This is a genomic window from Photorhabdus akhurstii (assembly GCF_018448925.1).
Taxonomy (GTDB): Bacteria; Pseudomonadota; Gammaproteobacteria; order Enterobacterales; family Enterobacteriaceae; genus Photorhabdus; species Photorhabdus akhurstii.
Genome location: NZ_RCWE01000012.1, coordinates 1 through 57,671, shown reverse-complemented (window position 1 = coordinate 57,671; position 57,671 = coordinate 1). Strand labels below are relative to the sequence as shown.

The window sequence follows — 57,671 nt, the reverse complement described above, 5'->3', positions numbered from 1 at the left end:
CCATCTCAGGACGTTGTTCTGGGTCTGTATTACATGACCCGTGACTGTGTTAACGCCAAAGGCGAAGGCATGGTGCTGACTGGGCCTAAAGAAGCTGAACGCGTATACCGCGCAGGGCTGGCTTCTTTGCATGCCCGCGTTAAAGTGCGTATCACTGAAGAAGTGAAAGATGGCGAAGGCAATATCACAGTTAATACCAGTTTGATTGATACGACCATTGGTCGTGCAATCCTGTGGATGATTGTACCAAGAGGTCTGCCTTACTCGCTGGTTAACCAACCACTGGGTAAAAAAGCTATCTCCAGAATGCTGAACACCTGTTACCGCGTGATGGGCCTGAAACCAACGGTTATTTTCGCTGACCAGATCATGTATACCGGCTTTGCCTACGCTGCGCGTTCAGGTGCGTCTGTTGGTATCGATGACATGGTTATCCCAGAGAAAAAAGCGGGCATCATTGCAGAAGCCGAAGCAGAAGTTGCTGAAATTCAGGAGCAATTCCAGTCTGGTCTGGTTACAGCCGGTGAACGTTATAACAAAGTTATCGATATCTGGGCTGCGGCAAACGAGCGTGTTGCTAAGGCGATGATGGAAAACTTGTCTACTGAAACAGTCACTAATCGTGATGGAGAAGAAGAGCAACAAGTTTCCTTCAACAGCATCTTTATGATGGCTGACTCTGGTGCGCGTGGTTCTGCCGCTCAGATCCGTCAGTTGGCGGGTATGCGTGGCTTGATGGCTAAGCCAGACGGCTCCATCATCGAAACCCCAATTACCGCGAACTTCCGTGAAGGTTTGAACGTACTCCAGTACTTCATTTCAACCCACGGCGCTCGTAAAGGTTTGGCGGATACCGCACTGAAAACAGCGAACTCCGGTTACCTGACTCGTCGTCTGGTTGACGTGGCGCAAGACTTGGTTGTTACAGAAGATGACTGTGGTACGCACGACGGTATTCTGATGACGCCGGTTATTGAAGGTGGTGATGTTAAAGAGCCGCTGCGTGAGCGTGTATTGGGTCGTGTGACAGCGGAAGATGTTCTGAAACCAGGTACTGCCGACATTCTGGTGCCGCGTAATACATTGCTGAACGAGAAATGGTGTGATCTGTTAGAAGAAAGCTCCGTTGACAGCATTAAAGTACGCTCCGTTGTAAGTTGTGAAACTGACTTCGGTGTTTGCGCGAACTGTTATGGTCGTGACCTTGCTCGCGGACACATCATCAATAAAGGTGAGGCGGTTGGTGTTATTGCGGCTCAGTCCATCGGTGAACCGGGCACACAGCTGACGATGCGTACGTTCCACATCGGTGGTGCGGCATCTCGTGCGGCAGCCGAATCCAGCATTCAGGTGCGTAACAAAGGTAGCTTGAAACTGTTTAACGCTAAATCCGTGACCAACTCCGCAGGTAAATTGGTGATTACTTCCCGTAACACCGAACTGTGTTTGATCGACGAATTTGGCCGTACTAAAGAGAGCTATAAAGTACCTTACGGTGCGGTACTGGGTAAAGGTGATGGCGAAACAGTTAACGGCGGTGAAACCGTTGCTAACTGGGATCCACATACCATGCCGGTTGTCAGTGAAGTATCTGGTATCATCCGTTTCGCTGACATGATAGATGGTCAAACCATTACCCGTCAGACGGACGAACTGACAGGTCTATCTTCACTGGTTGTTCTGGATAGTGCGGAGCGTACCGGTAGTGGTAAAGACCTGCGTCCAGCGCTGAAAATCGTTGACGCCAATGGTGATGATGTATTGATTCCAGGTACTGATATGCCTGCTCAATATTTCCTGCCGGGCAAAGCGATTGTTCAGTTAGACGATGGCGTCAGCATCTCTGCGGGTGACACCTTAGCGCGTATTCCTCAGGAATCCGGCGGTACGAAAGATATTACCGGTGGTCTGCCACGTGTTGCTGACTTGTTCGAAGCGCGTCGTCCGAAAGAGCCTGCTATCCTGGCTGAAGTCAGCGGTATTGTCTCCTTCGGTAAAGAAACCAAGGGTAAACGCCGTCTGGTTATCTCCCCATTAGATGGTGGTGATGCTTACGAAGAGATGATCCCTAAATGGCGTCAGCTCAACGTGTTCGAGGGCGAAGTGGTTGAACGTGGTGACGTGATCTCTGATGGTCCAGAATCTCCACACGACATCTTGCGCCTGCGTGGTGTTCATGCGGTTACTCGTTACATCACCAACGAAGTTCAGGAAGTTTACCGCCTGCAAGGGGTTAAGATTAACGATAAACACATTGAGGTTATCGTTCGTCAGATGCTGCGTAAAGCGACCATTGAAAGCGCAGGTAGTTCCGAGTTCCTGGAAGGCGAACAGGTTGAATATGCCCGCGTTAAAGTGGCAAACCGTAAGCTGGAGCAAGAAGGTAAAGTGCCTGCAACTTATGGCCGTGACCTGTTGGGTATCACCAAAGCGTCTCTGGCAACTGAATCCTTCATCTCTGCGGCATCGTTCCAGGAAACGACCCGCGTACTGACTGAGGCTGCGGTTGCGGGTAAACGTGATGAACTGCGTGGCTTGAAAGAAAACGTCATCGTTGGTCGTCTGATCCCTGCCGGTACCGGTTATGCTTACCATCAGGATCGCATGCGTCGTCGTCAGTTGAATGAGCCTTCTGAAGCACCACAAGTGAGTGTAGATGAAGCAACTGCAAACTTGGCAGAACTATTGAATGCCGGTTTTGGTGGCGATAAGAAGTAATTCTTAGAACACGCTAGCTAACTAAATGCCCTCCTTTTTGAGAGGGCATTTCAACTTTTTGATAACGTGCCAATTTTTTACTTGGCGCTCTGTTTTAATCGGGTTTCGTTTACAAAATGGAACTTGCCGCCACGTTAAAAATCCTCTTCCCAAATTTTTCTTTCCGACAAGAGTTCACTTGAGACCTTGTTCCTCACAATCATCTGGCACGTAAAGTCGATGCGGACATTGATCTTGAATATATCCGCGAGGGCTGCCGGGGCGTTTGTGGTTAAACGGAAAATCCGTAGTGGGTACCGTCGGGTAACTCGATATCGAGACGCAGCTTGCTACCCGTTGCCTCAACGTAACGTTTGAGGGAAGACAATTTCAAGTCGCGGCCAAGTTTCTCCATGTCAGAAACCGTGGGTTGCTTGATGCCAAGAGCCAGAGCTATTTCTCCTTGAGTCTTTTGTACCCGCTCACGGAGTTCTGCCAGATGGATGTTTAGCAACATCTCCGTTGCCGCAGCTTGTGCATTGGCAACAACTTCGTTTTTTTCATTTGCTAATATTTGATCAAGAGTTCTTGCCATAGTGTTTACTCCTTTTTTAGCTTTTCCAGATGTGCCGTGAACTCACGGTCAGCAATCGGAATCATCGTTTCATAAAACCGTTTCTCGTTTCCGGTTTTGTTACCGGCGCAAAGCAAAATTCCTCTCCGCTTGGGGTCGAACGCAAAGAATGCTCGGAGCGGATCGCCTTTGCTTTGGACACGTGTTGCTGTGGCATGAACCGTTCACAGTATCTGCGTATGGCCTGGGCAACATAGGGCCTCTTTCCCGAAGTGCTATTATTGAAGCCAGCACATTGGCCTTGTCGGTGCCATCTAAAGCATCGAACAACGCATCAAAAGATGTCCGTCGTCTCGATAGTCTACATGATTACTTATTGTTCAATATAGGTCAAATGCTATATAGATGGAATCTATGGTCAAGAAATCTAGTCAGAAGTGATATTTCATTAAAATGCAATTTTCCTCTTGATGAAAATTTCCCTTTGAGTTAATTTTTTGCATTAGGAGGAAATTAGAGTGTTTATAGTTAAATACCATGATGAGGCCGAACAAGAAATTAAGTCTTTGCCAGCAAAAGTAGGGGTAAAACTTGTAAGGTTGATTGGAAAGCTAGAAAAAGATCCTCGCTCACTACGTGAACCGGACACAAAACATTTGGGAAATGGTCTTTACGAAGTTCGAACAATGGGGGGAGATATAGCACGCGGATTATGGGTATATCAGACAGGTAAGCAAATATATATTCTGCAAGTTTATATAAAGAAAACACAAAAAATCAACCCAAGTGAGATAGCTTTAGCATTTCGCAGATTGGAGGAAATGAAACATGAAGAAATATAAGACACATTCAGAGATTCTGGCAGAAATGATGAAAGACTCTGAATTTAAAGCCGCTTATGAAGCTGAAGAACGTAAGGAAAGATTGCAAGAAACACTTGCAGAGTGGCGTAAGTTTGCTGGACTTACTCGCTCGCAAGTCGCGGAAAGAATGGGGGTTACGCCGCCAACGGTGACGAAAATGGAAAATAATGTAACAAAAGCTAGTATAGAAACATTAGTGCGCTATGCGCAAGCCTGTGGTATCCAGAACCCACAAATTACGTTGTAATTCTCTGTGCTATGGGGTTAGGGCATTATTAACCCCTCCTTCCATATTTTGACTCTATTAATGAAATTCTTGTAAAAGCAGGAGGTAAAATAATCGTGTGAATTAATTTCCTACCCATCTTGGAAAACTGAGTATGATCACACTTGATGAATTGCTTGAAAAACGCAGCCCTGAAAGCCGCTGTAGGATTGCTAAAAAAGTTGATGAAATGAAACGGGAGATAGGGCTTTATCAGATCCGTGAGGCTCTCGATGTTTCACAAACTGAGCTGGCAACTGCACTTGGAGTCAAGCAACCGACTATTGCTAAAATAGAACAGCCTGGTAATAACCCTAAACTTTCAACATTGAAACGCTACGTTGCAGCGTTAGGTGGAGAGTTGAGCCTTGATGTTCAACTTCCTGATGGTAAACGTATCGTAGTCCATATTTGATATGGCGTTGCCTCAGTAAAAGCGGCAGAACTCGTCGTTCTGCCCACTGAGGCTTGTGTCAGACTTGTCAAGCATGAGAAAGACAGCCAATGAAGTGGGAATCTTCGGGTTCAGTCGGGCGGGAAATCGTCACAGGATAGCTGATCGTGCAGTGATTCAAGCTGCGCTCATGCACGTCGAAATATACACTGATGATTAAGTATTCCATGAATTTGGTACTGGCAAAATCACCTTGGCTATCGTAAAGAATATTATTCGGCATGCAGAAATAGCTTATCGTATTTAATTCAGGGGGCTTGTTAATGTGATTATTTCATTTAAAGTCCCATCACATAGAATTTATGAAAGATTATTCTCTTTAAAGACCCTATTTTTATCCATATGCTTGCATGATTGATGGAGACTTCAATTTGATTTCTCAGGATAAATAATCGCAGTTTTTTATCCTGTTGTATCTTTAAATTATGATACAGGTCATAAAATACAATATTTCATGATTTCATATGCTCGGAAATGAATATAAACTGAAAATGAAAAGCAATTGTCGCCAATATAAATGATGGGACAAAATAATGGAGAATGGAGTAACCCTAGTCTATGAAGATATAACGGAAGATAATTATATTCTAATCAATGATTTTTATAAGCGTGATATAGGAAGCTTGGATTATTTTATTTGGAAAAATTTGAAAGAAAAGAAATTTAATCTTTCTAGTGAGATAAAAGCATGTTTATATAAGATAAACGATATATACTTGTCAATTGTTATAACAAGAAAGTGTGAGTTTAATCTTAAACACAGACGAGTATCCGTTAATATACTTAGCGATTTTGGTGTGAATGAAAGTGTAAAATCGCGAACTTTGGTAATAGAAAGTGTGAGACAAACACACCGTGATGATATCGATGCGACGATTTGTTACTCAGATGAAAGAAAGATCAAATGTTATTCAAAAATTTTTGAGAAATATATCTGTAGCAAAGTGAACGTTTTTGATTTTACAGAAATAGTAGTGGAAGGAGATACCAAAATAGATGTAGATCTGAATGATTTTAATGAAATAGATAATATTAATAAAATCAATTTTTTCGGCAGGAAAGTAAATAACAATTGGATTGCTTACGCAAAGCAGTGTCCTCGCTATAGAGATATTAAGTTATTAACTGTTGGAGAAGAAGTCGCGATACTAGGTTTTGATGATACCACGGTAGAAGTGATAGGTTTGTCAAACACAGCTCCCTATGCAGTTCTAGCTATAATTGATTCTTGTCTCGCTATTAGGGGGAAATGCAGAATAATCTTACCAAATCCTATTTATTCTGAACTGCAAAGCAGACTGGGAAAATATAGCATTATAAATAGGTTTAGCATGATGATTGCCTGGCATACCGAAGAAGATTTCAATTTGTGTCATGAAAATATATTTATCAGCAGAATAGACAAGCGATAAAGGAGTTTAATATGGGATGTATTTTTTGTCACCCAGAGTCTTCCTTTGAAAAAGATAAAATACTTTTACGAGGAAAATATTTCTATGCATTCGTACCCAAAGGCCAGATAATTGAGGGCTATATTATCATTGCCACTAACAAATGTGAGACTGATTCAGGGGGATACCGGTGCTTTGCAGAGATATACGATGAAGAGGCAATAAAAGAGTTGAAACAGTTTAAGAATATAATAAATGATTTTTATCGCGAATATTACAATATAAACAATCCTCTTTGTTATGAAAATGGACGAGCCGGTGGTTGTATCGTCATGGACCCAAATCAAAAGTATTGTTATCATGCACACTTATGTTGTTTCCCCTCGGAGATTGATCTTCATAATAAATTAAAGGATCAATTTAAAATGCATACAATAAACTCATTGGATGAACTTAAGATGTTCGGTGAGATTGGCCCCTATATTTACGTTGAAGACAGTGGTAGTAAATATGTTTTTACGATAGGTGAATCAGATTTCATTGAGAGAGGAATGATAAGAACAGTATTGGCAAATAGTTTAAATGTGCCTGAAAGATCTGATTGGAGAGATAATGAAGGAATAAGGGAGATGGATGCGACTGCTAAAAAATTTAAATTATATATTAATGATCATATGGAGATTGAAGAATGTTATATGCAGACGTAGCTTCTACCTCATGGCCAAAGTCACAAGAAGTGAAAGATATAATAAATATGTACTTAGACACGCTTGGGGTAACTCCAGGGCGATCTTTATCGCAACAATCTAAAAAGGTTACTGAACTGGTTGAAGAGTGCCGACATGAATTCATCGAACAAACAAAATTAAATGGTCATGGGACAGTCATTTTTAACTCAGGAGCAACGTATTCACTCAACGAATGTATGAAAGGTACGCTTAAACCGGGTGATAATGTCATTACGACTTATTTAGAACATAATTCAGTACTTAGGCCCTTAGAGCATTTAAAAGATATTGGGGTAACTAGTCAATTTATCGATGTGACAGATGGTGAAATTGATATGCCGCATTTGGAATCTTTATTAAAGAATAAGCAAACGAAGTTAGTAGTGGTTCATAGTTGCTCCAATACTATTGGTACATTCTGCAATATAGATGAGGCAGGAAAACTTGCGCATTTATACGGTGCGATGGTTTTAGTTGATGGTTCACAATCTTTTGGTTCACAAGTAATTGATTTATCGAAAGGTAATATTGATTACCTTGTTTTTAGCGGGCATAAAAGCTTAGGAGGAGTATCAGGTATTGGGGGGTACTTTATGCTTGATAATGGATTCTCTCATAATGAATTAATTCAAGGTGGGACAGGTGTATTATCAAAATTAACAACGCAGCCAACTGGAATACCATACAAGTATGAATCAGGAACACAAAACACTATTGGCATACTTTCATTGTTGGCGTCTATAAAGCGTTTGAAAAAAATTGGCATAGAGAATATTCAAAATCAATTACAAATTCTGCGTACAACTCTTATAGATGAGTTATCACAATTAAAGAAGATCAAATTAATCTGTAAACATAAAGTAGGATTGCCAACAATTCTTTTGACAGTAGAAGGTTATCATCCCGGAGAAGTCTCTTATATACTTGAGAACAAATACAATATTATTACCCGTCCTGGATTGCAATGCGCACCATTAGCCCATAAAAAATTTGGCACTTATCCTGATGGTGCTGTTCGGGTTAGCCTTGATACGTCGCATACAACGGAAGATATTTTAAAAATAAAATCTGCCTTGATTGAAATCACTGAGGGAAGTTGTGAAGAAAATAGTGATAATTAATGAGAATAATTCAGATAACTTAGGTGATTCAGTAATAAATGTAACTGTGAATAAAATATTTAAAATTCATAGCTTTAATGTTTAAAATACAGGGATTCGCTGCTAACAAATAGCTAAGTAAATTAATTTGATATTTATTTCAAGAAAATAAAAATTTGTTATTAATCAACATTAGTAAATAATACAATGATAAAATTTTAGAAATATATGTAATCATAAGGAATTAACATATATTTTATTAACAATAATAACATGTGGAAATATATATGAATATGCCTAACAATAATGAGCGTTATATAAACGATTTAATTGATGGCAAGTTGAATTATATACATATTGATAGAAAAGGGGACTTTAGCAATACAAACATAGACTGGAAAGATACTTTAATTTTATCTGGCTCTTTCAATCCACTTCATAAAGGTCATGAAGAATTAAAAGAAATCGCTACAACGATGACTAAAAGAAAGCCCTATTATGAACTGTCAATTAAAAATGCGGTAAAACTGACCATTTCAACCGATGAAGTTTTCAAGAGGATAGGGCAATTCAAGGAGAAGGGTGATGTAATTTTAAGTGATGCTACGTTTTTTACTGATAAATCGCATATTTATCAAGGAGCAATTTTCGTCATTGGCGCTGATTTATGTCAAGAAATTAATAACCCTGTCTATTATGGCGGTGAAGAGGGGTTAAAAAAATCTCTTATGACAATTAAGAGTAATGATTGTCGATTTCTGGTCGCTGGGCGTTTTTTTAATAATAAATATCATGCAGTTGATGATTTGATGAATATTAGAAAGGAACACCGTTTTTTATTTGAATCTATTCCAGAAAATTTATTTCGCTTAGATATATCATCAACGGAAATAAGGTCAATGAACAAAGAAAAGGAGATGACTCATGAATAAAGAAAATAACAAAAATCTGTTGAATAATGAAATTAATTCAAATTCAACATATCTAACCAAAGAGATTCAAAGAAGATTAAAACAAGCTTCATTTATATTTAACCCTGGCCATGTAACTTTAAATACCCAGCTAAATGGGTCACAAATTAAACTATTCTCTGAGATATGTGCGTTCTTGGAACAGGACGGTAATTTAGATATTCTTGCCTCTTGCATACATGATTTATGGTGTGCAAAATATTTAATCGATAATAGAACCGCTACGCAAGATTCAATCACAAAACTTGAAATTGAGTACAACTTGCAAGTTAATTTTTTAAAACCTTATCAAGCATTCACAGAAAAAGAGAAGAAGTTTGAAAAGAGGCTAATCAAGAGCGACTTGAGTATTATATCGGAAGCTATGAAAAATATTTATTTATACGATGACAATATTGCATCCGACAATTTTAATTATGAGATGTTACTTTCTACAAACGATGCCATTTTTTCAGATTTAATGACAATATTAGGTCACAGTGACAGTATAATAGAAATTGCGGCAGAAAGAATTCATGCTAGTTGGTTTGATATAATGAAAGAATTTTATGCCGATGATGAAAGAGTCCAGTCCAAAGAAAAGCCAAATATTAATAATTCAGATTTTATAAAAAACAGAGATGGAATACGCATTGATTTAGCCGCTATTTACATCGTACTGATGGAAATAAAATATAACAGCCTTTGTATGGAGATTTAAAATGATGCATTTATTTCTATCCCCCCATTTAGATGATGCGGCTTTAAGCGCTGGTGGTTTAATACATAAATTGGTTTCAGAAAATCAACAGGTGGTTGTTTTAACATTTTTTACTGAATATGACGAAAATCTTACATCTCATTACTTACGCTCTGAGAGTAATGATAATATGAATTCATTTATAAAACTTTATTCAAAGCGAGCTAATGAGGATATTGCTTTTTGCAATAAATTATCAGCAATTCCAATACATGGTAAAATTTTAGATTGCATTTACAGAATCGATCAATACGGTGAGCCTATGTATAATAATTCTGCCGGGATTTATAGTGGCTTGGCACATAAATCAGATTATGCATCCGATATGGCTCAAGATCTTATCGACAAAATATTGTTAAATTATCAACCTGATTATATCTATGCCCCTTTAGGAATAGGTCGACATGTAGACCACATTATAATAAATAATCTTGTGCACAATATAAAAGGCTCACATAAGTTAAAAATATTACTTTATGAAGACTTTCCCTATGTTTTAGGTGAATACCCTATTGTTAATCCCGATAGTTTGGAAAATGCTTTATTACGAAATAATAAATTTGATATGCGTGCTATATTGGTGGATATTGATTTAAAAGAAAAAATGCAAAACATTCTGTTTTATGATTCTCAACTAGAACCTCTGTTTGGGAATGAATCAAATCTTTTAATTTCATTGGAAAAATACCATCGCTCTATTAATGAAATAAAAGTGCAAGAGCGTTTTTGGTTAATTCAATAAGGGGTTAATAATGAAAAATATATTTATAATATACCATGATATTTTCTTGAATGGATATGGCGGGGTAGAAACGGTATGTTCAAATTTAATGAATTTGCTTGACCTTGCCAATATTGAAATTAATTTCATATTTATATCTCTAAATGAGATAAACAGAATTGAAAGTCGTGCTTGGTTATCCAATGCTCAACATATCTCTTTAATGTCAAACAGTGATAAATCTCGCCAGAATATTGCATGTGAATTATCTTTGATATTAGAAAGATTTCATCCTGAGATTATAATAAGTTTAGACACGACATCTTGTAATATTACTCGACTTTCCTGTGAAAAGATTAATTTCCCGGCAAAAACCTATTCTTGGCTGCATACTTCAATTAGGAATCCTACCCCACAGAAAATTAAAGATTTATGCTGTGCCGACGAGCACCTGGTCATCAGTTCTGGTTTAAGAGATCAAATGTTGTCCTTTGGAATAAAGCCAGAGAAGCTTCATCTTATTTTCAATCCTATCAAAATGAATCCCTTTATAATTTCTCAACCAAAACACATGGCTAGATTTTTATATGTTGGCAGAATTCTTGCTTATAAATCGAAAAATTTAACTGAACTATTTTTAGCTCTTTCACAATTGCATGGTCATTGGGAGTTACATATGGTAGGTTCTGGTGATGATGAAGGTTATTTAAGAGAATTATCTTCACAACTCAATATAAATAACAATATTATTTGGCACGGTTGGCAAGATCAGCCTTGGGAGTTTGTGATGGATAACATAAAAGAAGTATCCGCTTTTATTTTAACATCAAAATATGAAGGCTTTGGTATGGTATTAGCGGAAGCAATATCTTATGGTATCTACTGTATAAGTTCAGATTGCCAGTGTGGTCCAAGCGATATTATTAATAATTTAAATGGTGAACTTTATAAATCAGGTAATATTCTTGAGTTGTCTGAAAAATTACAACTCATTATTGATGAATATAAAATAAGAGATCATCAAGCAATAAAAAATTCTATTGCCTTTCTTTACGAATATAATTTCCTGTTAAGAATCATTAAAGCTTTACCTGTATTAGCTCAGATCTAATGTACGACAGTTATAGTTTAAAAACGTGTTGCTATCTATCTCTAGTCAAATCGGAGAATTGGCAGCAGAATATGGCATTGTTTTTCCGCAATGCTCCGCTGCCTGAAGCACTTGAGGACGTAAATAATGGATTAACTGCTATTGAACTCAGGGTTTTGAAACAACTCTATGAAGACTGGCTGATACTGATTCAACAAACAGAGGAAATAGAAGGAACCCTTAAGTCGCATTCATCGCAAACGGCTCAGTGGCAGCAACAATGGCGTTAAAGTTAACCTGGCTAGACATAGTTGAGTTCCTCCATTTGAACTAAATGCATATTCCTCCCCACTCGTTTTTGGTCACGCAGAGCAGTCTCTTTTTTTGCGATACGCAGGGGGCCACGGCTTTCTAACGTTGCTTTCAGAATTTCGCTAGGCTCTCTGCTGGTGTGGGTGATTTCAATGACTCCCCACGGTGTTTTAAACTCTCCAGCTCTGCCAGTAGACATGATTGTCAGGCGGTCGATTGGGATTTGTGAGATGAACCCATATTGAGATAAAGCTGACTCTAAGCTGATGTAATTATATTCGCCTCGTCGGATATTTCTAGCGATAGTCTCTAGGGGATAGCTTCCCATGCTGGCCCGCGTATAGACATAAACCCCTTTGGTAATGCGAAATAACAGTCCGGCTTTGATGAGGCGATCAATAGATTTTTGCAATGTTCGAGAAGTCTCGTCAGCAAAGATAACTTCCAAATCCTGTAAAAGGAAAATGGCTCTTCCCATTTTGCTGAACTCATCTAATTTGTTAATTGCTGTGAGCCTATCCATTTTATTATCTCTACTGTAAAACCCCTTTAAAGGGTGTTTTGTGTATAGATATCCATCATGACAATTATTTGTATACATATACCCGTCATCTTTCAAGTTGCCTCTTTGTTGGCTGCGCTCACTCACCCCGGTCACATAGTTACCTATGCTCCCGGGGATTCGCTCCCTTGCCGTCGCGATGCATAGGGTATAAAACCCCATTTCTGGGGGATGTGTGTAAAAAGGGGTTAGACCCAATGCCCTCCTTTTCGAAGAGCATTTGTATTGAATGAATTAATGTCTGGTTTACCCCTTGTTTTTGATGCTATTGATAAATGTTTCTCGTGCGGTTGCAGAGCCAAGGCGTTCCGCTTCATCCAGCAATTTAAGTGCTTTATCGATGTTGCCATTATTAATTTCCTTTTTGATTGCATCACTGAAATATCGTTCTGTATCACTCAGGACTGGTTTGACTTTTTGCAGCGTAGACGGCGTTACGATGGCTTGTGTTGGCCCGACAATGATCGGTTCTTGTGCTGGACTTGAAAAAACTTGACCAATCGTGATGTTGCCGGCGTTTTGTTCTGATTTTACTTTCAACTTCAACGTGCCTGTTGGCGTATGGCGGGCAACAGGATCGGGAATAGCGGGAACGGCATTTCCGACGCCTTGAGCATAAGCTTTGGCGGGATCAACCATTTGTGTAGATTGCTGCAAATCGGTGCGGGTAGTGTAGACCAGTATATAAATTTGTTGTTGTCCCAGTGCTGGTGTTAGCTTTAGTGTGCCTTCCAGCCGATCGGTGGACATGACCCCCGGACGTTCATAGGGAAAATAACTGCTCGGGTAAAATGCGGCAGGGCGTAACCCTTGATCCAGGACTAAAACATTTGGCACATAAACTTGTTTGTCTTGTACTAAGCTGCTCAGGGTAATATCCAGAGAGCCTCGGTTTGCCGGCAGCGCGAATGCTGCTATCGGCCCTTGAATATCTCCCTCATTAAGATGCTGAGATGCGGCATTGAGGGTAATGGTCTGAGTATCACTGGTATTAATCGGTTGCCAGCTCAGTTTTTGCAATGCTGTTATTGAGAGGGAAGGGGCAACAATATCCTGTGTCGTGGTTGTTTGAGTTGTTATAGGTGTTTGAGTCGCGGTAATGGGCGTTGCATATCCTATAAGAGGAAATGTGCTACAGAGTACCGCGCTAAGGCAACATGAGAGCAGTTTAGTTTTCATCTTCTTACCCCTGTTCGGTTGAAAAAAAGAGACTGATACCCACCCCACGGTTAGGAGGCATATCAGTCTAAAAGGCGTTAATCATTACAAATCATTTGATTGATCTGAGATCAAATCGTTGTAACCGGATTACCACCAAGCTTCGAATTGTGCGCCAAAGGTGAATTCATCATCGTCGCCACGGCTGAATTTATGCGTTGCTGTATCACGGTAGGCCATGCCATCAATGTAACCGTCGTTGTTGTTCGCGTGACCCCATTTTTCATCCCATTTTGCATAGGTGACGAACAGGCGAATAGCCGGACGGGACCAAATGCTGTCACCGGCCTGCCATTGTTGGGCTAGGGTGATTTTGTATTGATCATTGGTATCGTTGGTACGTTGGGATTTGACGTTATCATAACCGATGTCCAGCAGAGTACTCATCGTCGGCGTCCACTTGTACATTGGACGTACCCCGACCGTATACCATGTGCTGCCATTGTTGTTATCACGGTCAGTATCCTGATACATCGCTACGTACATGAGATCCCATTTTTCTGCGAGATTAACCGCGCCATGATTCAGAATGCGTAACATATAACCGTCATTGTTTACGCTAGCGCCTTCGGAATGACCACTATTGGAGGAGGTCATGGAATCGGTTGCGTACTGTACGACAAATTTGTTAAAGCCTCCTAACATGCTCTGTGTATGCTCGGCGGTAAACATGAAGCCATCTTTGGAAGCATTACGGTCAAGTTTGTAGTGATCTCGCGCGTTGGCGCGTCCATAGTCAAAACCAAGCTCCAGATTGCCGCCTGGGTTAACTTCCAGGCCGGATAGACGTATATCGTAGACATCATTGGAGGTGGGTATTTGATCGCGTTGACCGGCAATCCAACCATGAGAACCGCCAGATTCGGTATTACGGGTAACAGCCAGAGAGAGCTTGCTAAAGCCGAGATCAATATCTTGCAGACCAGCGCCCGGACCAGAGATATCCCAATAGTAGAAATCGATCATATGTACGTCATGGCGCTGGTAAAAGCGTTTACCTGCCCACAACGTTGAGCCGGGTAACCAATCGATGACGTTCTTCGCTTGAACATTGACCTCGCGGAACGCCGGATCGGTGGATTCCCAGTCATTTTGTTGCGCCACGGAATAAGCCACGTTGGTATCGAAGTAGAAACTCTTATTACCGTCCTTCCATAGCTCTTGACCTAGCTTAAGTTCAGCATAGGTTTCACATTCATTGCCTAAACGGTATTTGCTCTGTGCGCCAGTGCTTTTGAAACACTGTTGCTCACCGCCGCTGCCGGTCCAACCAATACCAGAGCGGGCGTAGCCGTGGAATTCTACGGCTGATGCCTGAATAGACAGTAATCCGGCCATAATGGTTAGTGAGATAGGTAGTATACGCATTGATTTCATCAATTATTCTCCTGTCGTTTCTTAGTTAGCTCAGGCTCAAACACCGGGTTCTTGATGCAGACGCTGACATGCCGTTCCGTCTTCCCGAAATAAATGGCAGCGGTGAGGGGGTAGCCCGATGGTGAAGGTGGACCCTTCTTCCACCAGCACAACATCAGGTTGGCGGTAAACCAAATTTTGATGAATGGCCGGGATTTCAATGTGAACTTGGGTTTCATTGCCTAACTGCTCGACAACCTGCACTACGCCTGCCAACGTGACATCCGCGATATCACTTGGCAGCAGGTGTTCAGGACGTATCCCCAGAGAGACATTACTGCCTACTTTTACTCCCTTGCTTTCTACGGGCAGCCAGATTTGTTGTCGGTTGGGCAGAGTAATCTGTACCTGATCGATAGCGGTAGCCGTGACTTTAACTGGCAGGAAATTCATTTTGGGTGAGCCAATAAAGCTGGCAACAAAGCGGTTAACCGGATAGTGGTATAGTTCAAGTGGTTTGCCGATCTGAGCAACATCCCCGGCATCCAGTACCACGATTCTGTCGGCTAGCGTCATCGCTTCAACCTGATCGTGAGTGACATAAATCATCGTGCGTTTCAGACGCTTATGCAGGCGTGAGATTTCAATGCGCATTTGGACGCGCAGCGCGGCGTCCAGGTTGGAAAGAGGTTCATCCAACAGAAAAACACTGGGTTCAGCAACCAGAGTACGGCCAATAGCGACACGTTGACGTTGCCCGCCTGATAAGGCTTTAGGGCGGCGATCAAGCAGATGAGCGAGTTGAAGCATCTCGGCAATTTGCGTTACCCGTTGCTGAATATCACTTTTTTTAGCGCCAGCCAGCTTCATGCCGAATGACATATTGTTTGCAACAGACAGGTGGGGATACAGTGCATAAGACTGAAAAACCATCCCAACGCCGCGTTTGGCGGGTGGCACATCGTTCATTCGGATGTTGTTGATCAGCAAGTCACCGGAAGTTACATCTTCCAGACCCGCAATCATCCTTAATATTGTCGATTTCCCACAACCTGACGGACCGACAAAAACGATAAATTCCCCTTCTTGTATCTCAAGGTTGATGTTCTTGGAAATAATAGTTTCACCATAAGCCTTCGATACATTATGTAGTGTGACGCTCGACATGTGTTCCCTCGGACTTATCACCGCAATTCGCGGTGAAAAATAATAAACCAGAGTGTGTTTAAGATAACGGGGGAGTAAATCCTCCATACCGAAGTTTTTTATGGGGGAGGAGTGAGGAGGATGAGATAAGCGTTACTGAGGTGGTGAGGTATGAGTTAAGGGATAATTTGTGATAATTATCGCAAAAAAAGATGCCCCTTTTTGTGGTCGACGGCACGGTTCTTCTGTTTTTGGAATAGAGATCACAGCCATTCCGGGTAGGGCGTAGAGTAGGGGAGGATGAGTCTTTTCATTGTTGATCGCACACTAGCTTAATACCCTCCGCCAATGTAACAAAACAGTTCACTCTGAACCTTTCAAACTATGAGGACGGAATGATGATAAAAACAACTTTAAAAGTGAGCGTTCGTACCTTAGCGCTTTCTGCCTTAGCCACGCTAGCGTTATCTGCCTCTGCTTTTGCAAAAATAGAGGAAGGTAAGTTGGTTATCTGGATCAACGGTGATAAAGGCTACAATGGCCTGGCACAAGTTGGTGAGAAGTTTGAAAAAGATACGGGCGTCAATGTTACCGTTGAACATCCAGACAAGCTTGCAGAGAAGTATTCACAAGTTGCAGCAACCGGCGATGGGCCGGATATTATTTTCTGGGCCCATGACCGCTTTGGCGGCTACGCGCAGTCTGGTCTCGTGACGGAAATCACACCGGATCAAAGCTTCAAAGATAAGCTATTCCCGTTCACTTGGGATGCTGTACGCTACGACGGTAAACTAGTCGGTTATCCTATCGCAGTTGAATCCCTCTCTCTTATCTACAATAAAGACTTGGTGAAGACGCCGCCAAAAACTTGGGAAGAGATCCCGGCTTTGGATAAGGAACTGAGGAGCAAAGGCAAAAGTGCCATCATGTTTAATCTGCAAGAGCCTTATTTCTCTTGGCCGTTGATTGCTGCGGATGGAGGATATGCGTTCAAGTTGGAAAATGGCGCATATGATGTGAAGAATGTCGGAGTGAATAATGAGGGCTCCAAAGCAGGGCTGCGTTTCATGATAGATTTGGTGAGAAGTAAGCATCTGCACGTGGATACTGACTATTCCATTGCTGAAGCGGCGTTCAACAAAGGTGAAACGGCGATGACCATCAATGGTCCGTGGGCGTGGGCTAACATCGACAAGAGCAAGATAAATTATGGCGTGGCGCTGTTGCCGACTTTTAAAGGCCATCCATCTAAGCCGTTTGTTGGCGTATTGACGGCAGGCATCAATGCTGCCAGCCCGAATAAAGAGCTAGCGAAGGAGTTCTTGGAAAACTACTTGCTGACCAACGAAGGTCTGGAGATGGTGAATAAGGATAAGCCGTTGGGAGCTGTGTCATTAAAATCCTACCACGATATTCTGGCTAAGGACCCACGTATTGCTGCCACGATGGAAAATGCTCAAAAAGGCGAAATCATGCCAAACGTCTCACAAATGAGTAGTTTTTGGTATGCCATGCGCAACGCTATTGTTAATGCGTTGACTGGCCGTCAGGCCGTTGATGCTGCGCTAAGTGATGCAGAAGCCCGTATAACTAAGTAACTTGTGGGCGCTCTTCTTTTGAAAGGGCGTCTCTTTCCTGCAACCAGTAAGGATGCCTGTTTGCAGGAAGATTGATTAAGCTATCCGCAAAGCTGTTACGTCGTAGTAAAAAGGAAGAGCATTATGTCAGCGACGCTCGAAAAAACATCATGGTGGCAGCATTCTGCTCTGAAATGGTTTGCAGTAAGCTTGTGTGTACTCTTTACCGGTTATCTGGTGGTATTGATGTACTCACAGGGAGAGTATCTGTTCGCAATGTTGACACTGGTATTGTTAGGTATGGGGATTTATGTTTTTTCCAACCGCAATACTTATGCCTGGCGCTATACCTATCCGGGTGTAGCAGGAATGGGATTGTTTGTACTGTTTCCGCTCATTTGCACCATTGCTATCGCCTTCACCAACTATAGTAGTATCAATCAACTAACTTTTGAACGCGCACAATCTGTCCTGATGAGCCGTCAGTATCAGTCGGGGCAAACATTGACTTTTAAGCTCTATCCAAAATCGGAGCTATGGGTTTTGGCGCTGAGCGTACCGAATCAGGCTAAACAACTGGTATCAGAGCCATTTTCTCTGTCAGCGACGAAAGAGATGACTCTGCATTTGTATGAGCAGGATAGCATCCAGCACGGTGAAGCGGCGACATTGCGCACTATCACCCAGAATCGACAGGCTCTGAACCAGTTGGTTGCTGTTTTACCGGATGGCAGCCGACTGAAAATGAGTTCGCTACGTCAATTCTCTGGCGTACATCCTAAATACTCTTTTGGGGAAGATGGTAAGGCTCTCACTGATAATCAAACAGGCACGCTTTATCGCCCCAATACCGATACTGGTTTCTATCAGTCTGTCAATGCTGATGGGCAATGGGGAAATGAGACTTTGACGCCAGGATTTACTGTTTCCATCGGCTGGAAAAATTTCCTGCGTGTGATACAGGATGAAGGTATTCAGAAACCATTCCTTGCTATTTTCGTTTGGACGGTTGTGTTTTCTCTACTCACTGTAGTGCTGACAGTTGCTGTTGGCATGGCTTTGGCTTGCATCGTGCAGTGGGAATCGCTGAAAGGTCGTGCTGTTTATCGCGTGTTGTTGATCTTACCCTATGCAGTGCCATCATTTATTTCTATTTTGATTTTCAAAGGGTTATTTAACCAGAGTTTTGGTGAGATCAATCTATTGCTTAACGGTCTATTCGGTCTTAAACCTGCTTGGTTTACCGATCCGACGATGGCGCGAACCATGTTGATTGTGGTGAATACTTGGCTTGGGTATCCCTACATGATGATCCTCTGCATGGGGTTGTTGAAGGCAATACCAGATGATCTGTATGAAGCATCGGCAATGGATGGCGCAGGACCGTTTCAGAACTTTTTTAAGATTACCTTCCCGTTGCTGATTAAGCCATTAACACCGCTAATGATTGCCAGTTTTGCCTTTAACTTTAACAACTTTGTTCTGATTCAGTTGTTAACCCTTGGTGGACCAGATCGCATTGGCACCACGACGCCAGCAGGCTATACCGATTTACTGGTGAGTTACACCTACCGTATTGCTTTCGACGGCAGTAGTGGTCAGGACTTTGGCTTGGCTGCGGCCATTGCTACAGTGATCTTTTTGTTGGTTGGCGCACTGGCGGTTATTAACCTGAAAGCGACCCGCATTAAATTTGACTAAGGAGGGAATGCAATGGCGATGGTTCAACCCAAATCGCAGAAATGGCGTTTGTTGGCGACACATTTGTTGATGTTAACCTTTATTGCCATGATCTTATTCCCGTTGCTGATGGTTATTACTATCTCCCTGCGACCGGGGAACTTTGCCACGGGGAGTTTGATCCCGGAAAGTATCTCTTGGGAACATTGGAAATTGGCGCTTGGCTACAGTGTGGTATCACCGGATGGCCGTGTTACACCGCCACCTTTCCCCGTTATGCTATGGCTCTGGAACTCTGTTAAGGTCGCCTTTATTACCGCTGTAGGTATCGTAACATTATCAACGACCTGCGCTTATGCTTTTGCCCGTATGCGTTTTCGCGGTAAAAGCACCTTACTGAAAGGCATGCTAATTTTTCAGATGTTCCCGGCGGTCCTTTCCTTGGTGGCGCTATATGCCCTGTTTGATCGACTAGGGGAATATGTACCGTTTATCGGCCTTAATACCCACGGTGGTGTGATTTTTGCCTACCTGGGGGGCATTGCGTTGCATGTCTGGACAATTAAAGGCTATTTCGAAACCATTGATGGCTCCTTGGAAGAGGCGGCTGCGCTTGATGGCGCGACACCGTGGCAAGCTTTCCGTATGGTGCTGCTACCGCTTTCGGTACCGATTCTGGCAGTGGTATTCATTCTTTCCTTCATTGGTGTGATTACGGAAGTGCCTGTTGCCTCACTGCTTCTGCGAGATGTGAACAATTACACTTTGGCGGTGGGCATGCAGCAGTACCTTAACCCACAGAACTATCTTTGGGGAGATTTTGCCGCTGCCGCTGTGCTCTCAGCACTCCCTATTACCATCGTTTTCTTGGTTGCTCAACGCTGGTTGGTCAGTGGTTTGACCGCCGGGGGAGTAAAAGGCTAATCGCAATATTCATCAGGGTGAATCCCTTTAATAGATTGAGATTAAAGGGATTCACGGAAGTATCAATTATTGCTGGTGGTGAACTTGACGATTTAATTGCCATGACAGGAGATCGGTAAATACCTGCCAACGTTGGAACTGTTTGGTTTGGTCGGCTGTCATTGGCTGGGGTTCACCGAGTAACAAGCCTGTTTGATTTGCCCACGGTCGAAATTCACCTTTGCCAATCATGATATAGGCCCCTTGTGGTGTAATAGTGACTTCTGGGTTATATCCTTGGCACCAGATAGGATCTAGATGTTTAGCCAGCAAATTACAGCCGGTACGGTAGTAAGCCGTATGTGACAAGCTCAAATGGTAGAGGGTTGGCCAAATGTCTTTATGACTGCCGACTCTGGTCGCGTCAAAAGTTGCGTTTTGGCGATAAGCGGGCGGCACGTAGAGATAAAACGGCACGCCGTGGCCGATTGCCAATTCGTGAGCATCTGGATAGCTAATACCTCGAATATTATGGTCACCGGTTGCCGCAATAATGGTATGGGAAGCCAATGACTGGGATTTCACCCAACTAATAAACTGCCCTAATTGATCGTTGGCATAACGCAGAGTGTGGAAAACCTCTTGTAGTTCATCACCACTAGCCAAATGACTTAAACGCTGCTTCTCTATATCGTTCAGCTTAATATCGGTTTTCTTGTAGCCTTCTGGTGATTTATACGGAGGATGATGGGTCGTAGACAATGACATAATCAGAACATGTTCCCCGTTCTTTTCTGCCTGAGTCAGGCGATCTTCAATATAACGGAACATAAACTCATCAGGCACGCCCCAAGTACCAAATTTGGCTTCTGGATAGCGTTTTTTTAGCCCATTCTGATCGATAAATTCACTGACTCCCAGATTTGGCAGGAACTGATTCAAATTACGCCATGCGCCGTTACCGGATGTGACGAAGATAATTTTGTAACCATTCGCCAGATAGGGTTTGAACATATTGCTGGTGAAATCGAGATCCTGCGCGGTGGATTGACTGACTGCGCTGTTTGGGCTGCGGATCAAGAAACGGCTCAAACTGTCAATGGTGCCATCGCCTTCGGAAACGAAACGTTCAAAACGCCAGTCGTTTTGCCAGTGCTGGCGTAGGGCGCCAAAAACATCAAGATCTGGGCGATCCAAGCTTTGTAGGTGATAACCCATACTCTCCATGACGTTAAATATTACATTAGGCGGATTTTTTTGAGCGGTAGGGTTGTCGGCAGTTTTAGCCATAAACGGTGACAGATTTGCAGGGGTTGGTTTCTCCAGAAAATGGTTTAATAACCAGCTACCTTGTTCATCTGTTGCTTCTGGGAAGTAGCTATTTTTGTAATGATCATTAAACGCCCAGTTCAGTGCCATTGGGCCATTAGGCGTCAACATATTAAGCATTTTGACTTCTGAAACCTGTGTATTGGCCTGACGTAATGGGAAGGTACCTATGGAGCCACGCATACCAACGAAACAGACAGTCAAAATAACCAGCGTCGCGATAGCAGAAACGGGCAGACTGGTTTTGCGCTCTGTGCGTGCAATAAGGTAGCGTTGCCAGAGCAGACAGGACCAGAAAACAGTCATTGCGAACAGCGCTAAACAGAGCAAACTTTCGATAACAGGATAATCGTTCCATAAGGTGTATAGCACGGCTTGCGTATCATCTTCCACTAAGCCGAAGATGAAAATATCGAACGACCGTTCATAAGTGGCATAGTAGTAAACATTACTTACCGTCAAAGCCCCGACCACGGTATTGAGTATTGTTGCCAACCACGGATAGGCGTGTTGCCATATGTTGAAGCTATTTTTATTAATGGCAAATAAGCTAGCAATCAGCAGACAAGGCACAAACAGCAAACTGGCAATTCGAATATCAAACAGTCCGCCGATCCAGAACATGCGTTCCACGTCTTGAGTAGAATCAACAAGAAGCTGATGATTGCCATAAGCTAAGAGAAGATAGATTCTTCCCGCCATTTGTGTTGCTACCGTTAGCAACCAAGGAAGTAGAAGTGCGATAAAAGCCAGTTTAAATCTGGAAAACCACATAATGCCTTCTTAATTGGTAATAGATTGATCAGGTTAATTTAGTGTTTATCAGGTCAAGATCCTATCTCATTCAGCAATTTACTGCCTATCCCATTGGGTTATTTTATTTGCTATTTTTTGCAGTAGAGTGGTTATTGGTCAGATAGAAGCGATTGAAGGATGGTTCAGACTGAAAATCATCTTTACCTCGAAAAGGCACTCCAGCCGACATAAGGCGGGAAAGGAGTGTCGATGAGGCGTCAGCCTGGCTGATGTTGAATACACTTTACATATATGCAAAGGAGTATCGTAATGACTAACTGTTCAAATACTATCAGGCTGGTTATGCCGCAGTGGCAAGGGGGAAATAACCCGGCATACAAATTTGGTGCGGAAATGCTGAACTGGCTTGCACCGGAAACGGATGCGCCTGTTATTCATGTACCCATTCAGGAACCCGCCGAGCCTCTCTCGGTAGAAAATGGCATTATCGGCAGGGAAGCACTTAAAACTCAGCTTAGTAGCGTCTGGAAAATTATTCGTGAATATAAGCCAGATAATATCGTCACGTTTGGTGGTGACTGTCTGGTTGATCTCGCCCCTTTTGCCTGGCTGAGTGAGCGCTGGGGAGAAAAGCTAGGGATACTGTGGATTGATTCGCATCCTGATGTTATGACTCCCGCTCAATTTCAGAATGCTCACGCTCATGTTCTTGGCGCACTGATGGGCAATGGCGATCCCGATCTGACAACCACCGTGGTTTGCCCAGTACCTTCCCGGAGAGTCATGATCGCAGGAATACACAGCCCGCTGGAATATGAGAAAAAGTTCATTGCTGATAACGCAATCAGAACCTGTTCTCCGAATGATGTCAGAGCGGGAGGCGAGTCGGTGATGAAATGGATTGAAGAAGAAAAAATCGAATGTCTGGCAATTCACATTGATTTGGATGTACTGGATGAAAATAACTTCCGTTCCGTATTGTTCGCTCGTCCGGGTGCCTGTGAGCATGATTTCGCTGGTATCGCCAAAGGTAAACTTAACATTCCCGATGTGCTGGCTCTGATCCAAAAGGCAGCCTCTCGGGCTAAAGTTGTTGGGCTTGGGATTGCAGAACACCTTCCTTGGGATGCTATGAATCTTAAAGATATGCTGGAACAGCTTCCTTTAATAGGGCGTTCAGATTAGTTGAAATATCGAATTGTTTTATCTGGGGTCAATATCGGCGGCTTTATACGAAAAGTCATCGAAGTGGATATTGACCTTAACCCCAAAATCGGCGCGGACTGGTGCTTTAAGGAGCAATAAAATGTGGCAGTGACTTAAGTATGTGAAAGAGTTCACGAAGGCGTTTTCGTTACAACAACAGCCTGGAATGAAAAAATGCGTGTACTGCCAAGATGAAAGCTTATTTGTCGCCAGTTCCAATATACCGGATTAATATCTTGACGCTTTTGGGGTTTTATATTGCCTCTGCATCAGATGAAAATTTACGGCGATTTTTATTCATTCCGTATATGGATGGCGATTAATTAGCCATTTTGCGTGACATTAATCACATTTTCTTCATGTTCATCTGATAAATATCGTGATCTTGTGGTCATAATATTTAGAGAGCGAAATTCTCTGTTATCTGTTATCTGTTATCTGTTATCTGTTATCTGTTATCTGTTATCTGTTATCTGTTATCTGTCTCCACTCCATCCTACTCAGTTGGAAGCGGTCTGTTGTTCTCTCTAACGCCACATATTAAATGATGGCTGTTTTACGCTGTCATTTTTTTACCGCGGAACAGACCGGCGCTATTTAAAAGAGCCGCATGTCATGGCTCGTTTAATGGCTTCTTGCGTTATCCCCGTTTCAGGATAATGGCTCAATTATGTAGGGTTTCAAATATGGATGGATTAGTTTTCACCTGCCGAATTGGCGTACTGCCCCAAACCACCTTTCAGGTAGCGCAATTTACTTTACAGGAAGAGCTGTCACAGCTTTATCGCCTGACGTTAAAAGTGGTGAGCTCACGTGATGACATTCCCCTGAATGAACAGCTGGGGGACAGCGCGTCACTGACCATTACCCGCAATGGCGTCACCGAACGGACCATTAATGGCTTGATAACCGGGGCTGAACAGGATAATACTGATGGCCGTCGCACTTTTTATATTTTCACTGTCCGCCCCACAATGTGGCTGATGACGCTCAATCAGGACAGCCGTATTTTCCATCGAAAGTCTGTACCGGAAATCTTAACGATCCTGCTTAAAGAGCATCGTATTTTATTTACCCGCGATACTCTCTATAAACGCCATGTCGAACGGGAATACACCACGCAAAAACGCGAATCCGCCTATGATTTCTGGTGCCGACTGGCGGCGGAAGAGGGCATTACCTTCTGGTTTGAGGAAAAACAGACGTTGTTCTGTGATTGCCGCCTGGGCATGCAGGCGGATATCGAACTGACTTACAATACGCACCCGGAAACGGACGAGACAGATACCACCGCGTACCAGTGGAGTTATGGCGAATACTTGTGTCCGAACGGCACGGTCCAGAAAGACCATAACTTTCTTAACCCCAAATATTCGCTCGAGCATCAGACGCAATCCGACGATAGCGGACACAACTCGGTGTTTGAAAGTTACGGCCGTTTCCAGTGGGACGAGGAAGCAAAACCGTTTACCCAACTGCGGCTGGAACAGTTACGAAACTACAGCAAAGTCGGCACCGCCAAAACCAACTGTATCCGGCTGCGTCCGGGCAAAATTTTTACCCTGCAATCCCATCCCATAGAGGCCATGAACGACCGCTGGCAGGTGCTCTCTGTCACGCATTATGGGTGGCAACCTGTCGCGTCGGACGACGGCGGCGAAGGAACCACCCTGACCAACGAGGTCGCCTTTATTCCGGGGCGACAGGACTGGCGGCCCCCTTACCGCTACAAACCGCTGGCGGACGGTGATGAAGTCGCCACGGTGGTCGGGCCGGGAAGCGAAGAGATTTATGTGAACGAACACGGCGCGATACGCATCCATTTCCACTGGAACCGTTACGATAAAGCGGACGACCTCGCGTCTTGCTGGGTACGGGTGGCACAGGGCTGGAACGGCAACGGTTTCGGTTTTATGGCGATACCGCGCGTCGGGCAGGAGGTGATCGTCAGCTATCTCAACGGCGATATCGACCGCCCGATTGTGACGGGGTGTACCTACAATGGCCTCAACCGTCCGCCGCTTGATTTACCGCTGGAGAAAACCCGTACCACCTTTAAAACCCGGACTCGCGGAGGACAGGGATTTAACGAACTGCGTTTTGAGGATGAAAGAGGAAGCGAGGAAGTGTTTATTCATGCTCAACGGAATATGAAAACGCAGATCCTCTGGGATAAAACCACGCAGATAGGCCATGACCAGCAAACAGAAGTGGCGCATAACCGCGTGGCGATAATTAAAAACGAGGATGATGAAGCGGTTCAGGGCTGCCAGACGCTTGAAGTCGGTCAAAATCAAACGGTGACCATTAAAGGCCAGCAAGTCGTTTCCGTTGGTAAAAGCCATCAATTGAACATCGAAGATAACCAGCAAATTACCGTGGGTAAACATATCACAATGCACTCTGAAAGCGGGCAAATCATCATTGGAAACGCAGGCGGACAGATAGTTATTGACCCGATGGGGAATATTCGTATCGAAGGGGTCAGCATCACCATGACTGACCATGTGACAGGAAGAAAATCCGCCGGCGCGCTGTTTGACTACTCCGCTCGCTATACCTTGCTCAGTGAACAGAGCGGTAAACCCCTGGCGCATACCCGCTATACCATTACCACCGCTGGCGGTCAGACCCTTTCCGGTAAAACCGATGGGCTGGGCAGAACGATGACTGTACGGAGTGAGGCCGAAGAAAATCTACAACTGAGTTCGCCGGAAGCCCCACCGAAACCGAAGCAAACCTTATGCGAAGTCGGTGATAACTCGCCGGTAGAGTATGTGATGGAATTTATGGAGAAATAAGTATGGCGATATCTAACAGCGGTAAAATGTGTCCGGCCGTGACCTCAATTAATTGCACGATGGAAATAGGGGTCTTTCCTGCCGATGAAGATCCCTGTTATCTGGCGAGAAAAGCCGAATACGCCCTGCGTCTGCCGGCAATGATTATCACCAAACTGGGGGCTATTCGCTTTCTTAATCAAGTCATTATGAGTGGGTTGATTAAGGTTGAGGAACTTAAACATGACTTTTTATGGCCTTATAAAGCGGAAGTGGTGTTTGCTATCCGGGGGAGGAAAGATGTTCCTCTACCCATGCTAGCCACTAGTCTGGCCTCTAAACAGCGTTATAGCGATAACTTACCGCAATCCAGTAATCCGTTTGTCCGGCCTTCTGCCGACGATGTAGAGAAATTTGGCGTTAAGCGTATTCGGCGTCCCGATATTATTCTGGTTAAAGAGGAAGCTCTTCGCTGGCCGGGCAGAAATGCCACCTACTTCGATGGCTCCGTACACCCCGATAATCTAAAGATGTTGATTGAAGTGAAATTTCCGGGGGATAAGCTTAGTGAAGATCAAGAAAAAGATTATATCCGGATTGCGACCCGCTCTCGCTTTGGGGTGATGCGCATCGACGATAACCGCACCGAAGAGCAAAAACAGTATGATGAAGCATGGCGAAAACATTATCAACCCGGTTCCCAACACTATAAAAATCCCATCCCACTGGCCCCGCTACCGCCGGGTTCGCCGCCTGATGAGGAAGCTTTACCCACTCCTCCCGCAGAGGGGGCGCCGGGGACTATTCCGCAGCCGCTGACCAAAAAACTCCCGCTGGTCAGTACCTCCCCGTGGTCTTTCTTACCCAGCTATGAAGACTGGGTTATCCTCGGACAGGAAGTGGCGGGTCTGGCCGAAAACGGGTTGAATTATGTCCGCGACAGTACCCGCGAACTCCTTGCCCAGTTTGGTACCTGGTTAAATCAAGCCGGCAAGTGGGTGTGTGAAGAGATTATTGATCCGGTCACTCATCAAATCAGCTACGCTTTTTCCTGGGTCAGTGCACAAACAGGGAAAATCGTAACCTGGACGGAGAGTGAGATAAAAGCCCGCTGGCAGACGGTGCAACAGGGCTCAGATATCACCCTGGAAGAGCTTAAAAACATTAGCTGGATGCAGATACTGAAAGAGGTGGGGGAAGGCATGCTGGAAATGGTGGTGATTATTGCCGGTGTTGCCGTTGTTATCCTTGTCACCCTTGCCGTCGCTGCCGCGCTGATTGCACTGGTGGAAATTTTAGCTGCCGCTGCCGCAGTCAGCGCCGCCGCGTTAGCTGCCGTCCTGGCAATATTGGCGAGTGTGACACTCGCCACCGCTTCATAATTAACGGAGAAAATGATGGAAACTGTAGATTACTTTGCCCAACTGAGATCACAACTGACCTCTTTTCTTTTTAGCAATGCCGATGAACTGACTGTTTCTCGCCTGGGTCTCTCAATTACCCTGTTTTTTAAACAGGGCTATACTCAGGAGAAAAAACTGCGCATTCTGGCCTGTTATAACCGCTTTCGCGAAGAGTTTGGTACTCATCTGCGTTTTCATAGTCATTCATTAAAGGGGTTAAGCAAATATTCTCCAGAAAATATTATTAAAATAGAGGAAGGCATTCTCGCCAGGAAAAAAAATCAGCCTTGTGGTTGGGTCGTCAGTGATGCTAAAAACGAAGATGAAGCGCCTCATTATCTGATGCGTTATTTGGATTCTGATGAGGATGATGGTGACGATAGTAGCTCCTACCTGAGTCTGGTTCTGCCTTGGGATTATTATCTAAAAGAACAAGAGGGCATGACCCGGTTTATGGCCTGGCTGGACTTTCTGTGTGAACAGCTTGAACCTGACTGGGGAGATTGTGGTTACTGTCTAGTCTTACCTAAAGACTACTATGATTATTTCCCTTTGGAGTATCAACTGGCCCTGCGCTACCCTGCCCTGCAAGTCAACTCCACTGTTCACACCACGCTGGACGATTATGCCCACTCCATCCGAAGCATTAACTGGATCACCCTGCTGTCCAAACGCTTTGTAAACCGACTGGGTGGGGAATACTGGATACGTCAGGTGCTGCGCCCCTACCGGGATGTGGTGATGACTTCTTATTCCAATGGCCTGATTATCCGGGCCGGTCAATACCCGGACTTAACGCCACTGCCGGGCAGTGTCCCGGAGAGTTATTTTGCCATTAACCAGTTGATACGTCCGATACGTTTTGTTCCGGGAGAAGGTGATTCACTGCATTTTTATGGAGAGGGTCATTTCGATGATATTTCCACGCAAGCCTGGTATGCCCGTTATGACCGGGGACCGCTGCAAGTGACCCCTTTGAAAGGCAACCACCCTGCATTGGTCAGCGGGATCTGGCAAACCGATAGCCTGCCGGGCAAGCAGTACTTCTTTGCTCAGGGTACGATGTCTTTTGATGTTCCAGGTACAAAACCGGGCACAACCCTCTGGCATCTGATCCGGGAAGCGGCAAATATGTGGGAATAACAGATTATCTACTGCCTTACAACTAACCGAGAAAATGATGGAAATTTCAGATGACTTTGCACAGTTGAGATCACAACTGACCTCTTTTCTTTTTAGTAATGCCGATGGGCTGACTGTTTCCCGACTGGGTCTCTCAATTACCCTGTTTTTTAAACAGGGTTACACCCAGGAGAAAAAGCAACGCATTTTGGCCTGCTACCGGCGCTTTCGCGAAGAGTTTGGTACCTACCTGCGTTTTCACCGTCATGAGCTGAAAGGGTTAAGAAAATATTCGCCGGAAAATAATGCGCAGTGTCGTGGAAAGTAAAAAAATTATCCTTAAAGGCGATACCACAACAACCGGAGGCGAGGTTTTAAATGGTTCCGATTTGGTAAACTAACAACTCTCGGTTGCCTGTAAAGGTACCCCGGTGTTTTGTCCCGCCTGTAAACAAACCGGCGCGATTGCGGAAGGTTCTAACTTATTCAATATACAAGGAATACCTGTCGCGCCGGAGGGACACCTTGTTAATTGTGGTTGCCCGACCGGTAAAAGTACGGTCATAATTATCCAATGCTAAAGCCTTTAATTGAAAGGACGGTTTTAAACTGTGATTAAAAGTTATTTTTTTAACGTATGATTTTAATCGGTATCTGGTTTTAATCGTTTTTTTATCTTTTGGATATTAGCTTTTTGCGAGATTTAAATATTATGATATATCGTGGTTTTACGTTTAAACTAACATTAATCATATCCGATTTATTTTAACTGACATAGTTTTACCCACATAGTTTTACCCACATTGTTTTACCAATACTGTTTTACCCGTATTGCTTTACTGGCAATTCTGCGTTTTTTGTAAATCATCCACCTTTTATCTTTTCTCTATAAATCACTAATCAATAGTTTGATAGTATAAAAACACCATTAATGCTTTTTAGGATAACTCTTTTCTAGCATTTAAATCCGGCTAAATTAATCGTTTTATCTCTTTTTTATCACATTTTTTATTGATTTGTTCGTAAAATGATGGTGAGAAAATACTTGAGCGTTAATCTATTTCATTATGTTATTTTACGTGATTATTGCTTTTCAACTCTCGGTTAATGGTTAGTGAATTTCGATTAAATGTCATTAATCACGCTACTGAAAACTTTGATTCATTGTGTTAAATCAGTCTGTTGAATGAAGTATTTAACCTCCCCCTGTTTGTGTTTTTAAATAGTCATGGTTGGTTAAGTAAATATAAAATAAGTGAAGGGTAGTATTGCTGATAAATGTTTGAACATAGCAAGGGGCAGCTTGAAAGATGACGGGTATATACCTTTTAAAAAGTTGGCATTAATGAAGTGCTTACTTTCTTAATCCTTATCTGATTAATCACCGGTAAAATGGAAATATAAGTAAAAAATAATATTAAAAATATGATAAACTTGATCTGTGGTTTTCACTCTTAGAGGCTGTTTTTTAATTGGAAATCTGCTTGATAAGTGATTTTTATTGATTAATTGTAGTAGGTTTAATGGTTTAATGGTTTAATGGTTTAATGGTTTAATGGTTTAATGGTTTAATGGTTTAATGGTTTAATGGTTTAATGGTTTAATGGTTTAATGGTTTTTACATTTTCTGAATTGTATTTAACGTTCTTATTTTCATTAAACTGATATTTAGGTTTTCTGTCTTCTGTATTTTATCTTTTAGGTTTAAAACCAGTGAGGGTGGCAGAACTGATAACGGTATTAAGATTGACGCCCATTTCTTTAATCATTTTTAATGTTGCTAAACATTCTTGCTTTTCTGGGGTTAATCTAAAGGCCGCTCAGTTTTCTACAGTTATGGTCTCTGATTGATAGGATATATTATTGTTATTAGGTTAACACTGCCATCTTTTCACCTTGTTTAATCAGTTTAAAACCCGTTTTTCCTGATGTTTTCTCTTCCAATGTCCGAATGCCATCGGATTTTTTACCCGCTTTTAAAAATCCTTAATCAATTCTTTTTACTTTTGATGATTAAAGTTTTTACCTGTTTTTTCGTGGTTAGTTTGGCCTCTTTTCCAGCTTTTAAAGCCACACTGACCAGATAAAAAAGGCTTTTCTGAATACCGGTTTTATCATTGATGAAAACTCAGTGGTGGTAATTAAGGTGTTAACAGTCAGCAATATGAAGGATGGTTTATATACCCGTAATCTTTCAAGTTGCTTCTTTGTTGGCTGCACTTACTCACCCCGGTCACATAGTTATCTATGCTCCCGGGGATTCGCTCCCTGGCCGCCGCGATGTAACTTGAAATCCATAGGGTATAAAGCCTTTAATTGAAATACCCGTAAAACCAGAGCAGGTTTTAAACTGGGATTAAAAGTTATTTTTTTAACGTATGATTTTAATCGGTATCTGGTTTTAACCGTTTTTTATCTTTTGGCTATATGCTTTTTGCTAAATTTAAACATTTTGATATATCGTGGTTTTACGTTTAAACTAACATTAATCATATCCGATTTATTTTAACTGACATTGTTTTATAGATATTGTTTTATCGACATGGTTTTATCGATATAGTTTTACCCACATTGTTTTACCAATACTGTTTTACTGGCAATTCTGCGAGTTTTTATAAATCAATCACCCTTTATCTTTTCTTTATAAATCACTAATCAATAGTTTGATAGTATAAAAACACCATTAATGCTTTTTAGGATAACTCTTTTCTAGCATTTAAATCCGGCTAGATTAATCGTTTTATCTCTTTTTTATCACATTTTTTATTGATTTGTTCGTAAAATGATGGTGAGAAAATACTTGAGCGTTAATCTATTCTATTAATGTTATTTTACGTGATTATTGCTTTTCAACTCTCGGTTAATGGTTAGTGAATTTCGACTAAATGTAATAGTATTGCTGATAAATGTTTAAACATAGCAAAGAAGAGGCTGTTTTTAGTCACGCTATACCTTTTAAAAAGTTGGCATTAATGAAGTGCTCATTTTCTTAATCCTTATCTGGTTAATCACCGGTAAAATGGAAATGTAAGTAAAAAATAATATTAAAAATATGATAAGCTTGAACTGTGGTTCTCATTCTTACAGGCTGTTTGTTTTTAATTTTAAATCTGCTTAATAAATGATTTTTATTGATTAACTGTGGTAGGTTTAATGGTTTTTACATTTTCTGAACCGTATTTAACGTTCTTATTTTCATTAAACTGATATTTAATTTTTCTGTTTTCTCCTTTTTCTATATTTGATTTTTAGGTTTAAAACCAATGAGGGTAGCAGATAGCTAACGGTATTAAGATTAACGCCGATTTCTTTAATCATTTTTAATGTTGCTAAATACTCGTGCTTTTTAGGGGGTAATCTAAATGCCGCTCGGTTTTCTACAATTATAGTCTCTTATTTTTCGTAAACTTGTTGCAGTCAGGAAAAATCTTTTATTTAATAAAATAGGTTTAATGCGTTTAATGCGTTTAATGCGTTTAATGCGTTTAATGCGTTTAATGCGTTTAATGCGTTTAATGCGTTTAATGCGTTTAATGCGTTTAATGCTTTTAATGCTGTTAATGCTGTTAATGCTGTTAATGCTGTTAATGCTGTTAATGCTGTTAATGCTGTTAATGCTGTTAATGCTGTTAATGCTGTTAATGCTGTTAATGCTGTTAATGCTGTTAATGCTGTTAAATGTTTTGCTAAGATATATTCTTGTTATCGGTTTAACGCTGTTATTTTTTTTTTCGCCTTATTTAATCAATCTAAAACCTGTTTTTTCTAATGTTTTCTCTTCTAATATCAGTATGGTATCGGATTTTTTACCCACTTTAAAAAAGCCTTAATCACTGCTTTTTACTTTTAATGATTAAAGTTTTTACCTGTTTTTTCCGGGGCACGCTTGGCTTCTTTATCCAGCTTTTAAAACCACACTGACAGATAAAAAAGGCTTTTCTGAATGCCTGTTTTATCCTTGATGAAAACTTAACGTTGGTAATCAAGGTGTTAACAGTCAGCAATATAAAGGATGGTTTATAGATTAAAACCATCCTTTAAACTGGACAGGATAATGCTTTCGGAGGAGAAATAGACGTTACGGCATTTAACCTCTGGCTATTCCCGTTTTTTTACGGCATCTATCTACATCTTTCAGCAATTGGTTGACATGATCATCACCAAACAGGGTTTCCAGAGTGGTATTCAATTTACGTCGCCAGTTAGGATATTCCATGACCGTACCTGGAATATTGACCGGTTTGTCCATATCCAGCCAATCTTCGGGTTGTAGGCCCAGTAGTGCGCAGGCACTGTGGGCGATATAACGATGTAGCCCTTGGTTTATTATCGGTGACATGTCTATTTCTTTTGCTATGTGACCGATATGTTCCGGGATACAGCCGTTGCGATGTAAGCCTTCTAATAACCCTTGTTTGCTCGCTTGACGGTCAGTATGTAACCCTTGAAGCAGGTCTTTATCAGGATATAACTTGAGTGATTCCCCAAGTATCAAATCGGCGCTTTGCCAAAATCCACGCAAGGTCGGTAAATCATGGGTGGTGATGGTCGCCATTGCTTGTATCGGGTAATCCTCAGGCGCACGGTATTCTCCATTGCCATGACGCTCAAAGTAGAGCACTTTATAAGAATAGACACCGCTGTCGCGCAGTTTGCCGACAATTTCTTCCGGTACAATTCCCAAATCTTCACCAATAACCAGACAGCGATGGCGTTGGCTTTCTAATGCCAGAATCGCCATCAGATCATCAACCGGGTAGTGTACATATGCTCCTTTGTCGGCGGTTTCGCCATAGGGAATCCACCAGAGCCTGAGCATCGACATCACGTGGTCAATGCGTAGCGCGCCGCAATAGGTCATATTTGTGCGCAGCAGTTGAATGAACGGTTGGTAAGCCTGGGTTTGCAAAACATGAGGATTCATGGGGGGGAGGCCCCAGTTTTGACCCAGTGGCCCAAGAGCATCCGGTGGCGCTCCCACTGATGCTTTAGTGCAGTAGACAACCCGGTTGCACCAGGTTTCCGATCCGCCTTCCGCTACGCCGACGGCCAAATCACGGTAAAGCCCAATCGGCATGCCGCTTGTTTGGCTTTGTGCAAAGCAGTCTGCAAGTTGAGTATCGGCCAGCCACTGTAACCAGAGGAAAAATTCCACTTCCTGTGGGTGAGACTGGCAAAATGTTTGTACGGCTTCGCTGTGCGGATCGCGGTATTTTTCCGGCCATACCGGCCAGCCCCAATAGGAGTTATCTTCGGCATATAGTCGGCAATGCAGGGCGTCATAAGCGGCTTGATAGTAGAGACATTCATCACCCTGAATGACAAATTGGCGGAAAGCGGTTTGTTGGGAATCGTGTTCTGGGCGCGTACTGAATTGTTGATGTGCCAGACGCAGTGCTGCCATTTTCAACGCCATCACTGTGGTGTAATCCACCCATTTTGTGCCGCGGGAATACTGTAACGTGCGTTGAGTCTCTGGTGATTGCCACCAACTCTGTGCTTTTTCACTGAGTTTGAAATCTTCAATCTGATTAACGTCAATGTAAATCACATTGAGCCAGTTGCGTGAAGAGGGGCTATAGGGGCTGGCGCTTTCTGGCATGGCTGGGTGCAATGCATGCAATGGGTTCAACCCGATGAAGGCGCCTCCGCGTGCTGCTATCTCTTTCAGCATGTGTTTCAGGTCGCCAAAATCGCCGATTCCCCAGTTGTTTTCTGAACGCAGGGTGTAGAGTTGCACACAGGCGCCCCAAAGTTTTTTTCTTCTTTGCAGGGCATCTGGTTCGTAGCAGCGTTTGGGCGCTACGATAATCCGCACAGACCAGCATTGGTTTTCTTGTGTCAAAGTGAGGTGATGGTAGCCCAGAGCAAGCGTATCAGGTAGCGTCAATATGTGGCGGCAATGCCCCTGAAATTCCTCTCCTTGTTCTGTCTGTATCTGCCATTGGTAGTGCTCTTCATCTTTCAGGGTGATGGTGAAGTGCTCGCCTTGAGTAAAAACTTTTACTGTCGGCAAGGGGGAAACCGGCTCGCTGGCCGGTTTGTTTTCACTTATCGCATCCAACAAGTAGTGTCGGGTTTCTGCCGGAATCGCTTGCGGTTTACCATAAGCATTAATATAGCTGGCGACAATGCCAGCCTCGGTCGCTAAATGATCGAGGCTTTTCTCCTCCATGATTTTTCCTTATCTCTTTGCTTGCCAGATACGCTGTTGATAATCACGGATTGTCCGGTCAGAGCTGAACATTCCCATCCGGGCGGTATTTAGAATGGCGCTGCGTGTCCAGCTTTGAGTATCGCGGTACAAGGTATCGATTCGTTTATGCGCGTCACAATAGGAGGCAAAATCAGCTAATACCAGATAAGGATCGCCACCTTCAATCAGACTATGTAGCAGCATATCGAATGCTCGTTTGTCGCTATAGCTGAACTCGCCGCTAGCCAGCGCCTTGAGGATGTTGTCCAGATGCTGATCTTCCTTGAGTAGTTTCAGCGGGTCGTAACCGGCAGCTTTTAAGGCTTTCACTTCTTCTACGGTATGCCCGAAAATGAAGATATGGTCATCCCCGACCTGTTCGGCAATTTCGACATTCGCTCCATCTAGTGTTCCGATGGTCAGGGCGCCATTTAGCGCCAGTTTCATGTTGCCGGTACCGGAAGCTTCTTTACCGGCAGTGGAGATTTGTTCTGAAACATCGGCAGCCGGGATCATGAGTTCTGCGACAGAAACTTTGTAATCGGGGATAAAAGCGATCTTAATGCGATCTCGGACGATAGGATCATTATTGATTTTTTCCGCCGCCTGATTGATGGCAGAGATAATGTTTTTTGCCAAATAGTAGCCAGGCGCGGCTTTTGCGCCGAACAGGAACACGCGCGGCATGATATCCAGCGCCGGATTTTCCTGAATTTGTTTATAGAGCGATAGGATATGCAACAGGTTCAGATGCTGACGCTTATATTCATGCAATCGTTTAATTTGCACATCAAAAATGGCGCTTGGATCTAGCTTAAGCCCCATTACTTTATTGACATAATTGGATAGCAGGATCTTGTTGTCTTGTTTGATAGCTCGGTACTCTTCGCGGAAAGCGGCGTCATCTGCATAGGGTTCAAGTGCTTTAAGGGCATCAAGATCGTTAACCCATTCGCGATTAAGCGTACGGTCAAGCAATCCTGACAGTGCCGGGTTACACTGCTTGATCCAGCGACGCGGGGTAACGCCATTTGTCACGTTGAGAAACTTATTCGGCCATAGTTGATGGTATTCAGGAAACAGATCCTTAACGATGAGCTGTGAGTGCAGCGCGGCTACCCCGTTTACGGCAAAGCCCGCGACAACGCAAAGATTCGCCATGCGTATCTGATGGTTATAATGTACGGCTAATTTTTCCCATACGGCTTGCTCGCCGGGCCAGTTTTTGTCCACCAACTTTTTAAACCGGTAGTTAATTTCTTTAATGATGCTGTAATGGCGTGGCAGCAGGTGGCTGACTAGATCCTCGTCCCAACATTCCAAACCTTCTGGCATCAGGGTATGGTTGGTATAGGCGAAAGTATGGCTGGTTATCTCCCATGCCGTTTCCCAACTCATCTGGTGTTTATCCAGTAGAATGCGCATCATTTCAGGGATGGCGATCGTTGGATGGGTATCGTTAAGCTGAATCACTTCATGCTTAGGCAGATCTTCCATTTTGCGGCCCGCCAGATGATGGCGACGCAGGATATCTGCGACGGAGCAGGCACACTGGAAATATTGTTGCATCAGGCGCAGGCGTTTGCCTTCTTGATGATTATCATTCGGATAGAGAACTTTCGTTAGCTTAGCGGCTTCAACACCTTGCTGTTCCGCGGCCAGAAATTGCCCAGCGTTGAATTTGTCGAGATCAAATGGCTCGGCATGGGTTGCTTGCCACAGGCGCAATGGTTGGGTAATGCCATTACGGTAACCAATGACGGGTAGATCCCAGGCTTCTCCAATCAAGGTAAAGTCAGGCGCCCAGATTTCGCGTCCATCATCGGTTATGACGATTTTGCCACCGAAATTCACTTCAACATCTAACTGAGTGTTATGGCGGAACCAGGGATAGGATTCTCGTCCCCAATTGTCTGGTTCTTCAATTTGTTGCCCTTGTTCAAAGGATTGGCGGAACAGGCCGTATTGATAATTCAGACCATAGCCAATTGCCGGCTGACCGACGGTTGCCATAGAGTCAAGAAAACAGGCGGCGAGCCGTCCCAATCCTCCGTTACCTAAAGCGGGGTCGGTTTCTTGTTCCAGAAGATCGCTGAGAATAATATTTTCTTCTGCCAGGTAAGCCTGAACGTCTTCATACCAACCAAGGTTAAGCAGATTGTTTGCGGTCAAACGGCCAATCAGAAACTCCATCGAGATGTAGTTCACATGGCGTTGTTGGTCGGAATGATTGATAACAGGGCATGCGGGCAACAGCTCTGACAGGGCCGCGCTAACGGCTTGCCACCACTGATGCTGGGTCATTTCCTGTGCTGAACCGAGGCCAAAGCGCTGCCATTGACGTGTCAGCGCAGCCTGAAACTGGGCTTTATCTAATCTGGGCTGTTGCATGGAGTCTTCATCCTGTAGCTGAAAAGGGAAATTTAAGCACTATGCTGAATGCTCTCAGGATCTAAAGCATCATCCTGGAGAGGTATTAGTCAGGGAGGAGTAGAAGGGCGTAGCCAGTAACTATATTGCGTATCATTTTTGCATTTATTGAGTTCATTTTTTTCCAGCGGATCGATTAAGGTAATTTGCTAATCGCTTCCATAACTTATCTGTAGAAAATGGAATTTGCTGTTCAAGAATGTGATAGGGCACGCAACTTAATACTATGGGGTTCGTAAACATATTTGCAAAAGTCATCTATTTCACTAAATTTGGTTGGGCTGATTAATGACGTCATTACGGACCGTGAAATAAATTTCTAATAACATTACACATGGTTCCGGCGCTGGTTTTACTTATCGCTTCTTTGGGCACGGAAATTAATGCTTATCCCATCAAAACTGAGTCGTCCCGTTCGTCTGAATAATACAGTCTTGCGTAAGCGCCTGTTAGTCAGATTGAATGAGTCGTTTAACTATCGTCTTGTGCTAGTAACCAGTCCCGCAGGTTACGGCAAAACTACATTGGTCTCTCAGTGGGCCGCCGGGCAGGATAATCTGGGATGGTATTCTTTGGATGAGAGCGATAATCAGCCGGAACGTTTTGCCAGCTATCTTATCGCGGCGTTGCAGCAGGCTACGCAGGGACACTGTGTTAAAAGTGAAGTGTTGGCCCAAAAACATCAATATGCCAATTTACCCGCGCTTTTCGCTCAATTATTTATTGAACTTAATGAATGGCGGCGACCCATTTTTCTGGTGATTGATGATTATCATCTGATTGTCAATAGCATTATTCATGAGGCTATGCGGTTTTTCCTGCGTCACCAGCCTGAGAATCTGACGTTAACTATCTTATCGCGTAATTTGCCTTCTCTTGGGATTGCTAATCTGCGGGTGCGTGAGCAATTGCTGGAAATTGACAGTCAGCAACTGGCTTTTGATTATCAAGAAACACAGCAATTTTTTGATAAGCGGTTAACCACATCCCTTGACGCTGACGATTGTAAGCGCCTATGCAATGAAGTGGCGGGTTGGGCAACGGCGCTCCAGCTGATTGCGCTGTCAGCGCGGCAGTCGTGTGATGCCGCTGAACTATCGGCTAAGCGCTTATCGGGCATTAACGCCAGCCATCTTTCCGATTATTTGGTGGATGAGGTACTTAATCAGGTGGATAGTTCGACGCGTGAATTTTTGTTGCGCAGCTCTATCCTACGTTCCATGAATGATGGTTTGATTGTTCGTCTAACCGGTGAAGAGAATGGTCAGCAGCGCCTTGAGGAAACCGAACGTCAGGGGTTGTTTATCCAGCGTATGGATGACTCTGGCGAATGGTTTCGCTTTCATCCGCTTTTTGCTTCATTTCTACGTCAACGCTGTCAATGGGAAATGGCGTTGCAATTGCCGGAGTTGCATCGTGCGGCCGCAGAAGGTTGGCTGGCGCAAGGGTATCCGGGCGAGGCGATTCATCATGCCTTGGCGGCGGGTGATACTGCCATGTTACGCGATATTTTGTTGCAGCATGCTTGGTCGCTATTTAACCACAGTGAGTTATCTCTGTTGGAAGAGTGTATGAATGCGCTGCCTTATGAGCAGCTATTGGAGAATCCGCGTCTGGTGCTGCTTCAAGCTTGGCTGGCCCAAAGCCAACATCGTTATTCAGAGGTCAATACACTGTTGAATCAGGCGGAACAGGCACTGCAACAGAAACAAATTGCCATTGAGCCGGATCTGCTAGCTGAATTCGACGCGTTACGGGCTCAGGTGGCGATGAACAGCGGTAAGCCGGAGATGGCTGATAAGTTGGCGAAACAAGCTTTGGCGGCACTGCTTCCTCAGAATGAATACAGTCGTATTGTTGCGACTTCCGTGGAAGGGGAAGTATTACATTGTAGAGGTGAGTTGGCTGATGCATTAGCGCGGATGCAACAAACCGAGCAGTTGGCGCGTCGTTTCCATGTTCATCACTATGCGTTGTGGGCGCTGTTGCAGCAAAGTGAGATTTTACTGGCTCAGGGATATTTGCAAACGGCTTATGAAACGCAGAGCAAGGCGTTTGAATTGATCCGTGAACAGCATTTGGAGCAGTTGCCAATGCATGAATTTTTGTTGCGTATCCGTTCACAGCTTTTGTGGTGCTGGTCTCGTCTTGATGAAGCCGAAGAGGCTGCGCGTCGTGGGCTGGAGGTGTTGTCTAACTTCCAACCTCAACAGCAGTTGCAGTGTCTGACCCAGTTGTCTAAATGTTCTCTGACCAGAGGAGATATTGATAATGCCCGCCGTTATCTGGCGCGTTGTGAAAACCTGCTAAATAATGGGCAATATCATAGAGATTGGCGCACGAATACTGACAAGCTGCGAGTCATCATTTGGCAGAGTATGGACGACAAAAGCGCCGCTATTCGGTGGTTGGCACAGACCGAGCGACCAGAAAGCGTCAGTAATCATTTTAATCAGGGCCAGTGGCGCAATATTGCTCGTGTTCAGATTTTGCTTGGTTTGTATGATGAGGCTGAGTCCATTTTGGATACACTGAATCAGCATGCGAGAAAATTGCAATTAATTAGCGATCTGAACCGTAATTTATTGTTGTGTAACTTGCTTTACTGGTATGTAGGACGCAAAAGCGAAGCACAGAGTGCGCTTATCGAAGCATTGGCTCTGGCTAACCGTACCGGATTTATTAGCCATTTTGTCATTGAAGGTGAGTTGATGGCTCAACAGCTACGTCAGCTTATTCAACTCAATACCTTGTCTGAATTGGAGTTGCATCGTGCACAGCGCATTCTGCGGGATATCAACCGTCAACATCGCCATAAATTCGCCCATTTTGATGAAAGTTTTGTCACACAGTTGCTAACACATCCCGATGTTCCTGAGCTTATTCGTAATAGTCCGCTGACACAACGTGAGTGGCAGGTGTTGGGATTGATTTATTCAGGCTACAGTAATGATCAGATAGCCGCAGAGTTGGATGTGGCGACGACAACTATCAAGACGCATATACGGAATCTGTATCAGAAGCTAGGAATTGCGAATCGCCAAGAGGCGATTCAGCAAGCACAGCAACTGATGCAGATGATGGGGTTAGGTGTGTGACAGATATTTAAGATTCTAGCGAAACTACCCGTCCTTTCAGGTTACGACTGCGTAGGTGTGCTGACAGGGTTAGCGCGGTACCGAGTAGCATGATTAACACCAGTGACTGTTTGAGCGAAAATGGCAACACCATCGCGATGAGTGAGAGAGAGGAGCCGACAGCCATCTGGACGAATCCTATCAGTGCAGAAGCGACACCGGCTTCGTCAGAATAAGGTTCTAGCGCATAACTGGTCGCAGGCCCCATAGCAAATGCCATACCTGTACAAGCGAAAGCAACCGGCAACATGTAGCTTAGCCAGTGCTGGCTGGCGACAGTCGGCAGATGCATGCCAGAAAATAGAGACAGGCTAGCCAGCGCCATCAGAATTGCCCCTAATAGCAGGCAGCCAGGGCGACCAATTCGATGGATGATTTTGTTTACGGTTAGGAAGGCGATCATCGCCCAGAGTCCGTTGCCGCCAAAAATCAATGAAAAGGCTAGCGGTGATACATGACCCTCGGTCATCAGCACGGTGGGGGCAAATGACACATAGGTAATGACTATGCCCATAATGCCGGCGTTAACCAAGGCAAAATGCATAAACTGGGCATTGCTAAGAATTTGGAAGTATTGTTTCAGTGGTAGCCCGTGAACAGTCTTAGTATTAGCGGGGCGCGTTTCTGGTAACCAGGCGGCAATGATCAGTAGTGCAATAACTGAGTAGCAAGTCAAAAACCAAAATGGCGCCCGCCAGTTGAAAATTTCGGCCAAAATACCGCCAAGTAATGGCGCGAGAGCCGGAACAATATTTAGCGTACCGTTAATAAATCCATAGGCTTTGGCCGCCTCATCACCGTTTAGGCGATCACGCACACCGCTAACGCAGACGACACTGGTACAGCAGACAGCGCATCCTTGAATAATTCGCGCGGCAATAAAAATTTCGGGAAAAGTAGAAAGCGCTGCGATCACAGAACCGATGATATATAAGGTGATACCCGTTAGGGCCACTGGTCGACGGCCGAATTTATCTACCAGTGGTCCGGCGATTAACTGGCCTAGCCCCATAATTAATAAAAACAAAGAAATCGTTGACTGAATAACTTCATTGTTAACTTTAAAATCCTCGGCGATAGCTGGGACGGTAGGCAAGAATACATCGACACCCAAAGGTCCAAAAAGTGCCAGGCTAAGTAGTAGAAGAATATAATTTTGCATGTGTGTTCTTTTGAAATTTCAATAATGGTGGTGGTTTTATTGGTGAATAGGCTCAGTGGAATTGATTCTTTAGTGCGACCAAAGATCTTGGATACACCAGAAATCCTACTGGCAAATCATTTCAAGCTGACGATAGGGATGTTTAAGGATTACCCACAGACTGAACCCTTTACTTTTTTTAAAGACTGAACTTTATACGAGCTATTCATTGGTGTAAACCGACTAGCTTGTATGGGTATTTTTAAAAGAATTTTATATATACCCGTCATCTTTCAAGTTGTCTCTTTGTTGGCTGCACTCGCTCACCCCGGTCACATAGTTCGCTATGCTCCCGGGGATTCACTCCCTTGCCGCCGCGATACATCTTGAAATCCATAGGGTATAGGAAAAAAATACCTGATATATCACCTCAAAAGGCTATCCCTGATAGTAATATCTGATTATTTTTAATGTCAAAATATTATAAATGCAGATAAACAATATCGCGCTGTAATAATCAGTGCGTTCTGTACTCGACATTTGAATGTTAGTCGAGAGTCTGGCTATATTCAGTGTATGAAAAGCACGCCGTTTCAGACAAATAGAAATAATCGAGAATTTTTTATTACATTTTATCACCTTTAGAAAATAACCACGCGTAAATATAAATGCTCTTAATCATCAGCGCAAAAGTCGGAAAGGGAGAGATTTTTAGTACAGTTTTGCAGGATTTTTAATAGAATTTTTTGTCATAACCCGATAGATCAGCAGTTCTGCATGCCATTAATTAATCATTCAAAATAATAATGTATTTTATACAAAATACTTTAATTTTTTAAATGTTTTTGATGTTTTTACATGTTCTTTGTTGATCTAAATTAATTTTTAGTAAATATTCTCTTACCTGTTAAAGATTATTGTGCTTTCTTATAGTTAGAAATGATTAATTAGGGTAATGAAATGATGGAAAATGGTAAACGATTTGAAGATGTGCTTTCTCGCTTTGTTGGGAACGGCCCTTATCTGGAAATTGATGGTGAAAAGTATATCGATGCAGCTTCGGGGACATTTAACCTTCCACTTGGGTACACTAATCGCAGAATAACAGAAAAATTAAAACAGCAGATCGATAGATGTACACATCTGAGTTCAGCCTATACCCATGAAATGTCACAATATATTTTGGCTAAATTAGTTAAACACACCCCTAAGGGCATTGATAGAATATGGTTGCGTGATGTTTCCGGTTCTGGGGCGGTTGAATGTGCAATTCGTATCGCGCAAAAAGCAACAGGGCGTTCAGGAGTTATCTCTTTCTTTCTGGCTCATCATGGTCAGTCTTTAGCCACAGCGCAAATTTCGGGTAATGCTTTTAGAATTAAAGATTTTCATGTCAACATTGATGGTTCTTTAAAAGTTCCAACCCCTGCTAGTGTTATGTCAGAACTTGGACCAAATACAGAACCCAATCAATATCTTGACTTAGAACAATTTATTCAATTGGGTTCAAATGACAATATTGCTTGTCTTATTATTGAACCGATTCAAGGAAACGGCGGAAATAACGTTTTCCCCGTCGATTTTTACCGTAAGATCAGAGACATCTGCCATAAACATGACATTATTATTATCGCGGATGAAGTACAGACTGGATTTGGCCGTACCGGAACATTCTTTGCTTCAACCGGTTACGCTAAAGAATTAGAACCGGATATTATTGTTTTCGCTAAGGGCGCTGGTGGCATAGGTATTCCTACCGGTGGTGTGCTGATGCGGAGTTCATTAGATGTATTAGAGTCATTCGAACATTCCAGCACATCAGGCGCTAACCCTCTTTCATTAACAGCTCTCAACGAAATTATCGATATTATCGAAGACGAACAGGTTCTGGAGAATGTGCAACGTCATGAAGCTTATTTACGTGATGGCTTATTAGCATTACAGCATAAATACCCAGAGATTACCGGTGTTAGGGGCGTCGGTTATATGTTTGGCTTTGATACGCCATCACCGGAATTTGCGGCACAAGCGATCGCAATAGCGAATTCCCATAATTTGATCATCCGTGGTTCTCGTTATGGTAAAGGTCGTGCGCTTAAAGTTCGTCCGCCGCTAATTTGTACTCAGGAACATTTAAACGAAATTTTGCATAAGCTTGATCTGACTTTTGCTGATATGACATTAAATATGCTGGATACCAAGGAGGTAGCGTAATGAAAGCGCTTAAATTTAATCGGGTGTGGGATGTGCAAATCCAGGATGTTGAACCGTTACGCTGTGTTGAACCTGATGATGTCGTCGTTGATATTGCGGTGTGTGGCGTTTGTGGTACGGATGTTGGGATTATCACCGGATCTTATCCTGTTGCTATTCCGGGAACCACTCTGGGCCATGAAACAACGGGAGTTATTGCGCAAATAGGGAAGGGTGTCACACATTTTAATGTGGGTGATCGTGTTGTTATCAATCCAACCTATTCCTGTGGGCATTGTCGGATGTGCCAGACAGGTAGTCCAAATCATTGTGAGAAAAAATTGGGAACCGAAGCGGGGGTTTCCTATGACGGGGCATTTGCTGAACAGTATCTGGCTAAAGAGAGTTCACTGATAAAGCTGGATGATCATGTCAGTATGGAAGAGGCATCATTGACTGAGCCACTCAGTTGCACACTGACCGGGGTTGATAAACTGGGCATTACTCATACTAATATTCGTGCGGCGGTCGCTGGCGCAGGCCCAATGGGAATGCTCTACATTTGGGCTTTACATGCCAAAGGCGTTAAGGCTTTCATGGTCGAGAAAAACGAAAGTCGTGTTCAATTTGCCAAAGAAAATCTGCCGCCGGAATGTGAGCTGTATACTGATTTTGATGAGGCATTGGCGCAACAATATGGTGATAAATTAGCGCTTATCGATCTATGTGTGGATACGACCGGCCAGTTAACCGAATACATTTTTGACCATTTGGCGCCTGGCGGAAAATTGTTGAATGTCGCGCTTAAAGATAAGCATGCCAATCTTGATATCTTGAAAATTGCTGATAAGAGCCTTTCCGTGATTGGTTCCATTGATTCTCTGAATAACAGTTTTGAGCGTGCTTATACCATGATCCGTGATGGTGTTATTCCAGCCGGTCGTCTGGTCAGCCAAGTTTTTGATTTTAATGATTACTTGCAGGCTTTTCTCACTGTGGGTTGTGATATTGCGTGCAAAAGCCAAAAACCACTGTTTACTCCGAACTGTAAAGTGCTGATCCGTATTTCCGATCTAAAATAATGGAATGTTTCACATGGATAGATTTAATGTGATTTTTGATATCGATGGAGTCATTGTTGACAGTGAACAATTGCACTTTGATGTTCTTTGTGATTTGGCTCCTGATTACACGCAGCATGTACAACCACAGCAACTTATTGGCCTGAGTCTGGAGGAAACGTTAGATTACATTGGGGTGCCAGCTCAGCAACAGCAAGAGATCACTGCCCAAATCGTCTCTGTTTACAAAGATAAGCTGTCTAAAAGTTACCTTCGTCCAGGGATTTCCAGGTTGATAGCGGCCTTACAACAGCACCGTATCCCTTTTGGCTTTGTTTCTACTGCGCCGCGGGAAGTCTGTTTGGCGAATATTGGATTACTGGAGTTGAATGAAAGCCCGGCTTTAATCTCTGGTGATGATGTTGCGAGGACGAAACCTTATCCAGATCCCTATCTTGCTATGTTGAAATTGAAGTCTATGGATGTTCATCAAACATTAGTGATTGAAGATACCGATTTGGGGATTACAGCAGCAACGCAGGCGGGTATTCCCTATGTATATGCTTGGCCCCATGCTTTATCGGTTGCGGAACAGTATCAACAGGCGACTCGTATTATTGGGGCGCTGACCGATATTCCGCAATTTTCTAAAATTAATTTTGTGTAACTTAATGCCCTCCATTATTAGTCATAGCGGAGGGCATTTTATTTATGTGGATTATATAGAAGGAACATGAGTTGTCTGATCAAAATATTATCTCTTTGGTAAAACAACCCATTATGGCGACGCGCGCCGCTTTTTTTATTGCTGGTTTTAGTCTTGCAAGTTGGGCTCCCCTCATTCCTTTAGCTAAAGAACGGCTACAACTTGATAATGGCGCTATGGGGCTTCTAATGTTGGCATTCGGCATTGGTTCTTTCATCATGATGCCAATAGCGGGCATGTTAGCCGCACGTTTCGGTTGCCGAAAAATTTTCACTTTATGTGCTTTGATCGTATTAGTGATGTTGCCGGGGTTAAGTGTATTACCGACGCCGTTGACGCTGGCTTGCGTTTTATTTGTCTTTGGTGCAGGTATTGGGGCAATGGATGTTGTGGTCAATATCCATGCCGTCATGGTCGAGAAAATGGCTCAGAGGCCAATTATGTCTGGCTTTCACGCGTTATTTAGTTTGGGCGGGATCGCCGGCGCAGGATCGGTGAGTGCATTATTGTCTCTGGGAATATCTCCTCTCCAGGTGATGGTAATGGCGGTATTACTGATTATTTTATTGCTATTGCCGGTATGGGGCGGGTTATTGAACGAAGCCGAAGCGGGTGATACGCCATTCTTTGCTGTGCCTCATGGGATCGTGATTTTATTGGGCTTTCTCTGTTTTGTCGCTTATATCATGGAAGGATCAATGCTGGACTGGAGCGGTATATTATTAACCAGCGTACATAATATCAGTAGTCATCAGGCTGGTATCGGTTATACCCTGTTTGCGATTGCTATGACATCGGGCCGCTTTATGGGTGATAAGATCATTACCCTTTATGGACATCAACGAGTTTTTATCAGCAGTGCTTTATTGGCGACTTCTGGGTTTATTCTTATTTACTCAGCATCAACCGCAATGATATTAGGACTCTCTTTCCTGATGATAGGCGCCGGATTATCCAATATAGCGCCAATGCTTTTTACCGCTTCTGGTCAACAGAAAATTATGCCTGATTCGCTGGCTGTTGCCGCGGTTTCTACAATGGGATATTCAGGGATTTTGCTGGGACCTGCAATCATAGGTGGATTAGCGCATATTGTGACATTACACGGCGCTTTTGCTTGTATTGCTTTACTCTCTATTTCCTTATTTGCAGGATATAAATTGATTAATTCGAGCGGAAGATAATAGAGGAAGTTCCTATGAGTTTGTCACAATATCATTGGCTTAATGAACCATCTGATTGGCAATGTGGAAGCGGCTGGCTTAATGTCACTACAGATCATAAGACCGACTTTTGGCAGAAAACATGGTATGGCTTTGAACGTCATAATGGCCATGTTTTTGGGCGTTATGTTGAGGATGATTTCACCTTTCAACTCTGTATTGAAGGCTGTTTTGAACATTTATACGATCAGGCAGGAGTCATGTTATTAGTCGATGAGAAACATTGGCTGAAAGGCGGAATTGAATATTCTGATGGTCATGCCACGATTGGTAGTGTGCTGACACGTCATCATTCTGATTGGTCTATGGGCGTATTTCCCGGTGATTCTAGTAAATTCTGGTTACGTTTGACTCGTGAAGAGGGATATTTAAGACTGCAATATTCCACTGATGGTTTACGGTGGCCATTGTTGAGGTTGGCTCCTTTTTTTGAAGATAAACAACCTGTCTTTGTTGGTGCAATGTGTTGTTCTCCAGAACGGCACGGATTACAGGTGCGGTTTTCTGATTTCCAATTGACACCGCCAATAAAAAAACCATTGCATGATTTAAGTTAGCTAAACGGCTCAACACCCGGAGCAATGTGCTTCGGGTGTTATATATTAAGTCAGATGTTTAAACTCTTTCTAAAATAAAACCGGTAAAGTCAGCAGTTGCTTCTTCTGGAAGTTCTACAAATTGTTCTTTCAGTATGTAAACACGTAAAAGTCCCTCTTCATCTGTGTTTAATTCAACTGAACCGGTCGTAAAATTGAAGCTATTTACAACAAAGGATTCAGGGCCAAATGTGCGATTTTGTAAACCAAAATAAGCTGGCAACGCCCTTTGTGGTGTTCGTTTTATCGATAAGCGTGCTGTACCCGTCAGTCTATATCTAACGTTAGGCTCCAACCCTGTTATTATTTGATCAATGACGCCAGAGCTGGAATAGCTTTGGATGCTAAGAAAATTAACCCCATTTTCGGATAAGATTTCTACAGTTTCAGGGGCTGGGATTCTCCAGCCTTTATATCCTTCATCAAATGAGCCATTAACCAGTTCTTTATTAGTGTTTTTTGTATCAGAATAATCTGTGCGATTTAATATTTTCTTCATATCCATATATGAGTCCTGTTAAATGAATAACGATTGAATTTTATTTTTCTTAATAATTTTTTCTGTAAGTACTTTAGCAATAATGGGGAAATATTCAATCGTGTTTTTCAATTGAATATTATGTCTGTGATAATTAGTGTGAAAATAAATGAGGTGACGAAATTATTACGATGGGTATTTATTTTTAAATAATTGAGCTATATTCTAGTTAAAATATTACTTTGTAATTTTTAAGTTTATTTTTTCAACCTATATTTAAACACCCAGAGCAGTGAACTCTGGGTGTTTAAAATGTTAAAATATATCGAAGTTAAATGCTTAGGCTTTCTCTAAAATAAAACCGGTAAAGTCAGCGGTTTCTCCGTCTGGGCGAGGGCCAACTTGGTCTTTCAACAAATAAACGCGTAAAAGTCCCTTTTGATCTGTACTTAATTCTACTGAACCCGTTGTAAAATCGGTGCTGTTTACAGCAAAAGAGTTAGGGCCATCGGTATGGCTCTGTAAACCAAAATAAGCTGATGAGGCCCATTCTGCTGATACGCGAGCTGTACCGGTTAGTTTATATTTAGTGTTAGGTTCTAATCCTTCGATAATTTGATCAATGACGCCAGAACCGGTAACGCTTTGGATTCTGATAAAGTGAACGCCATTTTCAGATAAGATTTCTACTGACTCAGGCGCTGGGATTCTCCAGCCGTTATATCCCTCTTCGAATGAGCCGTTTACCAGTTCTTTATGAGAGTTTTTCTTGCTATCAGAATAATCTTCATTATTCAGGATTTCTTGTACGTTCATATATTAGTCCTTTTTAAATAGATAGAAATGAGTTTAATTTCTTTCAGCGCTTTGTTTTTCGGGAGGGCACTTTATCAATAATGGGATAATACTCAATTGTATTTTTTATTGGTGGTGAGTTGTAATTTGTATAAATTAATACAAGAATAAATGAGTTATAAGCGCTTATCCTGATAGGCGTTTATGTAGGCTAATTTGTTGCTCGTGGTAGAGTTCATTGTTGCAGAAATGTTATGTTTAAATATTGGTCACATTGAGAAAAAAATAGAATGAATAATGAGGTAATATCTATAGCTGTAATGTTAAAACATAGTATTAAAACTAAAACTACATTATTAAAACGCCCGGAGTAGTGAGCTTCGGGCATTCAGATGTTAAACGTTTATATTAGGCTTTCTCGAAAATAAAACCAGTAAAATCAGCGGTAACTTCTGGTGGTGGGGGCTCAGTTCCCATTGTGGTTTTTGCTAAGAAAACGCGTAAATATCCTTCTGCATCTGTACTTAATGTTACAGAACCGGTGATAAATTCCGTGGAGTCTACAACAAAAGTGTTATGATTAAAGGTATCATTATGTAAACCAAAAATAGCTGGGAAGCCGTCGTCTATTACGCCTATGGTGGGTGATATGCGCGCTTTACCTGTTAGCTTATATTTAGTGTTAGGTTCTAATCCTTCTATAATTTGAAAGATGGCATCAGACTTAGGGTGGATTCTAAGAAAGTTAATTCCATTCTCAGATAAGATTTTTACCGTTTCGGGGAATGGGATTATCCAGCCTTTATATCCTTCATCAAATGAGCCATTAATCAATTCTTTATCAGAACTTTTCTGACCAGAATAATCTATATTATTCAGAATGTCTTCTATATTCATATGTTAATCCTTTTAAAATTGATAGTAATAAATTTAATTTTTCTTAAGCGTTTTATTGCTCGGGAATGACTTTATCAATGATAGGAGGATATTCAATTGTGTTTTTTATTAATTGGGAATTGTAATTTGTATAAATTAATAAGGAATAAACAATGGGGAGTTAAATTATATACGATAAATATAGTATTTTCTATTTATTCGATATAGGTATAAACTGGATTTTTATATTCTTATTTCTGTGAGTAATATATGTATATGTCATAAAAAAACATGCGTAAAATGGCCTTGTTGCAATAGTGTTTTGATGATTGAAATGAATTTTTAATGTTGGTTGGATTGATAGAGATAAAATATTTAATTTTATATTCAGAATAGGTCCTTTGAATAGAGATTATTTTGCAGGTGATAATGATGATGGGGAATATATTGGATTATATAACTGTCTGGTATTAGTGCCAGACAGTTATTTATATTAAATCTTATTTCGTGTAATGATTACCTGTTAAAGGCTCTTACCTAAAATAGAATTATGTTAGAACAGAGAAAATTAAATTATCGACCTAAATAGTTATCCCAATCTTTCCAGACAGGTTGTAACCCGGCTTTAATTAATACTTCCGCGACCTGATAAACAGAACGGTTATCATGCGGCATAAATTGTTCCAATTCTTCGTGACTACTATCTGCGTAACCACCGGGTTGGGTTTTAGAACCGGCACTAACATTGTTGATTGCCAGTGGTATGACGTGATCGCGGAAGAATGGAGATTCACGAGTAGAAATAGAAAGTTCAATATCTGGCGCAAATAGACGAAAAGCACAAATCAGTTGTACCAGTTCGGCTTCACTTATCAGCGATGCGGGCTCAATGCCTCCGGCACAAGGTCGTAAACGTGGGAATGAAATGGAGTAACGGCTCTGCCAATATGTACGTTGCAGAAAGAATAAATGCTCCGCCACCATATAACAGTCTGTCCGCCAATGATTAGAGAGGCCAATTAGCGCTCCTAAACCGATTTTATCGATTTTTGCCCGACCAAGACGATCGGGTGTTTGTAGTCGCCAGTGAAAATCCCGTTTCTTACCCCGTAGATGATGTAACAGGTAAGTTGGCTCATGATAGGTTTCCTGATAAACCATCACACCATCTAGCCCCAGCGTTTTTAATTCTGAGTACTCTTCCTGTGTCATAGGCTGGACTTCCATCATTATTGAGCTGAAATATTCGCGAATAAGTGGCAGATAGCGGCGGAAATAATCCATACCGACCTTGCCCTGATGTTCTCCGGTGACTAATAACAGATTGTCGAAGCCCAGCGCTTTAATCGCCTGACATTCGGCAATAATTTCATCTTTATTCAGTGTCTTGCGTTTGATGCGGTTACTCATTGAGAACCCGCAATAGGTGCAGTCATTGGCACACAAATTGGAGAGATAAAGCGGTACATAAAAACCAATGGTGTTACCGAAGCGTTGACGAGTCAGTTTCTGTGCCCGTTGTGCCAGTGGTTCGATATAGGATTTCGCCGCCGGAGAGAGCAAGGCCATGAAATCGTCCAGATTTAATTTGTTGCTGCTTAATGCTCGTTCAACATCCTGCGCGGTTTTGCTATTAATGCGAAGGGTAATGTCATCCCAGTCCAATTGTTGCCAGCGATAACTAAAATTGCTGTTTGTAAGATGATTCGTCATCAGAACACTCTCAGGAAATCAGTCAGCGGACTGGATGCAACAGCATGTTGTTTTGGACTTGCCAGACCAGCTTGAGAGGATAATTCGCCTGCTTCGATCGCCATTTTAAAAGCTTGAGCCATTTTTATGGGATCTCGTGCAACGGCAATTGCGGTGTTGACTAATACGGCATCAGCCCCTAGTTCAATCGCTTCCAGTGCATGGCTTGGGGCGCCGATGCCGGCATCAATAACCACCGGCACTTGTGCTTGCTCGATAATAATTTGCAGGAAATCTCGCGTTAGTAGCCCTTGATTAGAGCCGATCGGCGCGCCTAAAGGCATGACCGCCGCGCAACCCACCTCTTCCAGACGTTTACACAAAACGGGATCAGCACTGCAATAGGGCAGAACGACAAACCCATCTTTGACCAACATTTCCGCGCCTTTAAGTGTTTCAACCGGGTCAGGTAACAAGTATTTCACATCCGGGTGGATCTCCAGTTTGATCCAGTTGGTTGCCAGTGCTTCACGGGCCAGACGGGCGGCAAACAGAGCCTCTTCTGCGGTTTTGGCCCCAGAAGTATTTGGCAGCAATTTGACGCCAAGTTTTTGCAATGGCGCTAAAATAGCGTCATTTCCGCTCTGCAAATCAATGCGTTTCATTGCCATCGTGACAAGCTGGCTGCCGGAAGCCGCTATAGCTTGAGTCATTACATTTGCGTTGGCGAATTTGCCTGTACCGGTAAATAGACGGGAGTGAAAAGTCGTATCAGCAATTTTTAACATATCAACCTCCAGCAATAGCCTGAAATAAAAGGATATTGTCTCCATCATTGATCTGATGCGTATTCCACTCTGAACGCGGAATAATGGTTTGATTAATAGCCAGTGCCATTCCCGGTTGTGTTTGTTCAAGTTGTTCTAGCAATTGCTGTATAGCCAGAGGAGCCATAAGCTCCATCGGCTGGTCGTTTACCGTAATTTTCATGCAATATCTCTGCAAATCGGGCATTGTTGCGACGGGTTAAGTTGTAGTGTGCTCCAGCTTTGCTGTTTACCATCAAACAGTCGGAGCTTGCCGCTTAACGGGGAAGGAAGCCCGGTTAACATTTTGATAGCTTCCAATGCCTGTAATGTGCCGATGATACCGACTACCGGACCTAATACACCCGCGGTCCGGCAATTTCGTAGTGGTTCTTCCTGTTCAGGGTAGAGACAGCTATAGCAGCCATGAAGATAAGGGGGTTCAAATACCATAAGTTGACCGCTAAAACCGACCGCACTGCCGCTAATTAATGGTTTTCGCGTTGCCACACAAGCGGCATTGATAGCGTGGCGGGTTGTCATGTTGTCACTGCAATCGAGAACCAGATCGACTTGCTCCACGATTGTTGTCAGAGATTCCAGATCCTGACGTTGATTAAGGACCATCGTTTTTATCAGCGGATTCAATGCATTGAGTTGATTGGCTGCAAGATCAGCTTTTGCGGCAGGGATCTCTTCGGTGCGGTAAAGTATTTGCCGTTGTAAATTGGAAATGTGCAATTGGTCATCATCAGCGAGATAAATTGTCCCCACACCTGCCCCGGCCAGATAGAGAGAAGCAGGAGCGCCTAACCCTCCCAGTCCGACAATCAGTATGCGGCTGGATTTCAGTTTTTCCTGCCCTTCCGGGCCAATATCTTCGAGTAACAGTTGTCGGCTGTAACGCATAAATTCTTGATCATTCAACATAAGAACCTCTCTATCCCTTCAACTCAATGCCTTCAACCAGATGAAGCAGTTGTGCGGTCGCCTGACGCCAATCCTTTGCTTTGGTAATGGCACTCACCAGCGCCACACTGCCGACTCCCGTTGCAATGACATCCGGTACGCGTTCAAGAGAGATGCCGCCGATGGCGACAGTAGGATAGTCTGGTGTGTTTTCTACCTGCCGTTTCAGGGCTGCCAGTCCTTGCGGGGAAGATGGCATCTCTTTGGTCGTGGTTGGGAAAATGTGGCCGAGAGCGATATAAGATGGACGCAGGGATTTTGCTCGTGCCAGCTCTTGTTCATCGTGGGTAGAGATTCCTAACCGCAATCCCGCTGTTTGGATGGCGTTCAGATCAGCGATGACTAAATCTTCCTGCCCCAGATGAACACCATAAGCGCCATGTTTTATTGCCAGTCGCCAGTAGTCGTTAATAAACAGACGAGCGTTATATTGGCGGCTGAGCATAATGGTTTGTTGAATCTCTTCTTCTACCTGATCTTCTGGCAGATCTTTAATTCTCAACTGAATTGTGGTGACGCCTGCTTTTAACAAACGGGAAATCCACGCTAGCGAATCCACGACCGGATACAAGCCCAATTTGTATTCAGTTGGGGCAAATGGCGCGTTAGGCAGATTGTTCATGGGATACATCCTCTACGCTGTGATACAACTCGCCACCGTGGGCGCGGAATGCTTCAGACATCTGTTCCATACCAGCGGCGTAATCGCGTACTTCCTGAGAAATCTTCATAGAGCAGAATTTAGGCCCACACATAGAACAGAAATGGGCAACTTTGCCGGAGGCTTGTGGCAGCGTTTCATCGTGATAGGCGCGAGCAGTGTCGGGATCGAGCGCCAGATTAAATTGATCTTCCCAGCGGAATTCAAAACGTGCTTTAGACATGGCGTTATCGCGAATTTGTGCGCCGGGATGACCTTTGGCGAGATCGGCGGCGTGAGCAGCAATTTTGTAGGTAATCAGCCCTTGCTTAACATCATCTTTGTTTGGCAAACCGAGATGTTCTTTTGGCGTCACATAACAGAGCATGGCGCAGCCAAACCAGCCAATCATGGCTGCGCCGATACCGGAAGTGAAGTGGTCATAACCCGGTGCAATATCTGTCGTCAGTGGACCAAGGGTATAGAAAGGGGCTTCGTGACAATGCTCTAATTCTTCCGTCATATTGCGGCGGATCATCTGCATAGGAATATGCCCAGGGCCTTCTATCATCACTTGAACATCATATTCCCAGGCAATTTTGGTCAGTTCACCTAATGTGTGCAGTTCTGCAAACTGCGCTTCATCATTAGCATCCTGAATAGAACCGGGGCGTAGACCGTCTCCTAATGATAGGGAAACATCATAAGCGGCGCAGATTTCACAAATTTCACGGAAATGTTGGTAAAGGAAGTTTTCTTGGTGATGAGACAGACACCATTTCGCCATAATTGAACCACCGCGGGAGACAATCCCGGTGAGGCGTTTGGCTGTCATCGGTACATAGCGCAGTAATACACCGGCATGAATGGTGAAGTAATCGACACCTTGTTCCGCTTGTTCCAGCAAGGTATCACGGAACATTTCCCAGGTGAGATTTTCCGCGACGCCATTGACTTTCTCCAGCGCCTGATAAATAGGGACTGTACCGATAGGAACCGGGCTATTACGTAAGATCCATTCGCGGGTTTCGTGGATATAACGGCCTGTGGAGAGATCCATGACCGTATCTGCGCCCCAGCGAGTAGACCAGATTAACTTTTCTACTTCTTCCTCAATAGAAGAGGTGACGGAAGAGTTACCGATATTAGCGTTAACCTTCACCAGAAAATTGCGGCCAATAATCATCGGTTCTGATTCAGGGTGATTAATATTGGCAGGAATAATGGCCCGACCGGCTGCGACTTCCTGACGGACAAATTCTGGTGTGATATTTTCCGGCAACTGAGCGCCAAAACTTTGTCCAGCATGTTGTTGGCGTAGCACATCACCGTGGATACGTTCGCGCCCCATATTTTCCCGCAGTGCGATAAATTCCATTTCCGGCGTGATGATGCCTTTACGGGCATAGTGCAGTTGAGTAACGCATTTGCCTTCACGGGCTTTTAATGGATGGGGGCGATGATTGAAACGTAAATGATCGAGACCGGCATCCGCCAGGCGTTGCTGAGTAAAATCGGAGCCGAGAGCGGCGACAGGTTCAGTATCTTGGCGTTCATTGATCCACGGTTGGCGTAGTTTGGTTAACCCGATATGTACATCCAGTTTGGCATCAGGATCGCCATAAGCGCCGGAAGTATCATAAACCGGAATGGCTTCGTTTTCTTCATACTGAGGTTCTTCTTTGGTTCCGCCAATTAACGTGGGCGATAACTGAATTTCGCGCATTGGAACTTGGATATCGTCACGGGAACCTTGAAGATAAATTCGTCGTGAATTTGGGAACGTCACGCCCTGAATAGAATTAATAAATTCCTGAGCGGCATCGCGTTGAGCTTTACGCGGGCGTGCCGGATTGGGTTTTGGTGAAATATCGGTTGTAGGGATAACAGTATTATGAGACATAGCAAATTCCTAACTGTGTTATTGGGAAAGTTGCTTGTCTGGAGCTCGCAGGGAGTAATGGTTGATGGCTGGACAGGCCCGTAAAAAATTGGGTGGGCTAACAGCGGTTGATTACTCTTGTTCCCTTCGCGGGTATTAACCCGATCAGGTTCCGCGGATCCCGAATTAACGGTCTCAGCCTGTGTATGCTGCGATAAAACAGCTTACGCTAGGCACTCCGACAAGAAAGCAAACAGTAGTATAGAAGGGATTATGAAAACTACAACCCTTACTGATTGAAAGTATTTACAGTGACCAGGTTAATTGTTTTTAGCTATGTTGCTGATTGTTTTGTGATCGATTTATCATGTTTATTAATTTTTTAACTACAACTTGTTAAGGAAATAAGGCATGAAAAACTTTGATTCATCTAAAGTGGTTAAAGTTAAATTACCATTGTCGGGTTGGGTTGTTTCATGAAGATGGTGGACCAATGTTCGATATATTTCATGCCTATTTTGTACCTAACTGTATTTGTCAAATTTTATATAAAATGTCTAATATATATTTCGATATTTATGAGGAAGAAATTAGATTACGGTTTAATACTGCATTGAAAAAATTTTTGGATACAAAAGAGATAATAGATCATCTGGCGGGAATTCAGTCCAATTTTTTCGATCTGAACATCCAAGATTAACGGACATATAAGTAATCGATATTTTGATGAGGGAGGTTATTATGCGAATGCAAGTTAAAAATTCATTTAAATGAATGGATTTCATAAAGTAGTTGTTGTAAATATAATATTTGATCGTTTTTTATTTTCTGATATTTTATTCTTTAGGCTCTTCTATTAATGCATTCGATAAAGATTTGCCTGAGGAAATCTGAGACAATGTTTTTTGTAACTTGGTAGAAATACTATACCTTGACAATGAGTGGTAATGACTAACTGATAAAGACAGAGAAACAGATTGTGGCAAAGAAAGAAAAACAGCCTCACCATGATTCGTTATTCAAGCATTTTTTAACGCAGCCTGAAACGGCCAAAGAGTTTTTATCCCTTTATCTGCCCGAAGAGGTTCAGTTGTTGTGTGATTTAGCCACATTGAAACTGGAGTCCGGCAGTTTTGTGGACCGGCATTTACGTCAACTGCACAGTGATGTGCTGTACTCGGTTGAAACGGTCCGGGGACAGGGCTATATCTATTGTCTGATTGAGCATCAGTCCACCCCTGACCCGCTGATGGCCTGGCGGCTGATGCATTATGCCATGTCAGCTATGGCGGCCCACCTGAAGAAAGGCCATACTGAACTCCCTTTGGTGGCGCCGCTGCTGTTTTATCATGGGGAGGTTCGGCCATATCCTTACTCAAACCGGTGGCTGGATTGTTTTACGCTCCCTGAACAGGCTGCCCGTTTATACCATCAGGCGTTTCCGTTGGTGGACGTCAGTGCGCTCAGCGATGAAGAGATCCTGACGCATAAAGGCGTTGCCCTGATGGAACTGGTGCAAAAACACATTCGCTGTCGGGATATGCAGGAATGGCTCCTCCAATTGGTGGAACTCTTGAATGCAGGGTATAATACAACCGAGCAGCGCAATGTGGTGTTACGCTATATTTTACTGAATGGGCATACGCTGGATCTCTCCCAATTTGTCCATCAACTGATTGAACAATCTCCGGAGCATGAAACGATGTTGATGACTATTGCAGAACAGCTTGAACAAAAAGGGCTTGAGCGTGGTATTGAACTAGGCCGAGAAGAAGGTATTGAGCTAGGTCGAGAGGAAGGTATTGAACTAGGCCGAGAGAAAGGTAAAGTGGAAACGGCTCGTGCCTTATTACGGCATGGCGTGAGTTTAGACATTATTGTCACCAGTACCGGACTGAGCCGGGATA

The 57,671-nt window shown here is 43.2% G+C and carries 46 protein-coding genes, 2 pseudogenes and 1 riboswitch (1 of these 49 running past the window's edge); of the genes and pseudogenes, 28 read left to right on the top strand and 20 right to left on the bottom strand.

Annotated features, from left to right (window positions below):
* Window positions 1-2,718, top strand: the 3' portion of a protein-coding gene (gene rpoC, locus EAE93_RS14210) for a DNA-directed RNA polymerase subunit beta' (RefSeq protein ID WP_040148998.1). 1,503 nt of this gene lie to the left of the window's left edge; the window shows 2,718 of its 4,221 coding nt (coding positions 1,504-4,221); the start codon falls outside the window, past its left edge; the stop codon is at window positions 2,716-2,718.
* A gap of 271 nt (window positions 2,719-2,989) precedes the next feature.
* Here rpoC and EAE93_RS14205 read toward each other — a convergent pair whose 3' ends face one another.
* Both EAE93_RS14205 and EAE93_RS14200 read right to left on the bottom strand, forming a co-directional pair.
* Window positions 2,990-3,292 carry a helix-turn-helix domain-containing protein gene (locus EAE93_RS14205; RefSeq protein WP_046397659.1) on the bottom strand — a complete coding sequence of 101 codons (303 nt, stop codon included), beginning with the start codon at window positions 3,290-3,292 and terminating at the stop codon, window positions 2,990-2,992.
* 5 nt (window positions 3,293-3,297) lie between these two features.
* A pseudogene (locus tag EAE93_RS14200) lies at window positions 3,298-3,629 on the bottom strand (type II toxin-antitoxin system RelE/ParE family toxin).
* Window positions 3,630-3,789: 160 nt separating this feature from the next.
* Between EAE93_RS14200 and EAE93_RS14195 the strand changes: the two are divergent.
* The 3 genes from EAE93_RS14195 to EAE93_RS14185 all read left to right on the top strand — a co-directional run bounded on the left by EAE93_RS14195 (window position 3,790) and on the right by EAE93_RS14185 (window position 4,814).
* Window positions 3,790-4,113 carry a type II toxin-antitoxin system RelE/ParE family toxin gene (locus EAE93_RS14195; protein WP_036813552.1) on the top strand — a complete coding sequence of 108 codons (324 nt, stop codon included), beginning with the start codon at window positions 3,790-3,792 and terminating at the stop codon, window positions 4,111-4,113.
* Window positions 4,100-4,381, top strand: a complete 282-nt coding sequence (locus EAE93_RS14190) for a helix-turn-helix domain-containing protein (protein ID WP_012776543.1) — start codon at window positions 4,100-4,102, stop codon at window positions 4,379-4,381. Before EAE93_RS14195 ends, EAE93_RS14190 begins: the two co-directional genes overlap by 14 nt.
* A 133-nt stretch (window positions 4,382-4,514) precedes the next feature.
* Window positions 4,515-4,814, top strand: coding sequence for a helix-turn-helix domain-containing protein (locus tag EAE93_RS14185; protein ID WP_036813555.1), 300 nt, complete (start codon window positions 4,515-4,517; stop codon window positions 4,812-4,814).
* 67 nt (window positions 4,815-4,881) lie between these two features.
* Here EAE93_RS14185 and EAE93_RS14180 read toward each other — a convergent pair whose 3' ends face one another.
* Complete coding sequence (locus EAE93_RS14180; RefSeq protein ID WP_146110628.1) at window positions 4,882-5,076, bottom strand: hypothetical protein; 195 nt, start codon at window positions 5,074-5,076, stop codon at window positions 4,882-4,884.
* Window positions 5,077-5,386: 310 nt separating this feature from the next.
* On the opposite strand from EAE93_RS14180, the gene EAE93_RS14175 reads away from it, so the two are divergent.
* The 8 genes from EAE93_RS14175 to EAE93_RS14140 all read left to right on the top strand — a co-directional run bounded on the left by EAE93_RS14175 (window position 5,387) and on the right by EAE93_RS14140 (window position 11,883).
* Window positions 5,387-6,265, top strand: coding sequence for a hypothetical protein (locus EAE93_RS14175; RefSeq protein ID WP_214039936.1), 879 nt, complete (start codon window positions 5,387-5,389; stop codon window positions 6,263-6,265).
* A gap of 11 nt (window positions 6,266-6,276) precedes the next feature.
* On the top strand, window positions 6,277-6,951 hold the full coding sequence (locus EAE93_RS14170; protein WP_110086721.1) for a hypothetical protein: 675 nt from the start codon (window positions 6,277-6,279) through the stop codon (window positions 6,949-6,951).
* Window positions 6,933-8,093: an aminotransferase class V-fold PLP-dependent enzyme gene (locus EAE93_RS14165; protein WP_214039935.1), complete on the top strand. Its 1,161-nt coding sequence runs from the start codon at window positions 6,933-6,935 to the stop codon at window positions 8,091-8,093. Before EAE93_RS14170 ends, EAE93_RS14165 begins: the two co-directional genes overlap by 19 nt.
* Window positions 8,094-8,359: 266 nt before the next feature.
* Window positions 8,360-9,004, top strand: a complete 645-nt coding sequence (locus EAE93_RS14160) for a nucleotidyl transferase family protein (RefSeq protein WP_214039934.1) — start codon at window positions 8,360-8,362, stop codon at window positions 9,002-9,004.
* Window positions 8,997-9,743, top strand: coding sequence for a hypothetical protein (locus tag EAE93_RS14155; RefSeq protein ID WP_214039933.1), 747 nt, complete (start codon window positions 8,997-8,999; stop codon window positions 9,741-9,743). Before EAE93_RS14160 ends, EAE93_RS14155 begins: the two co-directional genes overlap by 8 nt.
* 1 nt (window position 9,744) lies before the next feature.
* Window positions 9,745-10,524, top strand: a complete 780-nt coding sequence (locus tag EAE93_RS14150; protein WP_065823565.1) for a PIG-L family deacetylase — start codon at window positions 9,745-9,747, stop codon at window positions 10,522-10,524.
* A gap of 10 nt (window positions 10,525-10,534) precedes the next feature.
* Window positions 10,535-11,614 (top strand): lipopolysaccharide 1,6-galactosyltransferase, encoded by a 1,080-nt coding sequence (waaB, locus tag EAE93_RS14145; protein WP_214039932.1) that lies wholly within the window; start codon window positions 10,535-10,537, stop codon window positions 11,612-11,614.
* A gap of 71 nt (window positions 11,615-11,685) precedes the next feature.
* Window positions 11,686-11,883, top strand: coding sequence for a hypothetical protein (locus tag EAE93_RS14140; protein ID WP_214039931.1), 198 nt, complete (start codon window positions 11,686-11,688; stop codon window positions 11,881-11,883).
* Between the two features lie 11 nt (window positions 11,884-11,894).
* On the opposite strand, the gene abiEi is transcribed toward EAE93_RS14140, so the two are convergent.
* The 4 genes from abiEi to malK form a co-directional block, all read right to left on the bottom strand.
* On the bottom strand, window positions 11,895-12,428 hold the full coding sequence (abiEi, locus tag EAE93_RS14135; RefSeq protein ID WP_214039965.1) for a type IV toxin-antitoxin system AbiEi family antitoxin: 534 nt from the start codon (window positions 12,426-12,428) through the stop codon (window positions 11,895-11,897).
* 285 nt (window positions 12,429-12,713) lie between these two features.
* Window positions 12,714-13,646 carry a maltose operon protein MalM gene (gene malM, locus EAE93_RS14130; protein ID WP_110086726.1) on the bottom strand — a complete coding sequence of 311 codons (933 nt, stop codon included), beginning with the start codon at window positions 13,644-13,646 and terminating at the stop codon, window positions 12,714-12,716.
* 129 nt (window positions 13,647-13,775) lie between these two features.
* A complete protein-coding gene (locus EAE93_RS14125) occupies window positions 13,776-15,062 on the bottom strand; it encodes a maltoporin (RefSeq protein ID WP_046396029.1) in 1,287 nt (428 codons plus the stop codon).
* Between the two features lie 36 nt (window positions 15,063-15,098).
* Window positions 15,099-16,208 (bottom strand): maltose/maltodextrin ABC transporter ATP-binding protein MalK, encoded by a 1,110-nt coding sequence (gene malK, locus EAE93_RS14120; RefSeq protein WP_214039930.1) that lies wholly within the window; start codon window positions 16,206-16,208, stop codon window positions 15,099-15,101.
* Between the two features lie 377 nt (window positions 16,209-16,585).
* Here malK and malE point away from each other — a divergent pair, with 377 nt between their 5' ends.
* The 3 genes from malE to malG all read left to right on the top strand — a co-directional run bounded on the left by malE (window position 16,586) and on the right by malG (window position 20,368).
* Window positions 16,586-17,785: a maltose/maltodextrin ABC transporter substrate-binding protein MalE gene (gene malE, locus EAE93_RS14115; RefSeq protein WP_214039929.1), complete on the top strand. Its 1,200-nt coding sequence runs from the start codon at window positions 16,586-16,588 to the stop codon at window positions 17,783-17,785.
* A 123-nt stretch (window positions 17,786-17,908) separates the two neighbouring features.
* Entirely contained in the window at window positions 17,909-19,465 is a 1,557-nt protein-coding gene (malF, locus tag EAE93_RS14110) for a maltose ABC transporter permease MalF (protein ID WP_214039928.1), read from the top strand.
* Between the two features lie 12 nt (window positions 19,466-19,477).
* Complete coding sequence (gene malG, locus EAE93_RS14105) at window positions 19,478-20,368, top strand: maltose ABC transporter permease MalG (RefSeq protein WP_036779893.1); 891 nt, start codon at window positions 19,478-19,480, stop codon at window positions 20,366-20,368.
* Between the two features lie 66 nt (window positions 20,369-20,434).
* On the opposite strand, the gene EAE93_RS14100 is transcribed toward malG, so the two are convergent.
* On the bottom strand, window positions 20,435-22,450 hold the full coding sequence (locus EAE93_RS14100) for an LTA synthase family protein (RefSeq protein WP_214039927.1): 2,016 nt from the start codon (window positions 22,448-22,450) through the stop codon (window positions 20,435-20,437).
* 291 nt (window positions 22,451-22,741) lie between these two features.
* Between EAE93_RS14100 and EAE93_RS14095 the strand changes: the two genes are divergently transcribed.
* The 6 genes and pseudogenes from EAE93_RS14095 to EAE93_RS25585 all read left to right on the top strand — a co-directional run bounded on the left by EAE93_RS14095 (window position 22,742) and on the right by EAE93_RS25585 (window position 29,524).
* Window positions 22,742-23,617 carry an arginase family protein gene (locus tag EAE93_RS14095; RefSeq protein ID WP_214039926.1) on the top strand — a complete coding sequence of 292 codons (876 nt, stop codon included), beginning with the start codon at window positions 22,742-22,744 and terminating at the stop codon, window positions 23,615-23,617.
* Between the two features lie 707 nt (window positions 23,618-24,324).
* Window positions 24,325-26,439: a type VI secretion system Vgr family protein gene (locus EAE93_RS14090; RefSeq protein WP_214039925.1), complete on the top strand. Its 2,115-nt coding sequence runs from the start codon at window positions 24,325-24,327 to the stop codon at window positions 26,437-26,439.
* Window positions 26,440-26,441: 2 nt separating this feature from the next.
* The gene (locus EAE93_RS14085) at window positions 26,442-27,800 is read left to right on the top strand and encodes a VRR-NUC domain-containing protein (protein ID WP_214039924.1); all 1,359 of its coding nucleotides are present in this window, start codon (window positions 26,442-26,444) and stop codon (window positions 27,798-27,800) included.
* A gap of 15 nt (window positions 27,801-27,815) precedes the next feature.
* On the top strand, window positions 27,816-28,964 hold the full coding sequence (locus EAE93_RS14080; protein ID WP_214039923.1) for a DUF3396 domain-containing protein: 1,149 nt from the start codon (window positions 27,816-27,818) through the stop codon (window positions 28,962-28,964).
* A 37-nt stretch (window positions 28,965-29,001) separates the two neighbouring features.
* Window positions 29,002-29,256: pseudogene (locus EAE93_RS14075) on the top strand (hypothetical protein); the annotation flags it as partial.
* 118 nt (window positions 29,257-29,374) lie between these two features.
* Complete coding sequence (locus EAE93_RS25585) at window positions 29,375-29,524, top strand: PAAR domain-containing protein (protein ID WP_415186292.1); 150 nt, start codon at window positions 29,375-29,377, stop codon at window positions 29,522-29,524.
* A 3,506-nt stretch (window positions 29,525-33,030) separates the two neighbouring features.
* On the opposite strand, the gene malQ is transcribed toward EAE93_RS25585, so the two are convergent.
* Window positions 33,031-35,118: a 4-alpha-glucanotransferase gene (gene malQ, locus EAE93_RS14065; RefSeq protein ID WP_214039922.1), complete on the bottom strand. Its 2,088-nt coding sequence runs from the start codon at window positions 35,116-35,118 to the stop codon at window positions 33,031-33,033.
* 9 nt (window positions 35,119-35,127) lie between these two features.
* A complete protein-coding gene (gene malP, locus EAE93_RS14060) occupies window positions 35,128-37,530 on the bottom strand; it encodes a maltodextrin phosphorylase (protein ID WP_214039921.1) in 2,403 nt (800 codons plus the stop codon).
* Window positions 37,531-37,952: 422 nt separating this feature from the next.
* Here malP and malT point away from each other — a divergent pair, with 422 nt between their 5' ends.
* Complete coding sequence (malT, locus tag EAE93_RS14055) at window positions 37,953-40,667, top strand: HTH-type transcriptional regulator MalT (RefSeq protein ID WP_214039920.1); 2,715 nt, start codon at window positions 37,953-37,955, stop codon at window positions 40,665-40,667.
* A 7-nt stretch (window positions 40,668-40,674) separates the two neighbouring features.
* On the opposite strand, the gene EAE93_RS14050 is transcribed toward malT, so the two are convergent.
* Window positions 40,675-41,868, bottom strand: coding sequence for a multidrug effflux MFS transporter (locus EAE93_RS14050; RefSeq protein ID WP_105399437.1), 1,194 nt, complete (start codon window positions 41,866-41,868; stop codon window positions 40,675-40,677).
* Between the two features lie 942 nt (window positions 41,869-42,810).
* Here EAE93_RS14050 and EAE93_RS14045 point away from each other — a divergent pair.
* From EAE93_RS14045 to EAE93_RS14025, 5 genes are all read left to right on the top strand, one after another.
* On the top strand, window positions 42,811-44,061 hold the full coding sequence (locus EAE93_RS14045; protein ID WP_415186294.1) for a class-III pyridoxal-phosphate-dependent aminotransferase: 1,251 nt from the start codon (window positions 42,811-42,813) through the stop codon (window positions 44,059-44,061).
* Window positions 44,061-45,122 carry a zinc-dependent alcohol dehydrogenase gene (locus EAE93_RS14040; protein WP_214039918.1) on the top strand — a complete coding sequence of 354 codons (1,062 nt, stop codon included), beginning with the start codon at window positions 44,061-44,063 and terminating at the stop codon, window positions 45,120-45,122. The genes EAE93_RS14045 and EAE93_RS14040 overlap by 1 nt, the downstream gene beginning before the upstream one ends.
* A gap of 13 nt (window positions 45,123-45,135) precedes the next feature.
* Window positions 45,136-45,768 carry an HAD family hydrolase gene (locus EAE93_RS14035; RefSeq protein ID WP_214039917.1) on the top strand — a complete coding sequence of 211 codons (633 nt, stop codon included), beginning with the start codon at window positions 45,136-45,138 and terminating at the stop codon, window positions 45,766-45,768.
* A gap of 71 nt (window positions 45,769-45,839) precedes the next feature.
* Entirely contained in the window at window positions 45,840-46,991 is a 1,152-nt protein-coding gene (locus tag EAE93_RS14030) for an MFS transporter (protein ID WP_105399440.1), read from the top strand.
* 14 nt (window positions 46,992-47,005) lie between these two features.
* Entirely contained in the window at window positions 47,006-47,587 is a 582-nt protein-coding gene (locus tag EAE93_RS14025; RefSeq protein ID WP_105399441.1) for a DUF1349 domain-containing protein, read from the top strand.
* A gap of 58 nt (window positions 47,588-47,645) precedes the next feature.
* Here EAE93_RS14025 and EAE93_RS14020 read toward each other — a convergent pair whose 3' ends face one another.
* The 9 genes from EAE93_RS14020 to thiC form a co-directional block, all read right to left on the bottom strand.
* Window positions 47,646-48,131: a hypothetical protein gene (locus EAE93_RS14020; protein WP_036814784.1), complete on the bottom strand. Its 486-nt coding sequence runs from the start codon at window positions 48,129-48,131 to the stop codon at window positions 47,646-47,648.
* Window positions 48,132-48,443: 312 nt separating this feature from the next.
* A complete protein-coding gene (locus EAE93_RS14015) occupies window positions 48,444-48,920 on the bottom strand; it encodes a carbohydrate binding domain-containing protein (protein WP_036814783.1) in 477 nt (158 codons plus the stop codon).
* 387 nt (window positions 48,921-49,307) lie between these two features.
* Window positions 49,308-49,796 (bottom strand): hypothetical protein, encoded by a 489-nt coding sequence (locus EAE93_RS14010; RefSeq protein ID WP_214039916.1) that lies wholly within the window; start codon window positions 49,794-49,796, stop codon window positions 49,308-49,310.
* A 552-nt stretch (window positions 49,797-50,348) separates the two neighbouring features.
* On the bottom strand, window positions 50,349-51,488 hold the full coding sequence (gene thiH / locus EAE93_RS14005; RefSeq protein WP_214039915.1) for a 2-iminoacetate synthase ThiH: 1,140 nt from the start codon (window positions 51,486-51,488) through the stop codon (window positions 50,349-50,351).
* A complete protein-coding gene (locus EAE93_RS14000) occupies window positions 51,488-52,255 on the bottom strand; it encodes a thiazole synthase (protein WP_065389739.1) in 768 nt (255 codons plus the stop codon). Before EAE93_RS14000 ends, thiH begins: the two co-directional genes overlap by 1 nt.
* A gap of 1 nt (window position 52,256) precedes the next feature.
* Window positions 52,257-52,457, bottom strand: a complete 201-nt coding sequence (thiS, locus tag EAE93_RS13995) for a sulfur carrier protein ThiS (RefSeq protein WP_036781089.1) — start codon at window positions 52,455-52,457, stop codon at window positions 52,257-52,259.
* The gene (locus EAE93_RS13990) at window positions 52,454-53,203 is read right to left on the bottom strand and encodes a HesA/MoeB/ThiF family protein (RefSeq protein ID WP_214039914.1); all 750 of its coding nucleotides are present in this window, start codon (window positions 53,201-53,203) and stop codon (window positions 52,454-52,456) included. The genes thiS and EAE93_RS13990 overlap by 4 nt, the downstream gene beginning before the upstream one ends.
* 10 nt (window positions 53,204-53,213) lie before the next feature.
* On the bottom strand, window positions 53,214-53,864 hold the full coding sequence (gene thiE / locus EAE93_RS13985) for a thiamine phosphate synthase (RefSeq protein WP_214039913.1): 651 nt from the start codon (window positions 53,862-53,864) through the stop codon (window positions 53,214-53,216).
* Complete coding sequence (gene thiC, locus EAE93_RS13980) at window positions 53,848-55,785, bottom strand: phosphomethylpyrimidine synthase ThiC (RefSeq protein WP_214039912.1); 1,938 nt, start codon at window positions 55,783-55,785, stop codon at window positions 53,848-53,850. Before thiC ends, thiE begins: the two co-directional genes overlap by 17 nt.
* 104 nt (window positions 55,786-55,889) lie before the next feature.
* Window positions 55,890-56,015, bottom strand: a riboswitch (TPP riboswitch).
* Between the two features lie 728 nt (window positions 56,016-56,743).
* On the opposite strand from thiC, the gene EAE93_RS13975 reads away from it, so the two are divergent.
* A partial coding sequence (locus tag EAE93_RS13975) for an Rpn family recombination-promoting nuclease/putative transposase (protein ID WP_214039911.1) occupies window positions 56,744-57,671 on the top strand: 928 nt, incomplete at its 3' end.

What these genes read in the sequence shown, in the direction of transcription:
- EAE93_RS14205 (WP_046397659.1), bottom strand. Translation starts at nt 3,292, where the DNA reads ATGGCAAGAACTCTTGATCAAATATTAGCAAATGAAAAAAACGAAGTT.
- EAE93_RS14190 (WP_012776543.1), top strand. Translation starts at nt 4,100, where the DNA reads ATGAAGAAATATAAGACACATTCAGAGATTCTGGCAGAAATGATGAAA.
- EAE93_RS14185 (WP_036813555.1), top strand. Translation starts at nt 4,515, where the DNA reads ATGATCACACTTGATGAATTGCTTGAAAAACGCAGCCCTGAAAGCCGC.
- EAE93_RS14180 (WP_146110628.1), bottom strand. Translation starts at nt 5,076, where the DNA reads ATGCCGAATAATATTCTTTACGATAGCCAAGGTGATTTTGCCAGTACC.
- EAE93_RS14175 (WP_214039936.1), top strand. Translation starts at nt 5,387, where the DNA reads ATGGAGAATGGAGTAACCCTAGTCTATGAAGATATAACGGAAGATAAT.
- EAE93_RS14170 (WP_110086721.1), top strand. Translation starts at nt 6,277, where the DNA reads ATGGGATGTATTTTTTGTCACCCAGAGTCTTCCTTTGAAAAAGATAAA.
- EAE93_RS14165 (WP_214039935.1), top strand. Translation starts at nt 6,933, where the DNA reads ATGTTATATGCAGACGTAGCTTCTACCTCATGGCCAAAGTCACAAGAA.
- EAE93_RS14160 (WP_214039934.1), top strand. Translation starts at nt 8,360, where the DNA reads ATGAATATGCCTAACAATAATGAGCGTTATATAAACGATTTAATTGAT.
- EAE93_RS14155 (WP_214039933.1), top strand. Translation starts at nt 8,997, where the DNA reads ATGAATAAAGAAAATAACAAAAATCTGTTGAATAATGAAATTAATTCA.
- EAE93_RS14150 (WP_065823565.1), top strand. Translation starts at nt 9,745, where the DNA reads ATGATGCATTTATTTCTATCCCCCCATTTAGATGATGCGGCTTTAAGC.
- waaB (WP_214039932.1), top strand. Translation starts at nt 10,535, where the DNA reads ATGAAAAATATATTTATAATATACCATGATATTTTCTTGAATGGATAT.
- EAE93_RS14140 (WP_214039931.1), top strand. Translation starts at nt 11,686, where the DNA reads ATGGCATTGTTTTTCCGCAATGCTCCGCTGCCTGAAGCACTTGAGGAC.
- abiEi (WP_214039965.1), bottom strand. Translation starts at nt 12,428, where the DNA reads ATGGATAGGCTCACAGCAATTAACAAATTAGATGAGTTCAGCAAAATG.
- malM (WP_110086726.1), bottom strand. Translation starts at nt 13,646, where the DNA reads ATGAAAACTAAACTGCTCTCATGTTGCCTTAGCGCGGTACTCTGTAGC.
- EAE93_RS14125 (WP_046396029.1), bottom strand. Translation starts at nt 15,062, where the DNA reads ATGAAATCAATGCGTATACTACCTATCTCACTAACCATTATGGCCGGA.
- malK (WP_214039930.1), bottom strand. Translation starts at nt 16,208, where the DNA reads ATGTCGAGCGTCACACTACATAATGTATCGAAGGCTTATGGTGAAACT.
- malE (WP_214039929.1), top strand. Translation starts at nt 16,586, where the DNA reads ATGATAAAAACAACTTTAAAAGTGAGCGTTCGTACCTTAGCGCTTTCT.
- malF (WP_214039928.1), top strand. Translation starts at nt 17,909, where the DNA reads ATGTCAGCGACGCTCGAAAAAACATCATGGTGGCAGCATTCTGCTCTG.
- malG (WP_036779893.1), top strand. Translation starts at nt 19,478, where the DNA reads ATGGCGATGGTTCAACCCAAATCGCAGAAATGGCGTTTGTTGGCGACA.
- EAE93_RS14100 (WP_214039927.1), bottom strand. Translation starts at nt 22,450, where the DNA reads ATGTGGTTTTCCAGATTTAAACTGGCTTTTATCGCACTTCTACTTCCT.
- EAE93_RS14095 (WP_214039926.1), top strand. Translation starts at nt 22,742, where the DNA reads ATGACTAACTGTTCAAATACTATCAGGCTGGTTATGCCGCAGTGGCAA.
- EAE93_RS14090 (WP_214039925.1), top strand. Translation starts at nt 24,325, where the DNA reads ATGGATGGATTAGTTTTCACCTGCCGAATTGGCGTACTGCCCCAAACC.
- EAE93_RS14085 (WP_214039924.1), top strand. Translation starts at nt 26,442, where the DNA reads ATGGCGATATCTAACAGCGGTAAAATGTGTCCGGCCGTGACCTCAATT.
- EAE93_RS14080 (WP_214039923.1), top strand. Translation starts at nt 27,816, where the DNA reads ATGGAAACTGTAGATTACTTTGCCCAACTGAGATCACAACTGACCTCT.
- malQ (WP_214039922.1), bottom strand. Translation starts at nt 35,118, where the DNA reads ATGGAGGAGAAAAGCCTCGATCATTTAGCGACCGAGGCTGGCATTGTC.
- malP (WP_214039921.1), bottom strand. Translation starts at nt 37,530, where the DNA reads ATGCAACAGCCCAGATTAGATAAAGCCCAGTTTCAGGCTGCGCTGACA.
- malT (WP_214039920.1), top strand. Translation starts at nt 37,953, where the DNA reads ATGCTTATCCCATCAAAACTGAGTCGTCCCGTTCGTCTGAATAATACA.
- EAE93_RS14050 (WP_105399437.1), bottom strand. Translation starts at nt 41,868, where the DNA reads ATGCAAAATTATATTCTTCTACTACTTAGCCTGGCACTTTTTGGACCT.
- EAE93_RS14045 (WP_415186294.1), top strand. Translation starts at nt 42,811, where the DNA reads ATGGAAAATGGTAAACGATTTGAAGATGTGCTTTCTCGCTTTGTTGGG.
- EAE93_RS14040 (WP_214039918.1), top strand. Translation starts at nt 44,061, where the DNA reads ATGAAAGCGCTTAAATTTAATCGGGTGTGGGATGTGCAAATCCAGGAT.
- EAE93_RS14035 (WP_214039917.1), top strand. Translation starts at nt 45,136, where the DNA reads ATGGATAGATTTAATGTGATTTTTGATATCGATGGAGTCATTGTTGAC.
- EAE93_RS14025 (WP_105399441.1), top strand. Translation starts at nt 47,006, where the DNA reads ATGAGTTTGTCACAATATCATTGGCTTAATGAACCATCTGATTGGCAA.
- EAE93_RS14020 (WP_036814784.1), bottom strand. Translation starts at nt 48,131, where the DNA reads ATGGATATGAAGAAAATATTAAATCGCACAGATTATTCTGATACAAAA.
- EAE93_RS14015 (WP_036814783.1), bottom strand. Translation starts at nt 48,920, where the DNA reads ATGAACGTACAAGAAATCCTGAATAATGAAGATTATTCTGATAGCAAG.
- EAE93_RS14010 (WP_214039916.1), bottom strand. Translation starts at nt 49,796, where the DNA reads ATGAATATAGAAGACATTCTGAATAATATAGATTATTCTGGTCAGAAA.
- thiH (WP_214039915.1), bottom strand. Translation starts at nt 51,488, where the DNA reads ATGACGAATCATCTTACAAACAGCAATTTTAGTTATCGCTGGCAACAA.
- EAE93_RS14000 (WP_065389739.1), bottom strand. Translation starts at nt 52,255, where the DNA reads ATGTTAAAAATTGCTGATACGACTTTTCACTCCCGTCTATTTACCGGT.
- thiS (WP_036781089.1), bottom strand. Translation starts at nt 52,457, where the DNA reads ATGAAAATTACGGTAAACGACCAGCCGATGGAGCTTATGGCTCCTCTG.
- EAE93_RS13990 (WP_214039914.1), bottom strand. Translation starts at nt 53,203, where the DNA reads ATGTTGAATGATCAAGAATTTATGCGTTACAGCCGACAACTGTTACTC.
- thiE (WP_214039913.1), bottom strand. Translation starts at nt 53,864, where the DNA reads ATGAACAATCTGCCTAACGCGCCATTTGCCCCAACTGAATACAAATTG.
- thiC (WP_214039912.1), bottom strand. Translation starts at nt 55,785, where the DNA reads ATGTCTCATAATACTGTTATCCCTACAACCGATATTTCACCAAAACCC.